We start from the raw sequence: 41,499 nt of genomic DNA on the forward strand, positions 1-41,499 counted from the left end.
AGTAGCCGGTTTTGCCGCTGTAAAAATCAATGTCGTACCATTTCATGCCCGCAGCTTCGGCATCCTTTACCAGCGGGCCGTCTGAAGAGGCCAGAACAACGGTGTGGCCGTGATCCAGCAGCAGTTTGCCCAAACGGTAAGCGGCATGTTCCGTGCCGCCCAGCCCGCTCATTGAGGTAGTAATAATAATCTTCATGGTAACGATGGTATGGTAATAGTCCCTTAATTCAGGGTTTGACTGTTACGGCGGTGTTAAAAATGCAGCGTGCAATGCAAATAAAATTAAAAACCGCCGGCCGTGCGCTTATGCCGGAGTTTGCCGTGAGCCGGTCGGTTTCACATGGCATAGGCCGCCATGGTGGTGCGGTATATTTCGTCGTCGGAGCACAAGCTGTTCACATGCTCGTTCAGAGCACGGCCGATTTGAACCCGAAGTTCTTTGTTTGAAACCAGTTTTTCTACCGAGTCGGCAAAACTTTCTTTATCGTCTAAAGGAATGCAGTAGCCGGTTTTGCCGTGAACGACCATTTCGGAAATCCCGCCCATGTCGTAAGTGATAACCGGCGTGTGGTACAGCCCGGCTTCCAATACGTTGTTGCCTACGCCCGCGCAGCTGTCGCCGGGGCAATAGGGCGTGTTCACGAGAATATCCACTTCTTTGAAATATTCGGTCAGATTGCGCACGCCGCCGAGAAAGGCCACTTTGTCGGCAATGCCCAGCTGTTGCGCTTGGGCTTTGAGTTTTTCCATGTTTTCGCCGATACCGGCAATATTCAGGCGCACGGGCAGGTTGCGGTCGGTAAGCATTTTGAAGATGTCTAGCATGCGGTCGACGGAGCGTACATCGTCCAGCCGCGACAGCGTGCCGAGCATCACATAATCTTTGGCCGTTTTTTCGGGCACTTCATCAACTTTATGCAGGGCGTTGTAGGTATAGGTGATGCGGTGTTCGGGAAAGCCGTGGCGGATGAGTTTGCCGCGTTCCTGCTTGCAGTTGGCAATGATATACACACCCAGTTTTTTGAAAATTTTGGCCACTTTGGGGTAGGTTTCGCCGGCCAGACCGCGGGCATGCCAAAACACTTTGGTGCGGGGCGATACCAGCTTGGCGGCCATGGCGCAGGCAGGCACGATACGCGCCATCTGGCAATGCACGATGTCGGGTTTTTCCTGCTTCAGCAAGCGCATAAAGGCCGCCATGCCCGACAAATATCCTTTCAAGCCTTGTTTGTAGAAATCAATATCGTGCCACTGCATGCCGGCTTGGCGGCAGTCTTCGACCAAAGGGCCGTCTGAAGAAGCCAAGATCACTTGGTTGTTTCGTTCGCACAGCAGCCTGCCCAAACGGTAGGTGGCGTTTTCGGTGCCGCCCAAGCCGCTCATAGATGTTGCCAGAATGATTTTCATGTTGCCCGCCTTTGATTTGGTTTTATGGTTGGTATGGATTTGCTTTTAGGGTAAGGGTTCAGACGTGAGGCCGTCTGAAAAATGTGTAACGGTTTGGCGCACACCGTATATATCGCAATCAGAAAACAGGGCAGCCAAACGAAAGGAAGCCGCAAAATCGATGAAGGGATAAAGCCGCCGATCAAAAATATCGCCATCGCCGTCAACGCAAAAACGCGCAGCCGGGTAGGGATGCCTTTGGCAAACGCGAACACGGCGGTATAACCTGCCACATAACCGAGAAACCCCAGCAGAGACACGATACCGAAGCCGAGATAAAGCTCGATGATAAAACTGTGCGGGTTTTCAAAGCCCAAGCTGGTGCTGATGTGGCCTCCGAAAAATTCGGCAAAGTTTTTCGGGCCGTAGCCGGTAAAGAGCAGGGGGGTGTGGTTCCAGAAATGGTTGTAGATTTCCTGACGCGACGACACCGAGTTGTCGCTGCCGAAATCGTATAAAAACAGATAAATCCGGCTGGAAAAACGCTCCAAAAATTCGTTGCTGTTCAACGAAAGCAGAAAATCCTGTATCGCATAAGGCGGAATCATGGCAAAGGCCAAATAAACCACCGCAACCGACAGCAGCGTTGCCAAGCCGTTTTTACGGTACATCAAAACCAGCAGCGTCAGCAGCACATAACAGGCGATGGCCGTTCGCGATACGCTGGCGAACACAATCACGCCCAGCAGCAGGTAAAGCGCCCAACCCGTTAACACCTGTTTGCGGTTTTGTGCCTCGAAATTGAAAAACACCAAAACTGCCGGAGCCAGACACACAGCGGTGGTGGCCAAGTTGTTGGGGTTGAAAAACAGCCCTTTAACCGCGCCGGCTTCAATGGCCAGCTCTTCCGCCGCCGTAACAAACTGAATGCCCGCGCCGATTTCGATGAAGGGCGGAATGCAGATAAAGGCCGCAAAAAACAGAATCAAACGCCGCACAAACCGCAAAGGCTGCTCCGAGCGCGAAATAATCAGATAAAGCAGATAAAAAAAGCAGGGAATCGAAATAAAAAACATCAAATCGATAAACTGCGAGCCGCTGATGGAAGAAATGCCCAAGTGCAGCGCGCTCCAAGCCGTCATCACGGTTAAGCAGAGCAGCAGCAGGGCAACGGGGGGCGGAAAGCGTTTGCTCTCGAGCGCACCGATCATCAGCGTGGAGGCGATAAACAGAATGGTCAGAAAGTTGTCGATACGCTGTATGCCGAATTTATAAGATAAGGAAGGGCCGACCATATAAGCCCCCAACATGCCGAAAACCAGCAGGATATACAGGTTGATATTTTTGATTTTCATGCCTGCTCCCCGTTTGCGTGCGCGTGGAGAACGCGGCGGTATTGTTCGGTTATCTGCCCGATGACGCTGTGTTCGCCGAATTCTTCCAAGCAGTTGCGGCGCAGTGCGGCGGCATCGTAGCGGTGGCGGTTTTCATAAAGCGAAATCAAGGCTTCGGTTAGGGCTTGCCGGTTTTCGGTCGGCACCAGCAGGCCGTTTTCGGGCGTGATAATCGAGTTGGGGCCGCCGCAGCGGGTGGCTACCACCGGCAGACCTTGCGAAAGCGCTTCGATAAAGACGATGCCGAAGGTTTCGTGGCGGCTGGCCAGCACAAAAGCATCGCTGCTGCGCATCAGTTCGAGCACGGCTTCGTTTTGCAGCCTGCCCAAAAACGTAACGGCGTGGCCTATGCCCAAGTCTTCGGTGAGTTTGTGCAGTTGTGCGTCGGCTAAACCGCTGCCGCCGATTTTCAGTTTGATACGGGGGTGTTTCTTCAATGCTTCGGCAAATGCGGGCAGCAGGATGTCGTAGCCTTTGTTGTAGTTCAGGTGGGCGACCGAGCAGAAAGTGAAGTCCGGATTTTCGGGTTTGTCGGCCGGATGGAAAGATTCGAAAAACTTGGCAGGCAGGATATTGGGAATGTATTGCCAATCCAAGCCGTGATATTCGTTTTCGAGCAGACGGCAGAAATCGCGGCTGACGGCAATGCGCGAGGCACAGTGCTGCGCCGCCTGCTGCATCGCGCTGCGTTGCCACGGGCGCACGAGTTTGCGGGCATAGGTGGAGCTGTGTTCGGTAATCACATAAGGAATCCCCGTGGCCGTCTGAATCTGACGGGCGAGAATGCCGCCGTAGTTCATGCTGTGGGCGTGCAGGATGTCGGGCAGGCCGTGTTCGCGCACATACCGGCGGAACAAACCCATGCCGGCCTTGAGCCAGCGGTGGCGGTCGATGGGTGTGCGCGGAAAGAAATACATGCTTTCATGCAGGTAGGTGGGAATCCCCCCGTCGAGATGGTAGCGTGGCCCGTAGCCGCCGGTAAAAATGGTTTTGGGTTCGCCGCGCATCGAACGGAACACGGGGGCAATAACGCCCACCTGCACGCCGGCCCGGTGCAAAGCCTGAGCCTGCTGGCGGAAAAAAATGCCGTTGATGTCGTCGGGCGAAGACGGATACCAAGATGGAATAATCAAAACATGCATACTGCGTTGCCTTATTATTTGAAACCTGTGCCGAGCGGCGGGTGTTGCAAGGTTTCTATTTATCTTATTTGACCGTAAGTAAGCGTGGCGGCCGGCAAAACGGTTCGGCTTAAGCGGCAGAGCGTTTCAGACGGCCTTTTATCTGCGCGGCGGCCTGATGCAGGGCGGTGCGGTGTTTGAAATACAGAAGCACCAATACCGCCAGCCACAGCAGGGCGAAAAAGTAGTAGTTGCGGCTGTTGCCCAAGTAGGTGTAGGCCAAGCATACGGCGAGGCACAGTGCCGTGCCGCCGTAAATTTTGGCGCGCGGCAGCGGCAGCCACAGGCGTATCGACGCTTCCGACTTCAACACCGAAAACACCCAAAACGATACGGCGGTCGCCATTGCCGCACCCCGCGCACCGAGCAGGGGAACGAGCCAGTAGAGTAGGCTCAGGTTGCACAGCAGGGCAACGAGCGAAAACACGGTAATCAGCCACGTTTTCTTGCTCACGTTGATGCCGATGCCCGTTACTTCGGTAAGCGTGTAGAGCAGCGGAAACAGCATGCTCGACAGCAGGATAAACTGCACCGGTGCGTATTTTTCCGGCAGTATCCAGGTGACCATCGGCGAGCAGATGCCTACGATGCAGATCAAAGCGGCAATCAGATCGGTCATGGATTCGGTGATGCCGCCGATTTTATCCAAATGGATATTTTCTTTGACCCATTTAAATACCATCGGTGCCCAAATAACCGAAAAAATATTCTGAAAGATTAAAGCAATTGCTCCAAAACTGACGGCCATCGAGTAAACCCCCAGCTCCGACAAGCCGCCTAACGACTTGAGCAGAAAGCGGTCTATCGAAGTAAAACCCCAATACGCCAACCCGCCCAAAGCCAGCGGCACGCCGTAATGCAGGCTTTCTTTCAGCAGCGGTGCGGAAAACGGCGCACGGGCGGCAGCGGCCAATTCGCCGCGTGTTTGGGCGGCCAGCACGCCTACGGTAAGCACTTGCGCCGCCACATAAGCCGCCACCAGCGTGAAAGTGTCTTTAGGCAAGCCCGCCGCCACATATACCAATACCAACAGCAAAATCAGCACTTTGGGTGTGAGCTGGCTGAACGAAAAGGCAAACGAGCGTTCTTTCATCCGCAAAATCAACGCGAAATAGCGCGACAGCAACGATGCGCCGAAAAAAAGCAGGCACAACAGCCCCAAGGTGCTGCTGTTGATGTCGAACACTTTTTCAGACGGCCACGATAACCGCCACAAGCCGATGGCGGCGGCAAACAATGCGGTGAGTGCAACCGGCAGCGCAATCACGGCTTTAAACAACGCCGCTTTGTTTTCGGCCGCATGGTATTCGCGGATATAAGATTGATCCAAGCCCAAGCCCATCAGCGTGAGCGTGAGTGCCGACACGGTTTGCAGCAGCACGATGCGGCCGATGTCTTCGGCGGGGAAATACCATGAAATCAGCGGCAGCGAAATGATGCCGATGGCGGCACTGCCCAGCGGGCCGAGTGCGTAACCTAAAAGTTTTTTTATGTTCATACGAATATGTTTTCAGACGGCCTCCCACACAGCGGAGAGGCCGTCTGAAAAGAAAAACAGTCAAAGGGTGGCTTTGAGTGCGTCTGCCACCTGCCGCACTTGCTTGTGCGTCATATACGGGTGCATCGGCAGGCTCATCACTTCCTGCGCCACCAAGTCGCCCACCGGCAGCACGGCATCGCTGGCGACGGCTGGCTGTTTGTTCAGCGGAATCGGGTAATGCACGGCGGTGGGAATGCCCGCTTCTTTCAAGGCCGTCTGAACGGCATCGCGGTTTTTCACGCGGATGGTGTATTGGGCATACGCGCTGCGGTTGTGCGCTTCGATAAACGGCACGGCAATGCCCGTATCTTGCAGGGCTTCGGCATACATGGCGGCAACTTGCTGGCGCAACTGCATTTCTTCTTCAAAAATCGCCAGCTTGGGCAGCAGGATGGCGGCTTGCAGCGTGTCTAAACGGCTGTTTACGCCCACGCGGATATGATGATAGCGGCGGTCTTGGCCGTGGCGGGCAATCTGTCGGATAACGGTGGCCAGCGTTTCATCGTTGGTGAAAACCGCTCCGCCGTCGCCGTAGCAGCCCAGAGGTTTGCTGGGGAAAAAGCTGGTGCAGGCGATGGTGGTTAAGTTGCCCGATTTTCTGCCTTTGTAGGTGGCACCGAAACTTTGGGCGGCATCTTCAATCACCGGCAGCTTGTGTTTGGCGGCGATGGCGTTAATGGCGTCGTAATCGGCGCATTGGCCGTAGAGCGATACGGGAATGACGGCTTTGGTTTTGTCGGTGATGGCCGCTTCGATTTGGGCGGGGTCGATATTGTAGGTTTTCTCGTCGATATCGACATATACGGGTTTGGCACCGAGCAGGGCCACGGTTTCGGCGGTGGCGATGTAGGTAAAGCCGGGGGTAATCACTTCGTCGCCTGCGCCCACGCCCAATGCCATCAGCGCGATTTGCAGCGCGTCAGTACCGTTGGCAACGCTGATACAGTATTGTGCACCGCAGTAGGCGGCGAGTTTTTCTTCCAATTCGGCGACTTCGGGGCCGAGGATGTATGCGCCGTGTGCCAGCACTTTTTGGATGTTGGCGTCGATTTGGTCTTTGATGCGGGCTTGTTGGGCGGCGAGGTCGATAAATTGCATGAGGGTTTCCTTAATATTATTCTGATTTGCTTAAGAGGCCGTCTGAAAGCGTGTACACCGCTCCGGTGTGCGAACAAACGGCGCGACCGTTGCCTTGCAGCGGCAGGTTAAGCTGTTCGCCGTATTCGCTCATCCAACCGATTTGGCGGGCGGGCACGCCGACCATCAGGGCGTAGTCGGGCACGTCTTTGTTCACCACCGCGCCTGCGCCGATAAAGGCGAAACGGCCGATGGTAATGCCGCACACGATGGTGCAGTTTGCGCCCAAAGTCGCGCCTTTTTTAACCAGCGTGTCGCGGTATTCGCTTTTGCGCTCGATCAGCGAACGCGGGTTGTACACATTGGTAAACACCATGCTGGGGCCGCAGAATACGCCTTCTTCGAGATGCACGTTGTCGTACACGGATACGTTGTTTTGGATTTTGCAGTTGTCGCCGATGGTTACGCGGTTGCCCACAAAAACATTTTGCCCGAACGAGCAGTTTTTGCCGATAACGGCTCCGCCGCAGATATGCACGAAATGCCAGATGCGGCTGCCCGCGCCGATTTGTGCGCCGTCGTCAACGATGGCGGATGGGTGTACGGTGTAGTCGGTCATTTCAATAATTCCTCCAAAGCGGCTTCGCCCTGTATTTGTGCGGTCGTCCATTTGCCGCCGTAGATGTGCAGCACATTGCCCACACGCTCGAACGCCCATTCGCGGGAGGCATCGCTGGGATTGGCGGCACTTTTCAACAAAGGGCGCACGCCGGAAAAGCTGCCGCTGATGTCTTCTGCCGTGAGCGTTTCGCTGTGATAGGCATTGTAGGCGGCCAGCAGATAATCGGTTTCTTCTTCAGACGGCCTCTCCGCTTCGGGGTGGTCTTGGCGGACTTCGGTGGTGCCGATTAAGGTTTTGCCCTGATAAGGCAGCACGAAGAAAATCCGTTTTCCCTGCGGAATCGGCAGCATCAAAGCCTGCGTGCATTCGCGGTCGGTAAAGATATGGCTGCCGCGCACCCAATCGATAGTATAGGCGGGAGAGCCGCCTTGTTGTGCGCGCAGTTCCATCGCCCACGGGCCGGTGGCGTTGACGATGCGGTCGAAACCGGCGAGGCTGTCGAAAGTTTCGATTTTGCGGTGTTCGACCACTTCCACGCCCAAGTCACGGCATTGGCCGACCACCCATTGCCCCAGTTCGAAATCGTCCATTTGGGCATCGTAAAAGGAAAACGCACCCTTGAGGCCGTCTGAAAGCAGGGCGGGGCAGCGGTTCAGCACTTCCGTTTTATTCAGCCACGAACTGCGGGGAAAGCCGCTGCCAGCAGCAAGAAAATCGTAGAGTTTGGTGCCGATGCCGATTTGCCATTTCGGGCGGAGCGTGCCTGCGTAAATCGGGAACAGCAGCTCCAACGGCCTGCACAGGTGCGGAGCCTGTTCCAGCCAAAAGCGGCGGGCGTGCAGGGCTTTTTTAACCAGCGCAAACTGGCCGGTTTCGAGATAGCGCAACCCGCCGTGCAGCAGCTTGGAAGACGATCGGCTGGTGTGGGCCATGGCGGTATGCTGTTCGAACAGTACCACGCTGTGTCCGCGCCGTGCCGCAGCCCAAGCGGTACACGCTCCGACTATGCCTGCGCCTGCTACTGCAATCTTCATTTCAGACGGCCTTTATCAGTAAACCAAAGGCAGCGATACGGTTTTGTTGTCGCGGGCGGAGAGATAGGCGGCAATCAGCAGCTCCAGCGATTTCAATCCTTCGCGGCCGTCGGTAATCGGTTCGGCTTCGCCGCGCATCACGTCGATCACATTGCGGTAATAGAGCGGATGGCCGAAACCGTAAACCGAGGTGGTTTCGTAGTTGGCGGTTTTCACTTGCTGGTCGTAATCGCGCGAATCGGCAAAGTTCCATTCCTGAATTTCGTTCACCGCCATGCCGCCGATGCGCACCGTGCCGGTTTCGCCCAAAATGGTAATCGAGCCTTCGAGGTTTTTCGGGTAAGTGCACATGGTTACGGCCATCGAGCCGAGTGCGCCGTTCCGCCAGCGGATGTTCATCACGCCGGTGTCTTCGGCTTCGATGTCGCGGTGGGTGGAAATCATCGCCTGCACGTCTTGCACCGGGCCGATGAGCCATTCCATCAAATCGACATAATGGCTGGCCTGATTCATAAACGCACCGCCGTCCAGCTCCCAAGTGCCGCGCCAACCGCCGCCTTGGTCGTAGTAAGACTGCGGGCGCGTCCAAAATACATTCAAATGCACCATGCAGATTTTGCCGAAGCGTTTTTCGGTTACGGCGCGTTTGAGCATCTGCAAAGTGGCGTTCAAGCGGTTTTGTTTCACTACAAACAGGCGTTTGCCGGCTTTGTCGGCCGCTTTGACCATGCGCTCGCCGTCGTGGAGACGGGTGGCCATCGGTTTTTCGGTAACCACATGAAAACCCGCTTCAAAAGCCTGCACGGCTTGGTCGGGATGCAGGCCGGAGGGCGTGGTGAGCACGATAATGTCGGCATCGGTGCCGGCAAGCATTTCGGTATAGGAAGCATAGCCTTGCGCTCCGGTGCGTTTTACCGCCGCTTCCAGTGCCGCCGGGTTGCTGTCGCACACCGCCACCACTTCGCAATCGTCGCTTAACGCTTCAAAAGAACCGAAGTGGTTGTTGGAAATACGGCCGCAACCTACTAACGCAAATTTGATTTTGCGCCCTTTGATGGTTTCAAACATTTTCAGACGGCCCCGCTTATGCTTTAACGATGTTGCTGAATTTGCCTTGGAATTTTCCGCGGGTGTCGATAATCAGCTTGGCGTGCTGCTTGAGCAGGTCGTAATCGAATTTGTCGTGGTCGGTGGTCAGCACCACGCAGTCGAAACGGGCGATGTTTTCGGCGGTAAACGGTTCGCTCTTCAAATCGAATTTATGTTCGCGCATTTTCGGGAATACCGGCACATGCGGGTCGGTGTAGGCCACTTCCGCGCCTAAGTCGCGCAACAGTTCCATCACTTCCACCGAGGGGCTTTCGCGCATATCGTCCACGTTTTTCTTGTAGGCGATGCCCAAAACCAGCACCTTGCTGCCTTTGATGGAGCGGTTGTGGTCGTTTAAGGCCAGCATGGTTTTGTTAACCACATATTCGGGCATAGAAGAATTGACTTCGCCGGCCAGTTCGATAAAGCGGGTGTTCACGCCGTATTCGCGGGCTTTCCAAGTGAGATAGAACGGATCGATGGGAATGCAGTGGCCGCCCAAGCCCGGGCCGGGGTAATAGGCAACGAAGCCGAACGGTTTGGTGGCGGCGGCATCAATCACTTCGTGGATGTCGATGTCCATTTTGTCCGCTACGATTTTCATTTCGTTAACCAAACCGATGTTCACGGCGCGGTGGATGTTTTCCAGCAGTTTCGTTAATTCGGCCGCTTTGGTGGAGCTGACCGGCACCACTTTGTCGATGGCGGGTTGGTAAAGTGCAATACCCACTTCCAAACAGGCGGGCGTGTGGCCGCCGATCACTTTCGGAATGGTGCGGGTTTCAAAATCGGGGTTGCCCGGGTCTTCGCGTTCCGGCGAATACACCAAGAATACGTTTTCGCCCACTTTCAGGCCGCCTTCTTCCATGCGCGGCAGCAGTTCTTCTTCGGTGGTGCCGGGATAAGTGGTAGATTCCAAAGACAATACCTGACCGGCACGCAAATAGGGTTTCACCGCATCGGTGGTGTCTATAACAAAGCTCATGTCCGGTTCGCGGTATTTGTTGAGCGGGGTCGGCACGCACAGAATCACGGCATCGGCCTCTCCGATACGCGAAAAATCAGTGGTAGCCTCAAACAGATTTTGGCTTGCCGCCGCAATTTTATCGGAGGGAATATGCTCGATATAGCTTTGCCCTTTATTGAGTTTTTCTACTTTTTCGGCATCAATATCGAAGCCCAGCACATGAAAGCCGATGTCGACATAACGCAACATCAGCGGCAGGCCGACATAGCCTAAACCCACGATACCGATTTTGGCAGTTTTATCGGCGAATTTCTGAATGGCGGTATTTTTCATGGAATATTCTCTGTTTAGTATAGATAGCAATGACAATTATGATTGATGTATAGCCCGTCAACCTAAGTTGTGCGGCAAGCTCCGCTCTACCGCAGCGTTAACAGAATCGGTTCTGTATAGGCTCCGGTGTTTGCCGGTATGCGTTGCCGGACGGTAAAGCCTGTTTTTGCATGTCAGGCGGAAAAATATTTAAAGCCATAAATATTGTTTATTGAGACTAAATTAAATTTAATCGGTTTCACGCCGCGTTTTAACGGTATCCCAAGTTTACATAACACCAACAAACGCACATACGCCGATTGGCAACAATTAAAAAGCAGATAAAAATAATCTCCCGCCTATATAAAGTCGGGCGGGAGAATAATGAAGAAATAAATACTTGAATAAAATAGTGATAAATATGCTTAAAAACGGGCAGCAATCAATATGCGCCTGTCTTTTTATCGTTTGGGATAATCGGCCGAAAAAACACGAACACATATTCGGTTTACAAAAATTTTCATGCAGATGGTAAGCTTGTGCCGTATGAATTTATATTTTAAATTATTTACAATAATATAGGTTACTTTTTCAAAGTAATTTTTATATCGCTGCCGATATTTTCGGTTTGAATGATTTTCCACGCGCTTTCTTCATTGAGCACTCGGGCATGCTCTTTCAATTCAAACAGGCCGCGTGCCGAATTGCCTAATATCTTAGGTGCTTGATACAGCACGATTTCATCTGCCAAATCTGCTTCTAAAAAAGCACCGGCCAGCGTTGCGCCTGCTTCCACCATCACCTCGCCGTAGCCTTGTTGCGCCAATAATGTCAATAGATGATTCAGGTCGATGCGGCCGTTTTGTTCAGACGGCCTCAGTATTTGCACATGTGGGTGGTTTGTGTATTTTTGTAATAAAGTTTCATCTTTGGATAAGGTAGCAATCAGAGTGGGGCTGCCGGCATCTTGTATCACTCGGCTGTCGAGAGGTGTTTGCAGGCGGCTGTCGAGTATGACGCGGGCAGGTTGGCGCAAAGTGGGAAAGTTACGCACATTGAGCAATGGGTTGTCGGCCAATACCGTGCCGATGCCGCTCATCACCGCACAGCTTTCGGCACGCAATATCTGAACGTCGGCACGGGCTTCTTTACCGGTAATCCATTGGCTGCAGCCGTCTGAAAGCGCCGTTTTGCCGTCTAGGCTGGCAGCGCACTTCAAGCGTACAAACGGGCGGCCGCGTTCGATGCGCGAAAGAAAGCCGCGGTTCAATTCGCGGGCTTCGTGTTCAAGCAGACCGCTTTGGGTGCGGATGCCTGCCGCTTCCAGCATCGCCAAGCCTTTGCCCGCCACCAGAGGGTTGGGATCGGTCATGGCAGCCACCACGCGCGATACGCCCGATTCGATCAATGCTTTGGCACAAGGCGGTGTGCGCCCGTAATGGCTGCACGGTTCCAGCGTAACATAAGCCGTTGCCCCCTGAGCCATGGCGCCGGCCTGCCTTAAGGCATGTACTTCGGCATGAGGTTCTCCGGCACGGACGTGAAAACCCTGCCCGACAATTTGGCTGCCGCGGGCAATGACACAGCCTACGCGGGGATTGGGCGATGTTGAAAAACGCCCTTGCCGTGCGAGGGCGAGGGCGTTTTGCATCATGTGTATATCGTTTGCGTCAAACATTTTCAGACGGCCTTAAGCGTGAATATCCACAAAATCTTTTATTTAACCAAGTTCACTTCTTTCAGCACCGCGGCCAACGCTTCGGCCGAAGCGGTGGGGCTGCTGGCGCAAACATTGTAGAGATTGTTTTCGTAAATAGAAATGCAGCTTTCACGCAGCAGATTGCCTTGGTTGTCGTTTTGGGCAAAACGGTAGTTCATGCGTGTGTCGGTGGCGGCACCGGCCTGAACTTCGGTTAAACCTTGTGTGGATTCCAAAGCCGTTTTCAAGTTGGCAAAATAGGTTTTGGCATCGGTTTTGGGTGCGCCCAAATTAACCACATATAAAGTAATGTCGCTGTTGCTGTCGCGCTGGAGCAGCGTCAGTTCTTCTGCGGTAATGCCTTCGGGTAAGGCGTTTTTGTCTTGTAAAACATTCTCAAAGCTGCTGCCCTGAATCACGATGCTCACTTTGCCGTCTGTGCCGGTCAGTGTTTGTATTTGTTTTTCTGCGGAAGTGGCGGAAGCAGCGGTTGAAGAGGCAGGAACCGAAGTTTCAACTTGTTGGCTGCATGCGGCCAAGCCGATGGAAGCCATGACAGCCAAAGTAAAAACAGATAGTTTCATTGATCAAATTCCGTATGTGTTAGCAAAAAAATGGCATTAAGTATATCAAATTTAAGCGGTTTGAGGGTAATCCGCACAGGTTGGTATCGAAAAATAAGCCCGACCGTCGAAATGGTGCCGGAGTATTCACAACAACTTATAGCAAATAAACTTATTTTTGATATAAGGCAGCAAGCCGCACACGGTATGGATAATGCGAAAACGGTTCTGTTGCCGCTTTAGCGGCTTACACAATCGTTCTCTTTAAGCTAAGGCGCAGTAACGCCGGAGCAGAAATAAAGTTTATTTGCTGTAAACGGTTGGTTATGTACCTTCTTTGGGCAGAGTGGCAATGGCTTGGGTAAATTCCGATACATCATTAAAACTTTTATATACCGAAGCGAAACGCACATAAGCCACTTGGTCGATTTTGGCCAGCTCTTCCATCGCCATTTCCCCGACCAGTTGGGAAGACACTTCTTTATGTCCGAGGCTGTACAAACGCTGTTCTATCAAAGCCACGGTATCGTCGATGGTTTCCGGATCAATCGGACGTTTGTGCAAAGCCCGTTCCAAGCTGGTACGCAGTTTGTGCGGGTTAAACGGCACGCGTGCGCCCGTGCTTTTGATAATCTGCGGCATCCGCATTTCTACGGTTTCAAATGTACTGAAACGCTGGCCGCAAGAAAGGCAGCGTCGGCGTCGGCGGATACTGTTGGTTTCCTCCAAAAGCCGAGAGTCGGTCACTTGGGTGTTGGGATGATGGCAGAAAGGGCATTTCATCTAGGCTAAAGGCATATTGTTTTTGGTGTAGGACGGTTCATTGTAACGTAAATAAAGGAATGCCGTATATAGACAAGTAAATTTGATGAAGTCGCGCTTTGCTTTGAAATCGGCGGGATTTCGGTATCACGAGATAAAATAAAACCCGTGTATGATTCATACACGGGTTTATGTGTTTGGGGTGGCTGATGGGGCTCGAACCCACGACAACCGGAATCACAATCCGGGGCTCTACCAACTGAGCTACAGCCACCGCAATGAAAAACTTTTGGCACGCCCGACAGGAATCGAACCTGTAACCGCCCGCTTAGAAGGCGGGTGCTCTATCCGGTTGAGCTACGGGCGCGTTGCGGTTTCGCGCCTAATATATCGGGCTGCTCGCAGGGAAACTGGTCGGGGCGGTGGGATTCGAACTCACGACCCCCTGTTCCCAAAACAGGTGCGCTAACCAGACTGCGCTACGCCCCGACGAGAAAGTCGAACTATACCGATTGTGTTTGTTGCCGTCAAGCCCTGATGTCGGGTAATTTGGGTGGAAATGTCTATCTGTTTCATTTGTTTTGGAAAAAGAAACGAGATGCGGCGGTATGGTGTGCGGCTGAACCGGTGCGTTTGGGGCGGTTAGTTGTCTGCTGCGTGCCAGGGTTTTTGTGCGCCGGCGTGGAATGAGGGTTTTTCACCGCCCCACAGGGTGTCGATGTCGTAGAAATCGCGTACGGCGGGCAGCATGACGTGTACGACTAAATCGCCGGCATCGACGAGTGCCCATTCGCCGCTGTCTTGGCCTTCGCTGCCGATGATTTCGAATCCGGCTTCTTTGAGATCGACGGCTACGTTGTTGGCGAGTGCTTTGACTTGGCGGTTGCTGTCGCCGCTGGCGATGATCATGCGGGCGAACAGTGAGGTTTTTTCTTGGGTTTCGAGGACGGCGATGTCTTTGCCTTTGATGTCTTCGAGGGCGTTAACGGCGATATCGACCATTTTTTGCAGGTCTTGCAGTTCTTGTTCGTTCATATGGTTTCCTGTTTGGGGTGTTTCAGACAGCCTGGAAGGGGTGGGCCGTCTGAAACAGGTGAAAGTTTAGGGTGGTAGGTTAACGGTAAAGGTGGTTTCGGGCAATGTAATTTTCGACTTGGGGGTCGATTAGCCCGGTTACGGATTGGCCTGCGCGGATTTTGTGCCGGATTTCGGTGGAGCTGAGGTTGTACATGGGGGTTTGCAGCAGATGGAGGCTGCCGTTTTGCAGGGCGCTGCCTATCCAGCCGTGCAGTTCGCGGGGGGCTTGGGCGATGTTGTCGCCTTGTCGGGCGGCAACGGCGATGTGGGTGTGGCTGACGAGGGTTTGCCATTTTTTCCAAGTGTGGAGCTGGAGCAGGCTGTCGCTGCCGAGCAGCCACCATAATTGTGCGGAGGGGAATTGTTGGCGGAAAATCTGTACGGTGTCGAAGGTGTAGGTGGCGCCTTTGCGGATGATGTCGCAGTCGCTGACGGCAAAGCGCGGGTCGTGGCCTACGGCCAGCTCGGTCATGGCGAGGCGGTGTCGGGCGTCGGTGCGGGTGTGTTCTGTTTTGTGGTAGGGGTTGCCTGCGGGAAGGAATACGACCATATCCAATGCGAGTTCGTCGGCAAAGGCGCGGGCGATATGCAGGTGGCCGTTGTGGATGGGGTCGAAGGTGCCGCCGAAAAGTCCTATTTTTTTCATGTGTAAGGCCGTCTGAAAGGTTAGGGTGCGATGGGGCATTCGTCTTTGCCGTTCACAATCACGGTGAGTTTGCCGGTGGTGGGGTGGATAACCATGCCGTGCACGGCTACGTTTTCGGGCATCAGGGGGTGGCGGCGGATGATGCCGACGGTGTGGCGCACGCTTTCTTCTACGTTGTCGAAGCCGGTGAGCCAGTTATCGAGGTCGATGCCGGCGTTGCGCAGGGTGGTGATGCGGTCGTCGGGAATGCCGTTGGCGCGTGCGCTTTTGAGAAAGCTGTCGGGATGCAGGCCGCGCATGCCGCAATCGTGGTGGGCGATGACCATGATTTCTTTTACTTTTAATTCGAACACGGCAACCAGCAGGCTGCGCATCACGGATCCCCACGGGTGGGTAACGAGTGCACCGGCGTTTTTAATGAGCTTGGCATCGCCGTTTTTCAGCCCCATGGCGCGGGGCAGCAGTTCGACCATACGGGCGTCCATGCACGATAGGATGGCGATTTGCCGTTCGGGGAATCTGTTGGTGAAAAATTGGGCGTATTCGCCGGATTCTACAAATTCTTGATTGAAGCTCAAGATGGTGTCTAATTCGCTCATGTCTGCTGTGGTTTTTGGGTTTGCGTGGCGGTTATTATAGCGGTTTCGTGCGGCGAAGTGGCAAACAGGCCGTCTGAAAGCAAACCGGGCGGGCTTGGTTTTCAGACGGCCTGTCGTGTTGGTTTAATCTTCCGAATCTTCAAATTTGCGTTCGGTTTTGTGAACGTGGTCGAAGTCGGTTAGTGCGTCGTTAACGGTTTGTTCGATCGGGTTGATGCCGGATTGTTCGCGTACGATGGCTTTTTGGCGTTCGCTTAAGGGCGGGTTGACGGCGAGGGCGTCTTCTTCGCGTTTGCGTTCGGCCTCTTCGAATGATTCGTAGGGTTGCGGTTTGATTTTGTCGTTTTGAGTCATTGTGTGCCTCCTGATGATGGTATGTGCCGAGCCATTTCCAGTGCTGTGCCGACTGCCACGAGCAGGCTGCCCGAATCGGCCTTGCCTGTGCCGGCAAGATCGAGGGCGGTGCCGTGATCGACCGAGGTGCGGATAAACGGCAGCCCTAATGTGATGTTGACGCCTTCTCCGAAGCCGGCATATTTCAGCACGGGCAATCCTTGATCGTGATACATGGCGAGCACGGCGTCGGCGTTTTTCAGCATAAAGGGTTGGAATAAGGTATCGGCGGGGAAAGGGCCGCGCACGTTTAAGCCTTGCTGTTGCAGTTTTTCGAGCGCGGGGATAATGGTGTCGATCTCTTCACGCCCCAAGTGTCCGCCTTCGCCTGCGTGGGGGTTTAAACCAGCTACGAGGATGCGGGGGGAGGGCAGGCCGAATTTGGTTTGGAGATCGCGGTGCAGAATATGCAGCACCGATTCGAGCAGCGGGCGGGTGATTTCGGCGGCAACGTCTTTCAGCGGCAGGTGGGTGGTGGCGAGGGCAACGCGCAGCCCGCCACCGGCGAGCATCATGACGACTTGCGGGGTGTGGCTCTTTTCGGCCAGATATTCGGTGTGGCCGCTGAACGGTACGCCGGCATCGTTGATCACGCCTTTGTGCAGCGGTGCGGTAACCATGCCGGCAAACGTGCCGTCGCAGATGCCGTTGTAGGCGGTGTCGAGCAGTTCCAGTACATAGGCGGCGTTGGCGGTGTTCAGACGGCCTGTTTCGCACGGGGAGCGCAGGGGAATGTGCCAAACATCGAGCGTGCCGCGTTCGGGCGGAACGCCTTTTTGGTAGTCGCGCAGGTTGATGTGTTTGCCGAGCTGCCGGGCGCGTTGCTGCAACAGGTGTTTGTCGCCCAGTATGACGCAATGGCAGGGCATATCGGCTGCGGCTAAGTCTAAGCAGATGTCGGGGCCGATGCCTGCGGGTTCGCCGCTGGTTACGGCCAATACGGGAAGGGTCATGTAATGCTCCGGGTCGTTGCGGCACAAGCTGCCGATGGATCGGGTGTGTTGTGACATACTATTAAACAGGGTTATGTTTTTTACTGCAACCGCGATTCGGCGCTTGCCGTAGGTTGAAACCTTTGAAAACCTTGTTTGCGGCTTTGTATTAAAAATTAAGTGGATTGAGACCTTTGCAAAACCCCCATCTGCGGCGCATTTCTGCGTTGTGCGCTGCTCGCTCGTTTGCCTATCTGTATGATATGTCTGCACTCGCTGTGCTGCTACGCCTTGAACTGCATCCACATCTGAGGGTTTTGCAAAGGTCTCGGATTGGCTATTTTGCTATAAACCGTGAGCTTTGCAAAAACATGAGGCCGTCTGAAACCTTGAATTCAGACGGCCTTGATAATCGGGCGTTGCCGTGCGCAGCGGGGTTACACCACAATCGCGCCGAGCGAGTCGGTGGGTTTGAATGCCGCCAAAATGCCTTCGATAATGCCGACGACGGTGGGGATGAATGTCCAACTGAACAGAAAATAAAGTATGCCCATCCACACGCGGCCGGCACAGAATTTGTGTACGCCGAACGTGCCGAACAACAAGGCCATGGCTACATACAGGGCTTTGTTGCAGGTGTGCGGATAAGAAGCGGCGTATGAAACAGGTACGTTCATTGAGTTTTCCTTTTTATTGTTGGCAGGTTACGGCGTTTAAATGGTGCGAACCGGCTTAAATTAAAGACGTGTTTGGTAAAAACAGGCAAACGTTGAGGCCGTCTGAAAGAGTGTGTTCAGACGGCCCGAGACCTTTGCAAAACCCCATCTGCGGCGCATTTCTGCGTTGTGCGCTGCTCGCTCGTTTGCCTATCTATATGATATGTCTGAACCCGCTGTGCTGCTACGCCTTGAACTGCATCCACATCTGAGGGTTTTGCAAAGGTCTCGGCCCCGACGTTTCGGCGGATCAGGCCGGGCGGCGGGTATCGGCCAGCCATTTCGATAAGCCGTGCCCCTCGTCGAGCAGGCCGTAGCGCGAAAACGCATCCAGCGTGGCAAGCATGGCATCGTTCATCATCAGGCCGTCGCACATGGCGGCAGTCAGCTCCGTAGGGTTCATGAGTGTGAACTCGGCCACTTCGCCGTCTTGGTTTTCGGGGCGGATTTCAGACGGCAGCACCACGTCGAAAATATGCAGCAGCTCGTTGTGCAGGCCGCGGGCTACGGGACGCACGCTCAGGCGTTGGTTTTGGCAAGCCAGATTGTGCAGCAGCGACATATCCAAACCGGCTTCTTCGCCGCCCTCGCGCATCATGGCTTCGCGCACGCTCTCGCCGCTGGCGATACCGCCGCCGACGAGGTTGTCGAGCTTGTTGGGGTCAACCGCTTTATACGGGCTGCGGCGGCCTATCCAAAACATCCATTCGCCGTTGTGCAGGGTTAAACCGTTGATGTGTACGGCGTGGCTCATCAGCCCCAGCGGGCGGAAAGCCGCGCGTTCCAAAGCAAACAGCGGCTTGCCTGCGGCATCTTCCACATCGAATTTTTCGTTGCGCCAGCCGCCTAAGAAACCCAGCCTGCTCCAGCCTTGCGCCATGTGTTGCAGGCTGTCGCCCATAGCCAGCCAGTTTTCGGTGTGCAGGTAGAGGCCGTCGGCGCGGTTTTCGCTGCGTTCCGGCCAGTCTTGCCGCACACGCTCTAACCAAGTTTCGTTCAGACGGCCCAGTTCCAAGCCGTTGAGCCACAAAGCGTGCCATGTGCCGCTTTGGGGGCTGAAATGGGTTTGCAGGCGGTCGAGCAGGCGGTTGTGTTCGGCTTCGCTCAAGCGGCGGGTAAATCGGGGTAGGGCGGTCATATTGTTTTCCGGTGCGGGAGACGGGTCGATTATATCAGCACAATGGTTTGCGGATATCGATAGAGCATGCTGCGGAGGCAATGTGCTTGGGGTGTTGCACAACGAATGGCCAAGCCATCAGGTCGAGACCTTTGCAAAACCCCCATCTGCGGCGCATTTCTGCGTTGTGCGCTGCCCGCTCGTTTGCCTATCTGTATGATATGTCTGCACTCGCTGTGCTGCCACGCCTTGAACTGCATCCGCACCTGAGGGTTTTGCAAAGGTCTCAGGCCGTCTGAAAAGGCGTGCGGGCGGATGAATCCAAATTGCTTTACAATACAGGCTTTTTCAATTCAGCATTTTCCGCTTGCAATGAACGAACACATCTCCCAACCCGCTGTCGGCGACGACTACCTGCTGCTCGGCCAATACGCCGAACGCGCCTATCTCGAATACGCCATGAGCGTGGTTAAAGGCCGCGCCCTGCCCGAAGTTTCAGACGGCCAAAAGCCCGTGCAGCGGCGGATTCTCTACGCCATGCGCGACATGGGGCTGACGCACGGTGCCAAGCCGGTGAAATCCGCCCGCGTGGTGGGGGAGATTCTCGGTAAATACCATCCGCACGGCGATGCTTCGGCCTACGATGCCATGGTGCGGATGGCGCAGGACTTTACCCTGCGCTATCCCTTAATCGACGGCATCGGCAACTTCGGCTCGCGCGACGGCGACGGCGCGGCGGCCATGCGTTACACCGAAGCGCGGCTCACACCGATTGCCGAGCTGCTGCTTTCCGAAATCAATATGGGCACGGTGGATTTCGTGCCGAACTACGACGGCGCGTTTGAAGAGCCAGTGCATCTGCCCGCCCGCCTGCCGATGGTGCTGCTCAACGGCGCATCGGGCATTGCCGTCGGTTTGGCTACCGAAATCCCGTCGCACAACCTGACCGAAGTTACCCAAGCGGCCATCGCCCTCTTGAAAAAACCGTCGCTGGAAACCGCCGACCTGATGCAGTACATTCCCGCGCCCGATTTTGCCGGCGGCGGGCAAATCATCACTTCCGCCGCCGATTTGCAGCAGATTTACGAAACCGGCAAAGGCAGCGTGCGCGTGCGGGCGCGTTACGAAATCGAAAAACTGGCGCGCGGGCAATGGCGCATCATCGTAACCGAGCTGCCGCCCAACACCAGCGCGCAGAAAATCCTCGCCGAAATCGAAGAGCAAACCAATCCCAAGCCCAAGTCCGGCAAGAAAAACCTCACGCAAGACCAGCAAAATACCAAAGCGCTGATGTTGTCGCTGTTGGAAAAAGTGCGCGACGAAAGCGACGGCGAATCGCCCGTGCGTTTGGTGTTCGAGCCGAAATCCAGCCGTATCGAACCGGAAAACTTCATCAACACGCTGATGGCGCAAACCGGTTTGGAAGGCAATGTGCCGATGAACTTGGTGATGATGGGCTTGGACAACCGCCCCGCCCAGAAAAACCTCAAAACCATTTTGCAGGAATGGCTGGATTTCCGCGTCATCACCGTAACACGCCGTCTGAAATTCCGTCTTGCCCAAGTGGAAAAACGCATCCACATTCTCGACGGGCGCATGATCGCCTTTTTGCATATCGACGAAGTGATTAAGGTTATCCGCGAATCCGACGAACCCAAGCCCGACCTGATGGCAGCGTTCGGACTCACCGAAATCCAAGCCGAAGACATTCTCGAAATCCGCCTGCGCCAACTTGCCCGCTTGGAAGGCTTCAAGCTCGAAAAAGAATTGAACGAACTGCGCGAAGAAGAAGGTCGTCTGAAAATATTGTTGGGCGACGAAAACGAAAAGCGCAAATTGATTGTCAAAGAAATGCAGGCCGACATGAAGCAGTTCGGCGACGAACGCCGCACTTTGGTCGAAGAAGCCAGCCGCGCCACCCTCACGCAAACCACTGCCGACGAGCCGGTTACATTGATATTGTCGAACAAAGGCTGGATACGCAGCCGCGCCGGCCACAACATCGATTTAAGCCAAACCACCTTCAAAGAAGGCGACGGGCTGAAACAAGTGATCGAAGGCCGTACCGTGTGGCCGGTGGTGGTGCTCGATTCGCACGGCCGCACCTACACGCTCGATGCGGCGGAAATCCCCGGAGGCCGCGGCGACGGCGTTCCCGTAGCTTCGCTGATCGAACTGCAAAACGGAGCTGAAGTCGTCGCCATGATGACCGGCCTGCCCGAACAGCATTATTTATTGAGCAACAGCGGCGGCTACGGTTTTATCGCCAAACTCGGCGATATGGTCAGCCGCATCAAGGCAGGCAAAGTGGTGATGACGCTCAAAGCCGGAGAGCGAACCCTGCCTCCGGTGAGCATCTATGCCGTGTCGCTTATCAACCCCGAGTGCAAAGTGCTGCTGGCCACCGACGAACCGCGCCTGCTGGCGTTTACCATCGGCGAATTGGAAGTAATGGCCAAAGGCCGCGGCCTGCAATTAATCAGCCTTTCAGACGGCATCAGGCTCGAACATGTCGCCGTTACCTCGTCGCCCGAATTTATCGTAGAAAGCACCGGCAAACGCGGCGCAACCCACAAAGAACGCCTGCGGATTCAAGATATAAACAACAAACGTGGCAGAAAAGGCAAAGTTTTAGAGATTTCAGGCCGTCTGAAAAGATTATCCGGCGCAGATTCGGTATAATCACATGAAGTTTGAATATACAGAAGGAACTATATTGAGCGGGAGTACCGTTGCGTTGGCGGGTTGTGCCGCCAAACGTTAGCATGCGGGGGTTATCGGTAAAACCAAACATACCGCCGCTATGCTTTTGGCGACACGCCCTACAATAACGGTAATCAATCGGTTGCCTTCTGCGGTCGGTCAACTCTCAGGTGACTGCGGCCTTGCCGCTTCGCATTCGAGTTGTTCGACCTTGCCCATACCAACCTGCCCAAAACAAAAACATCTAAGGCCCGACATTACATGAGTGTAAACAGATTATTCGTTAAACAGGATTGGGAAACACTCAACGAACGCATCCCCGGCTTGATCAACATCGCCCGGATTGCCATTGTGCTTTCCCTATTGGTCTTTCACCTGTTCAGCTTTTCCTCCGGCGGCGAAACGGCCAAAACCATGTTTCCCACCGTTGAGTTTTACAGTTGGATCACCGTTTACGGCCTGTTAATCCTGTTAACGATTTTCAAACCCGACTGGCAGCTCCAAACGCTCGAGCTGCCCAATGCCAGTGCCGTCGTTGATATTACGATGGTGATGGTGCTTACCTATATTACCGGCGGCATAGAATCCGGCTTCGGCATTCTCGTGCTGCCCTTCATCGCCACCTCCTGCCTGCTCAGCCACGGCCGTTATCCCATGCTTTATGCCGGTTATGCGCTGATGCTGATTTTGCTGAACATGTTTTTTGCAGGGCAAATTCAGTTTCACCCGCTGGAATGGGACGGCCGCATATTCGTATCCGGCGCGCTTTTGGCGGGTGCGTGTTTCCTTGTGGCCGCATTAACGGCCTTCTCGGCAACCTATCTGCAGGCCGCCACCGAATCGGCTACCAAACACCAATTGGCCTACCGCCGCGTGAGCGGTTTGAACAAAGTGGTGCTCAACCGTGTGCAGGAAGCCGTGATCGTGATTGATGCCGCGCAGCGCGTTTGGCTGTTTAACCGCCAAGCCAAAACCTATTTCCCCGGCTTGGAAGTGGACAAGCAGGAAACCGTGTTCGGCGAATTGGTGGCACGCTGGCAATACCAGCCCGATAAAAACTTTGAAACCGACATCCATATTTTCCAGCACTCCATGCATGTGCGTGCCGTGCCGGTGATTCAGGAAAAAACCGAGCTGCTGATGCTGTTTGTGCGCTCGCTGCGTGAAGTGGCGGCAGAAGCACTGGCAACCAAGCTGGCCTCTTTAGGCCAGCTTACCGCCAATCTCGCTCACGAAATCCGCAATCCCATGTCGGCCATCCGCCACGCCAGCGACCTGTTGCAGGACGAAGACGGCAACGACCCGACCAAAGCCAAACTGCACAATATTATCGACACCAACATCCAGCGCATCGACAAAATGCTGGAAGATGTTTCTTTGATCAACAAGCGCGACAGCCTCAGCCGCGAGCCGATTAATCTGATGAAGTTTTGGTTGGAGTTCAAACAGGAATTTACGCTCAATAACCCCGATTCGGTCGGCTGTATCCGCATGAATATGGACGGCAGCAATTTAAGCGTTTTGGTTGACCCCATGCACCTCCAGCAAATTATGTGGAACCTGTGCAACAATGCTTGGCGGCACAGTCGCAAAGACAACCACGCCATCACCGTGCTGATGAAACCGAGCGGCCGCATGCATATTTCCATCGTGGTTGCCGACAACGGCACCGGCGTTCCTCCCGATGTGCGCAACCATTTGTTCGAACCTTTCTATACCACCGAAAAACAGGGTACGGGTTTGGGTCTGTATGTGGCCCGCGAATTGGCGCATGCCAATATGGGTCAGCTGCACTACCACCCTGAAATGAACGGTTTCGAACTGATTTTACCGAGAGAAAGCAATGAGCAACCATAACCTGCAAGATCCCGTATTGGTGGTGGATGACGAAGCCGATATCCGCGACCTGATGGAAATGACCCTGATGAAAATGGGTTTGCGCGTTCAGACGGCCGTGGGCGTAGAAGATGCCAAAGACAAGCTCGACAACAACGATTATTCGCTCGTGTTAACCGATATGCGTATGCCCGACGGCTCGGGTTTGGAAGTGGTTCAATACATCAACGAGCTGGCATTGGATACCCCCGTGGCCGTGATTACGGCTTTCGGCAATGCCGATCAGGCAGTTGAAGCCTTGCGGGCAGGTGCGTTTGATTACCTGCAAAAGCCGATTACCCTCTCGCAGCTGCGCTCTTTGGTTAAATCGGCGGTTAAAGTCAGCGAGCCGACGGAAGGTTTACGCGCTGCCGTGCAGCCGGAGCCGCCCCGTTCCGAACCCGTTGCCCGCCCCGCTCCGACACCGCCCGCAGCGGCCAAACCTATGCCGATGCCCGCGCGAACCGCTCCGATGCCTTTTACCGCTTATACGCCGCCGCGCAAAAATACCGGTTCGGCCCTTACCCGTTCGGCGGGCGTGCCGGAAGGATTGCGTTCTTTGAAAGAGCGTTTTGCCAGCGGAGAATTAACTGCCCGCATTCTGCCCGATTCAGGCAAAGAGTTGGGCGGCGAATCCGATATGCCGCGCTTGCTCGGCATGTCGCCGCAAATGATTGAAGTGCGCCACCTTATCCGCCGCTTGGCCAAAAGCGGCGTGCCCGTTTATATCGCGGGCGAATCGGGTACGGGTAAAGAGCAGGCCGCCCGCACGATACACGAATTGTCCGACCGTGCCGACAAGCCTTTTATTGCCGTCAACTGCGGCGCGATTCCTGAAAACCTGATGGAAAGCGAATTTTTCGGTTATAAAAAAGGCAGCTTTACCGGTGCCGACAGCGACCGTTTGGGTTTTTTCCAACATGCCGACGGCGGGACGCTGTTTCTCGACGAAGTGGCCGATCTGCCACTGCCCATGCAAGTAAAACTGCTGCGCGCGATTCAGGAAAAAGCCGTGCGCCGCATCGGCGATGCGCGGGAAACTTATGTTGATGTACGCATCATCTGCGCAACGCATAAAAACCTCGAACATTTGGTCGAGGTTGGAGCTTTCCGCCAAGACTTATATTACCGGCTTAACGTGGTTTCGCTCAGCATGCCGCCGTTGCGCGAAATGCGTGAAGATTTGGGCGGGCTGATTATGCATTTGCTGCACAAACACCGCAGCGGCAGCGAAAACTACAAACTCAGCCCCAAAGCGCAAGACGCTTTGCTGCAATACAGCTATCCGGGCAACTTCCGCGAATTGGAAAACATTTTGGAGCGGGCGGTTGCCTTAACCGTGGGGCAGGTTATCCAGCTTGACGATCTGCAAATCCATACCGGCACCACACCGCAGTTTCAGGCCGGAAAGCTCGAACACCAGCATCTCCACAGCCCGGCGGAAGAGATTTCAGACGGCCTGCAACTGAGCGGCGGCTTGCCCGATTTTGTGCCCGGCAAAATGCAGATACAGGATTATCTCGACCAAATCGAGCGCGAAATCATCGAGCAGGCTTTGAAGCAGACGCGCTACAACCGCACGCAGGCCGCCAAGCTTTTGGGTATCAGCTTCCGTTCGATGCGCTACCGTATGGAACGCTTGGATATCCATTGATTTTTTCAGACGGCCTGAGCGTTTCCCGCCTGATTGTTAAAGTAATGATGTTCAACCGTTTAAGCCACAGGCCGTCTGAAACCATGACCTACGTTTATCTCAGCGACACCGCCACCGACACCGCCCGCGAACTAATCAGCCGTTTTCATCTGCCCGTATGCGGCCGACTTCCCGACCAAGGCGAATATCTGCTGGCCGATTCAGACGGCCTTTCTTTGTGCCGCGCCGGAGAAAAGGGCAGGGTGCGTGTTGATTTTGAAGGCGGAACCGCACAATACCGCCGAACCAAAGGCGGCGGAGAATTGATCGGCAAAGCGGTTAACCACACCGCAAAGCCTACCGTTTGGGACGGCACGGGCGGTTTGGGGCGCGATGCTTTCGTGCTGGCGTCGCTCGGTTTGCAAGTGAATGTGTTTGAACAAAATCACGCCGTTGCCTGCCTGCTTTCAGACGGCCTCCTGCGTGCTTTGCAGTCTGCCGACGAAGAAGTGGCCCGAATTGCCGCCCGCATTTCCCTGCATGTCGGCGATACTTGCGCCTTGCTGCCCCGTTTGGCCAACGAACAAGGCCGCCCCGATGTGGTTTATCTCGACCCGATGTATCCCGAAAGCCGCAAATCGGCCTCGGTGAAAAAAGAAATGGCTTATTTTCACGGCTTGGTGGGCGAAGCGCAAAACGAAGCCGAGCTGCTCGCCGCCGCCCGCCGCGTTGCCAAAAAGCGCGTAGTCGTCAAACGCCCGCGCTTGGGAGAATATTTAAACGGCGAAAAGCCTGCCTATCAATACACGGGCAAAAGCACCCGTTTCGATGTTTATCTGCCTTTCGGTTAGGTTGTCGGTGAAGGCTGACCTAACCTTGTGATTTGCGGTTTGCAAAACCGCATTTTCAGACGGCCTGCCGCATCACATGTGATTCAATAAACGCCTAAGCCGTTAGAAAATCAATTATTCAAAACACAAATATGAACAAACGCTTACCACCGAAATTACAAAAAATCCAACAACAGCTCGACCGTATTTCCGCCTCTTTCCTGCACTATATGGATGCCGGAGATTACCGCAACGCACTCACCGAAGCCCTGAAAGCGCACAAACTGATCCCCCAATCCGTCGCACCGCTGAGCGATGCGGCCACGGCGGCGGTAAAAGGGGGTTTTTGGCAAGAAGGCATTACCTATGCGAAAAAAGCCCTGCAACGCGACCCTAAGCATATCAATTCGTTAGACGCGCTGGCTCATGCCTACGGCAGCGTGAACGACTGGGAAAACTGCCGTACCTACGGCCTCAAGGCATTGGAGCTCCGGCACGGCAGCATTACCGCCCGCCCCGCCTTGCCGCAGATTGAACCGCCGCAAAACGGTAAAAAAATCATCTCATTCTCACTGTTCGGCAACAGCTCCGAATATCTCGAACCCGCCGTCATGAACACCGAATTGGCTGCGCAGATTTACCCGGGCTGGGTGTGCCGTTTCTATATAGACGGCAGCGTGCCGCAAGCAGCAGTGCAGCGTTTGCAGGCCAACGGTGCCGAAATCGTGCGGGTGGATGAAGCGGCCGAACAATGGCCGGGCACGATGTGGCGTTTTCTCGCACTCGACGATAAAGAAGCCGCCCGCGTTATTTTCCGTGATGCCGATTCGGTGATTTCGCAGCGGGAAGCGCGCGCCGTGGCCGAGTGGGAAGCGGGCGGCAAACGCTTTCATACCATGCGCGATGCCGGAACGCACACCGAATTGATTATGGCCGGTTTGTGGGGCGCGGTGGCAGGCAGCGTGCCCGATATGCGCCGAAAAATCGAAACATATGTGAGCAAGCCTTTGGTATCGCGCCATTTTGCCGACCAATTTTTCCTGCGCGAGCACATATGGCCTTATGCCTGCCAAAGCCTGTGCGCACACGACCGCATTTTCGGTTTTGCCGATGCCAGGCCGTTTCCCGACACAGAAGCGTTTGATTACGACCATTTTCATGTCGGCTGCAACGAAGGCAACAGCCATTTTCAGGCGGCCTTCGATTTGCCCGACGGCAGCCGCGTTTGCTGGCGTTTGTTCAGCCGCATTTCGCCCCTGCTCAATCAAGATTATTCGCACAACCTGCTGCCCCAAGAACGGCTGGTGTGCGCTTATGAAACCACCGTTCAAAACGGCACAATCAGCGGCATGGTGCCGCGGCGTTATTCAAAAGGCTTTTCAGACGGCCTGTCTAAGATTACGGTGGCGGCGTTGGACGCTTGATTGTGAAGTTTGCATGAAAGGCCGTCTGAATAATCGGTTTTTCCGGTTTAAGTTTATTGGCCATATTCAACTTAAGTAGATTGACGATGGTTTAGCCATATATAAAAAAGCACTTTCTCAATGGCGGTAACACAATGTATCCCGATTGAGAAAGTGCTGTTTCTTTTCAGACGGCCTCAAGCCTGACCTCTTCGCCAAACACCTGTTCCCACAGTTTTTTCACGCTGTCGTAATACGCCTGTACCTGTTTGTCGACTGCCAATTTGCCGGCATCGCGCAGCTTGGCGTTGTGCTGCTGTTGGCGGTAGAAACGGTAGGCGGTTTGCGATTGTTCGGCCAGCGTTTTATCTATCAAACCGGCATCGGCGGCGATGTTGAGCAAGGCGATGTTGCCGTAGTTGTCGAGCAGTTGGGGATGTTCGCCCGCATAAGCCAGTATCAGGTATTGCACGATGAATTCCACATCGACCACGCCGCCGCGGGCGTATTTGACGTCGCTGGCTTCGGGCGGGTGGGTGGCGAACATTTTTTCGCGCATGGCGATGATTTCGCGGGCGAGTTCGGCCCGGTTGCGCGGGCGGGTAAGGATTTCGGTGCGCAGTCGGTCGAAAGATGCGCCGATTTCGGGCAGGCCGCAGATGAAGCGGGCGCGGGTGAGCGATTGGTGTTCCCATGTCCATGCATTTTCGCGCTGGTATTTTTCAAACGCGGCGATGCTGTGGGTAAGGAAGCCGCTGTCGCCGTTCGGCCGCAAACGCAAATCGACTTCGTAGAGCGTGCCTGCGCCGGTGGCGGCGGAAAGCCAGTTGGTGAGGCGGCGGGCGAAGCGGGCGTATACGTCGGGTGCGTCGGGGTGCGGGTCGTCGTACACATACACTAAATCCAAATCGGAGGTGTAGCCCAACTCTTTGCCGCCGAGTTTGCCGTAGCCGATGATGCCGATGCGCGGGGTGTCGGTATGCGTTTTCGGGGTGTCGGCCCACACGGCGGGCAGGGCGGCGGCGAGGATGGTGTCGGCGAGTGCGGAAAGTTCGTCGGACAGGGATTCGACCGTCCATAATCCGGCCAAGTCCTGCACGGCGAGGCGGAACACTTGGGCGTGTTGGAAGCGGCGTAATACGTCCATTTGCGCTTCGGTGTCGCCCGCTGCATTGTTGAGGCCGTCTGAAAGCTCGGCGGCGAGTTTCGGCCAATCGTTGCCGGTGTCCATCAATTGTGCGCTGAGCAACTCGTCGAGCAGAATCGGGTGCTTCGTCAGGTAGCCGGACACCCACGAGCTTTGCCCCATGATGTCGGCCAGCCGTTGCAGGGCTTGCGGGTGTTCGTGCAAAAAGGCGAGATACGACGAGCGGCGGCTGATGTTTTCGAGAAAATCCAGCAGTCGCAGCAGGGTAACGGTGCGGTTGGGTTGTGCGGCGGCAGCCTGTATCAGCAGCGGAATCACGGCATCGAAACGGGGTTGGGCTTGAGAGGAAAGATGGCGGTATTTGCCGCTGTTGCGGAGCTGGTCGAGCCGGCGTGCAATCGGTGCTGCGTCGAAACCGCGTTCCGCCAAGCGGTTGAAACGGGCTTCTTCATCGGCGTTTTCCTGCCAGATGTCTTGCCAGCCGTCGGCGTACGCTTGGGGTTGCCCGTCCGGTTCGGCGAGGATTTGGTTAAACACGGCGTTCACTTGGCTGCGGTATCGGTTGAGGCCGTCTGAAAAGGCGGCGTAGTCGGCAAAGCCCATGCTTTCGGCCAGCCGCTGTTGCTGTTCGGCGTTGTCGGGCAGGGTTTGGGTTTGCTGGTCGTCCCAATATTGCAGACGGTGTTCGACATCGCGCAAAAAGCGGTAGGCTTCGAGCAGCATGTTAACGGTTTCGTGCGGGAGTATGCCCAGTTCGGCGAGTTTGAGCAGGGTTTCCTGCGTGCCTTTCAGTTGCAGCGCACGCACTTGGCCGCCGCGTATCAGCTGGAAAATCTGGGCGATGAATTCGATTTCGCGGATACCGCCCGCGCCGAGTTTCACGTTGTCGGCCATACCCTTGCGGCTGACTTCGCTACGGATTTGCCGGTGCAGCCCGCGCATACCTTCGTAGGCGTTGAAATCAAGGTATTTGCGGAACACAAACGGCCGCACCAATGCGCTGATTCCGTTGGCGTGCGGCGTAACCACGCGGCCTTTGCACCATGCGTAACGCTCCCATTCGCGTCCCTGCTGGATCAGGTATTGTTCCAACGCGGTTTCACTCAACACCAGCGCACCGCTGTCGCCGTCCGGCCGCAAACGCATGTCGATGCGGAACACCTGCCCGTCTGCGGTGATGTCGTTCAACAGCGTAATCAGCTTCTGGCCGACTTTGGTAAAAAATTCCTGATTGCTGCGCTCGCGCCTGCCGTCGGTGTCGCCCGATTCGGGATAAATAAAAATCAGATCGAGGTCGGACGACACGTTCAATTCATAACCGCCCGCCTTGCCCATCGCCACCACGCTTAAAAACTGCGGTTCGTTACTGTAACGGCCGATCGGCGTGCCGTACATATCCCGATAATAAGCATGGGCGAAATCCAGCGCGGTGTTGACGGCAAAATCGGCAAACAGCGTAATCGTGCGGGTAACTTCGGCCAAATCGCTGATGCGGTTGATGTCGCGCACAATAATCTGCGCCATCACATAGCGGCGCAAACGGCGCAGTTGGCGGGCGAGTTCGGCTTCGTTTTCCTCGGCTTGGATGTGCTGCCAATCGGCGAAGGCTGCGAAATCGGCGGTTTCCAACACTTTTTCCAGCATCGGGTTGAGGATGTCGGGTTGCAGATTGCCGTTGCCGAGATGGCGGGCGAGATATTGGGAATGGCGGCGGGCGTTTTCGATAGGGTTCATAACGGGCGCAAACAGGTTTCAGACGGCCTATCATAGCAATGTTTGAGTCCGTCTGAAAAAGTTTTTCAGACGGACTCCGTTTTTGCGGCAACCTTATTGAATCAGCTTGGAAACAGTCTTAAACGCCGGATGTTTGGCGTCGCCCAAAAGTTGGAACAGAACACTTTCCACATTAGAAACCACCGCGCCGGAAGCCTGCATTTGCTGCAAGGCGTTTGCTTTGTTGGCGGGGTCGCGCGATTCGGTGCATTCAAACGGCACATATACGTCGAAACCTTCGCGGCGTAAGTCGAGCACGGTTTGCAGCATGCACACATGGGTTTCAGCGCCGATCAGAATCACGTTTTCGGCACGCAGGTTTTGCAGAATGTCGGCCACTTCGGGCAGGAAAGCAGAAAAACGGGTTTTTTCAAATATCGGTGCATTGTCGAGCAGCAGGCGGATGGCGGGCACGGTGCTGCCCAATCCTTTCGGATATTGCTCGGTAGCCAGCATAGGCACGCCGACGGCTTGTAATCCTTGCAGCAGAATGCGGCTGCGTTCGGTCATGTAGTCGGCATCGGCCAGCGCGGGGTTGAGCCGTTCTTGGATATCTACCACGATACAAACGGTGTTGTCGGTGCGAAGGGCGTTCATGAAAATCTCCTGTGAGTGTCGGGGGTGGTTTCAGACGGCCTGAAACCTTTGTAAAACCGCCGTTTGCGGCGTATTGCTGCGTTGTCTGCTGCCTGCTCGTTTGCCTATCTGTATAGGATACGCCTTCAACTGCATCTGCGCATCGGGAAATTTTGCAAAGGCCGCCTATTGTCGGTTGAATTGGGCAGTCGGGGCAAGTTGGAAATATAGGAGTTTGGGCTGTACACACAAAATAATGGTTCGCCGCCTGATTTTGGGCAAAGGTGTCGGTTCGGAATTCTTACTTTGTTTTACAACAATGTAGCGAATTTATATGAAGCAAAAGATGAATGATGTTATGAAAGATAATTATTTCATTTATTTTCATATCATGATGATTGTTTCATGATGAGCCAATAAACCCGTTAGGGCTTTTAAATGACCGTTAAAGGGTAACGCGAGCAACCGTTATTTAAATTGATATAAGCTTTGTGCAAATATTCTAAAGCCTGATTATCTTTCGCGCGTAAGAAGGCGTTATATAACAGGCTTCTACATTACAAAAGAAACGTTCTGTTTTTATATCTGCAAACGAGAAAGCCGGCATCGGCAAAAAAACCGCGCATGGTTGAACGTGCGGTCACTTTCCTAAACCCTCCCTGATATTCATGATGAAAACAATCCACAAACTGCCTTTGGGTGTGGTTGCCCTTTTTGCGGCTGCACCGTTTGCTTTTTCACAAGATATCCAAGCCGAGCGGGAACGCTGGGCGGTACATGCCCGCAGCGGCGCCGCTCAGTTGGCCGAATCGGTGGCGCAACTGCAAAAGCTCTACGGGCAAAGCGGCGATGCCAAAGTGCGCGCCGATTTGATTGCCTTGCTGCTGCGTCAGGGTAAAGCCGAAGATATTTTAAGCATTTGCCCCGATTGCCGCATCGAAGACTATGCCGCCGACGAATTGGAAAACATCGCCAAAGCCGCGCGCGATAGCCGCCGCTATCGTTTGTCGGCCGATTTTTACCGCCGGCTTCAGGTAACGGCACCGAATCATAAAGTCGGCTATTTGGGCGCAGCTTTGGCATCGACGGATGCCGGAGATTATGCCGCGGCCAAACATCATATCGACGCTTACCGCAAGCGTTTCGGCAGCGATAAAGACATTCAGGAAGCCGAACACCATCTCAAACGCCAAACCTTAACGGAAACCGAATTATTGGGCGAACAGCAGCGTCGTTGGGAGGCCGATCCGACCAATCAGGATAAGGCTTTACAGCTTTACCGCACCGCCGCCCGGTTGCAGCTTTTCCCCTTGCAGGAAAGCATTATTTCCCGCTTTCCGCAGGCATTTACCGAGCAGGACCAATTATGGCTGGAAGCGGCAAAGGCGGCCACTTTGCTGCGCACCGCAAGGTTTACTTCCGATTCCTCCCAGCTTCGTTCCGTATATAACCGCCTGAGTACGTTAGTGGGCAAAGTGCCGGAAGGCAGCGAACTGCATACGCAGGTTTTGCGCGACCGTATGGCCGCCGCTGTGGCCGTGGGCAACGAAAAACAGGCATTGCGCGATTACCGCGTATTGGCCCGCCAAGGCAGCCAGCCCGATTATGTGCAGGAACAATACGGACGCGCCCTGCTCATGGCGGGCAGCCCGCGCAAAGCCGGAAAAGTGTTGGAGCGCAATCTGGCCAACCAAAACGCCGCCCAGGGCAAGCCTGATCCCGAATTGGTGGAGCTGTTGATCAGGAAAGACGCTGATCTGATGCGTTTCGATCAAGGCCAAGCCAAGCTCAAATATTGGAATGCCAAAAAATACACGCCCGATTTCACCCATTCGGTTGAAATCAAAAACCCTTATTACGCCAACTATCATTATTGGAACGCACGCCTCCAAGCATGGAAAGGCGATGTCAAAGGTGCCAAAGTGATGATGCAAAGCTGGCTCGACGAACATCCGGCCGACCCGTGGGGGCTGGTGTTGAAGGGCGAACTGCTTCAGCTTGAAGGCCACACCGAACAAGCCGTGCGCCACTTCGAGCAGGCGCGTGAGTATTTGTCGGAAGCAGATCAAAAATGGGTGGATGCCAAATCTGCCGCCGCCTATATCGAGGCGGGCAACTGGCCGGCCGTGCGCGATTTGTCGGCAGGGTTGGGGAAGGATGATGTCAACTATGAAGAATTCCGCCGTAACCACAAAGCCGAAAAAGCCGCACAGCTGAATATTTCCGGCACGGCCATGAAAGCCACTTCGCCCGAAGACGGCAGCGAATGGAGGGAAACGGTGCGGATCGACAGCCCGCGCAGCAGCGAAGGGCACCGCGCCTATATCGTGCAGCAACACGCACATGTACCCAATAACGGCAATGCCCTTGATGCAGGCCGCGTAGGCGTGGGTGCAGAAGTCAACCTCTATCCGGTGATCGTGCGTGCCGAGGCCGGACGGGGCACGCAACTGAACGATAAATCTTACGGATCGCTCAGTGCCGATTACCGCATCAGCGATCATGTGGGTGTGAATGCCAAAGCCGCGTTCAACAGCGACAACACGCCCGTTAAGGCGTGGGGGCAGGGCGTGTATGCCGACGAATATACCGTAAACGCCCAATACAACCATTCCGGCAAAACCCATGCCGGTATCGGCGCAGGCGTGATGAAATTTGACGACGGCAACACCCGCCGCGCCGCCAACGCGTGGCTGGCACACGATATTTTCCAATACAACCGCTGGAAGCTGGCCAGTTCGGTGGCAGCCGATTACAGCCGCAATAAAAACATACCCGGCGCGTTTTACTTTAATCCCGAAAGCAGCAAAACCCTCGGCGGCGAGCTGGCGGTTTCTTACACCTTGCCTCTGGATCACGACGTGAGGCTGGTTCAAACCGCTACCGGCGGCGTAGGCCGTTATTGGCAGTCGGGCGCGGCGGCCAAAAACACTTGGCTGCTGAAATACGGCCACGGTTGGAGTTTCGGCCGCCGTGCCATGCTGGGATACGAGTTCGGCCGCCGTCAGGCAATGTATGACGGTGTGCCCGAATATCAAAATTTCGGCAATCTCAACCTTAAGGTCAAGCTTTATTGATTGGCTTGCAATATTTCAGACGGCCTCATCAGCCTGCGGGCGGCAATCGACCGCAGGCCGTCTGAAAACATTTTCCGAACCCCATAACCCGAGATACGCAAAGACCATGAAATACAAAAGCCTGCTTGCCGGCCTGCTGTTGGCCTTCGGTTTACAAACCGCTTATGCTTCCGATGTGCGCTACGGCGTAATGTGCTATCACGATGTGATCGACAACAACCAGCCGCCGCCCGTGTTTGTGGAAGAGAAAAAAGACGAAATGCAGGGCGAAATCCGCCGCAGCTATTTTCCGCAAACCATCACAGTAGAAAGATTGACCGCACATTTCAACTGGTTGCGCGACAACGGCTACACGCCCGTCAGCTTCAAGCAGATCGAAGATGCCCGGGCAGGGCGCGGCCAACTGCCGCCCAAACCCGTTCTGCTTACTTTCGACGACGGCTACATCAGCTTCTACACCAAAATCTATCCGCTTCTCAAAGCCTTCAACTATCCGGCCGTCTATGCCTTGGTAACTTCATGGCTGGAAGTTCCGCCCGGCGGCACGATTGCCTACGGTAAGAAAAAGCTGCCGCGCTCGGCTTTCATCACATGGGAGCAGGTGCGTGAAATGCAGAAAAGCGGCTTGATAGAAATCGCCTCGCACACCCACGATCTGCACCACAGCGTTTCGGGCAATCCCTACGGTTCGCAGTTTGCCGCTATTTTTCCGGCCTACCGTAACGGCCGCTACGAAACCCAAGCGGAATACGAACAACGCATCCGCCACGATTTACAGCAGTCGGTTGATTTGATTGCCAAACACACCGGTACGCGCCCGAACGTGTTGGTATGGCCTTACGGGCAATTTAACCAAACTGCCCAAAAAATCGCTGCCGGTGTCGGCTTAACCAACGATTTCACCCTGTTCGACGCCAAGCTCAACACCATCGGCCAACCCAGCGTCGGAAGGGCTTTGATCGACACCGAATCGGGCTATCCACTGATTAAATCCTATTTGGCAGGCGAAATCTACGAAGCCCCGCACCAACGAGCCGTGCACGTTGATTTGGGCGATATGTACGACCCCGATCCGGCCGTTTTGGAAAAACGCTTCGACAAACTCATCGAGCGCGTTTACAAACTGGGCATCACCACCGTTTATCTGCAAGCCTTTGCCGACGACAACCACGACGGTGTGGCCGAAGCAGTGTATTTCCCCAACCGCCATCTGAAAGTGAAAGCCGATTTGTTCAGCCGTGTGGCATGGCAGCTGATAACCCGCTCTAACGTGAAGGTATATGCACAGATGCCGATAACCGCGTTCGACTTGGGCAGAAATTACGACTATATCGACGCCGATAAAGCCGCCGCACCGCATTCGCGCTCGTTGAATCTGTCGCCCGACAGCAAAAAAAACCGCCGCGCCATTACCGAGATTTATGAAGATTTGGCATACAGCAGCCGTTTTAACGGTTTGGTCTTTCACGAAGGCTTAACAGTCGGCAAAGAAGACAGCCGCACAGATGCCGACCTTACCGGCTTTACCGACGTGCTCAAACAAACGGTTCTCAAATACAGCTACAACAGCACCAACGAAATGAAAACCGTGCGCAGCCTGGCCGTAAACGGTTCGGATACGCCCGAAGCGCACAGCCGTTTTGCCGAAAAGCTCGCCCGCTATGCCAGCCATTACGACTTCACGGCGATTTCGGCCATGCCCTACACCCTGAACGGCCAACAGCCCGGCCGCAAAGAAGCGGCACGTTGGTTGGCAAGTTTGGCCGGAGCGGTAAAACGCAGCAATGTTCCCTTAGATAAAACCATTTTTGAATTGCAGTCGGTCAACCCGCTGACCGGCCGCCCCGTCGATCCCGCCGAAATGACCTCTTGGATGAAACTTTTGAAAAAGGAAGGCGTGAAAAATCTGGCCTACCACCACGATGACTTTCTCAACAACCAACCGCCGTTAAAAGCCATTAAGCCCGACTTCTCAGTCCAACATTAATGAATGCCGATTTTTTCAGACGGCCTCAGGCAACCGTTTGGCACGCCAAGCAAGGAGGCCGTCTGAAAAAATACATGGCGGTTCGGCCGCCCGATTGTAAGAAAACCATAATGGTAAAGGTATAGCCGCTATGACCTGGTATGAATATTTAGCTGTTTTCGTGATGCTCTATCCGGGCATCATGGCCGTTTACTGGACGGTTTCCGGGCTGTTTTATTTCCTTTTTTGGGAAAACCGCATGGATGAGCCGGAATACATGTTTCAGGAAGAAGCGCCGATGGTGAGCGTGCTGATCCCCTGTTACAACGAGGCCGCCAACCTCGATATGTCGATTCCCCATCTGCTCAACCTTACTTATCCCAACTACGAGCTGATATTCATCAACGACGGCAGCACCGACGATACCTTGAGCATCATCCGCCGCTGGGCAATGCAGGCCGAAAAAATCGTCGTGGTCGACCAACCCAACGGCGGCAAAGCCTCGGCCATGAACAACGGCGTGCGACATGCTTTGGGCAAATACATCGTCGGCATAGACGGAGACGCCATTCTTGATTACAGCGCCATCGAATACATGATTCAAAACATGGAAAACAACCCCGAATTGGGCGCAGTAACCGGCAACCCGCGCGTACGCAACCGCAGTACCGTGCTGGGCAAGCTGCAAGTGGCCGAATTCAGCTCCATAATCGGCCTGATCAAACGCTCGCAAAGCATGGTCGGCACATTGTTCACCGTGTCCGGCGTCATCATGTGCATCCGCAAAGACGTGCTGGTGAAAATCGGCGGCTGGAGCGACAACATGATTACCGACGATATCGACATCAGCTGGAAAACCCAAATCGCCGGCTACAACATAGCCTACGAACCCCGCGCCCTGTGTTGGGTGCTGATGCCCGAAACCGTGCGCGGGCTTTACCGCCAACGCTTGCGTTGGGCGCAGGGCGGGGCGGAAGTGATTCTGAAATACTTCAACGGCATTTGGAAGCTGCACCATATCCGCTTGTGGCCGCTGTATGCCGAATATTTCGTTACCTTGTTTTGGGCGTATTCACTCTTAGCCGTTACCGTAATCGGTATAGCCGGCCTGTTTACCGGCGATATGCAGGAATTGACTTTGTTCAAAGTAGCCAGTTTGGTCACATTCATGATGTTTATCCTGCAGTTTTCCGTGAGTATGTTTATCGACAGCCGCTACGAGCGCAACCTGATGCGTTATTTCATGAGTTGCATTTGGTACCCCTACGCATTCTGGATGCTCAACAGCATCACACTCATTCACGGTTTCCCCAAAGCACTGTTGCGCGACAAAAAGCGCAAAGCCACCTGGATCAGCCCCGACAGGGGCGTGCAGTAACTTTTAGGCCCGATAAAAAAGGAGAAGTTAAATGTCTGAACAAATACAAGACTTACGCGAACTATTGGTTATACACAAAGCACGCAATCCCAACCCCGTTATCAGCACCAAAAGCATACTCATCTTTGCCTTTACCTGGACTTTATGGTTTTTAACAGCCTATTTGATTTTTCGCGACCATCAGGTACTGATTTACCGGCCGATAGTCGGTACTTGGGCTTTGGCCGACTTGGCTAAAATAGCCGCCGTTATCGTTTTGCTGCAATTAAACATCCTTTTGCTGTGGTCGATTTTCGCAGTCCGCAAACCCAAAAAAGAACTTCCGAACCAAGCTGAAAAATAATCCTTCCAACCCCGTCGGCAGGCCGTCTGAATCATCGCTTTCAGACGGCCTGTACACATCAAAAACACATTAAAAGAAAGTTCCTATTTACACAAATTTAGTTTATGATTAACAAACTACTGCATATTACAGATGCAGCTATTCAGAAGAAAAAACCACTAAAAGGAACCATTGAGATGTTAGAAGCCTATCGCAAAGCCGCCGCAGAGCGCGAAGCTCTGGGCATTCCCGCCCTCCCGCTCACAGCACAGCAAACCGCCGATTTGGTCGAATTGCTGAAAAACCCGCCCGCAGGCGAAGGTGAGTTTCTGGTAGACCTGCTTGCCAACCGCGTGCCGCCGGGTGTGGACGATGCCTCCAAAGTGAAAGCATCTTTCCTTGCCGCCGTTGCCGAAGGCAGCGTAACCAGCCCGCTGGTGTCTCCCGAATATGCAACCGAACTTTTGGGCACCATGCTCGGCGGCTACAACATCCATCCGCTGATTGAGCTTCTCGATAACGACAAACTGGCTCCCATTGCCGCCGAAGGCTTGAAACACACCCTGCTGATGTTCGATTCTTTCCACGACGTCGAAGAAAAAGCCCAAAAAGGCAACGAACACGCCAAAGCCGTATTGGAATCTTGGGCCAATGCCGAATGGTTCACTTCGCGCGAAAAAGTGCCTGAAAAAATCACCGTTACCGTATTTAAAGTAGACGGCGAAACCAATACCGACGACCTTTCCCCCGCGCCCGACGCATGGAGCCGCCCCGACATCCCGCTGCACGCTTTGGCGATGCTGAAAAACCCGCGCGACGGCATCAATCCCGACAAACCCGGTGAAGTCGGCCCCATCAAACTGCTGGAAGAGCTGAAAGCCAAAGGCCATCCTGTTGCTTATGTGGGCGACGTAGTGGGTACCGGTTCTTCCCGTAAATCCGCTACCAACTCCGTTATTTGGCATACCGGTTTGGACATTCCTTTCGTGCCGAACAAACGCTACGGCGGCGTATGCTTGGGCGGCAAAATCGCACCTATTTTCTTCAACACCCAAGAAGACTCCGGCGCATTGCCGATTGAAGTTGACGTATCGCAACTGAAAATGGGCGATGTAGTCGATATCCTGCCTTACGAAGGCAAGATTGTGAAAAACGGTGAAACCGTTGCCGAATTCCAATTGAAATCACAAGTATTGCTCGACGAAGTACAAGCCGGTGGCCGTATCAACCTGATTATCGGTCGCGGCCTGACCGCCAAAGCCCGCGAAGCTTTAGGCTTGCCCGCATCTACCGAATTCCGCTTGCCGCAAGCACCTGCCGAAAGCAAAGCAGGTTTCACTTTGGCTCAAAAAATGGTCGGCCGTGCCTGCGGCTTGCCCGAAGGCCAAGGCGTGCGTCCGGGTACTTATTGCGAACCGCGCATGACCACCGTCGGCTCTCAAGATACCACCGGCCCGATGACCCGCGACGAGCTGAAAGACTTGGCTTGCTTGGGCTTCTCTGCCGATTTGGTAATGCAGTCTTTCTGTCATACCGCCGCTTATCCGAAACCGGTTGACGTAAAAACCCATAAAGAGCTGCCTGAGTTTATCTCTACCCGCGGCGGCGTGTCTTTACGTCCGGGCGATGGCGTCATCCACTCATGGCTGAACCGCCTGCTGCTGCCCGATACTGTCGGCACCGGCGGCGACTCGCACACCCGCTTCCCGTTGGGTATTTCTTTCCCCGCAGGTTCCGGCTTGGTAGCGTTTGCTGCGGCAACCGGCGTAATGCCTTTGGATATGCCGGAGTCTGTGTTGGTACGCTTCAGCGGCAAACTGCAACCGGGCGTAACTCTGCGCGATTTGGTTAATGCGATTCCGCTGTACGCCATCAAACAAGGTTTGCTGACCGTAGCCAAAGCCGGCAAGAAAAACATCTTCTCCGGCCGCATCTTGGAAATCGAAGGCTTGCCGGACCTGAAGGTTGAACAAGCGTTTGAATTGTCTGACGCCTCTGCCGAGCGTTCAGCTGCCGGCTGTACCGTGAAGCTCAATAAAGAGCCGATCATCGAATACATGAATTCAAACGTTGTATTGATGAAGAACATGATTGCCGACGGCTATAAAGATCCGCGCACCTTGGAGCGCCGTATCAAAGCCATGGAAGCATGGTTGGCTAATCCGCAATTGCTGGAAGCGGACAAAGATGCGGAATACGCTGCCGTTATCGAAATCAATATGGACGATATCAAAGAACCGATTATCGCCTGCCCGAACGATCCGGACGACGTATGCTTCATGTCTGAGCGTTCAGGCACGGTAATCGACGAAGTGTTTATCGGTTCTTGTATGACCAACATCGGTCACTTCCGTGCGGCTTCCAAACTGCTGGAAGGCAAGAGCGATATTCCCGTGCGTTTGTGGGTAGCTCCGCCGACTAAGATGGATGCCCAAGAGCTGACCAACGAAGGCCACTACGGTGTGTTGGGCCGTGCCGGTGCGCGTATGGAGATGCCCGGTTGCTCGTTGTGTATGGGTAACCAAGCACAAGTACGCGAAGGTGCAACCGTAATGTCGACTTCAACCCGTAACTTCCCGAACCGATTGGGTAAAAACACCAACGTGTATTTGGGTTCGGCTGAATTGGCAGCAATCTGTTCTAAACTGGGTAAAATCCCGACTGTTGAGGAATACCAAGCCAACATCGGTATCATCAACGAGCAGGGCGACCAAATCTACCGTTACATGAACTTCAATGAAATCGACAGCTACAACGAAGTAGCCGAAAAAGTAAACGTGTAAAGCATTGTCGGAATAAATGCTCAAACGGCCTTGAATAAATCAAGGCCGTTTTTATTATGAGACTGCTTTGAAAAGGGAGATTTACAGCAAATAAACTTATTTTTGATACAAGACCGCACGCCGTAGTAGAAATACAGTTTATTTGCTATAACGGAACGATTCCGCTAACCGGTTTAACCACAGCCCCTAAAAATAAGTTGATTGTCTATACAACGCATAGGCCGAGACCTTTGCAAAACCCCACGCCAACAAACAGCCGGAACATGCTTCATCATGTTCCGGCTGTTTTTGCGTAAAAAGTAGACAAGCTACCCCTAAAGTCCCCTTAAAGTGCCTCATTATGAGGCACTGCCTGCCTGTTCAGGCAGCAACAGGCACACCTATCCTGTTGGCCGCCTTCAACAGGTTCACACACATCGCCTTCAGGTGGCTTTGCGCCCTCACTTTGCCCAACCCAAAATAGGCTGCCCGGCCATAGCGGAATTTGCGGTGCAACGTACCAAAGCTTTGTTCCACCATATAGCGCACTTTCGCCAGCCGGCCGTTGCGGATTTTCTGCTCTTGGCTTAATGGGCAGCCACGGTGTGCTTTTTGCATGATGCCGTCTTTCAAGCCGCACGCTGCCAAATGTTGTCGGTTCTCCCGGCTGTCGTAGCCTTTATCCGCATAGACGATGCTGCCTTCTGCGATGTCCGCCAGTAATGGCAGCAGGTGTTTGCACTCATGAGCATTGGCCGGAGTGATGTGCAGTTTCTCGATATAGCCGTCCGCATCGGTGCGGGTATGTTGTTTGTAACCGAGATGGAAGCGGCCGTCTTTTTTGATCCACCCGGCATCCGGGTCTTTGCCGGGGGTGGTTTCGCCACAGACAACGCCTTCGTCATCCACTTCGATGGCCTGACGCTGTTTGCCGCCGGCCGTCTGAAT

At 54.3% G+C, this 41,499-nt stretch carries 35 protein-coding genes, 3 tRNA genes and 1 pseudogene (1 of these 39 cut by a window edge); 13 read left to right on the forward strand and 26 right to left on the reverse strand.

All coding sequences use genetic code 11. The features are described from left to right. From AKG43_RS03110 to pdxA, 21 genes are all read right to left on the reverse strand, one after another. Nucleotides 1–196, reverse strand: partial view of a glycosyltransferase family 4 protein gene (locus AKG43_RS03110; RefSeq protein ID WP_054599120.1) — the start only. Its footprint begins 872 nt before the window's first position; only the first 196 of its 1,068 coding nucleotides appear in the window; the start codon lies at nucleotides 194–196; the stop codon falls past the left edge of the window. A 140-nt stretch (nucleotides 197–336) separates the two neighbouring features. Next, nucleotides 337–1,407, reverse strand: coding sequence for a glycosyltransferase family 4 protein (locus AKG43_RS03115; RefSeq protein ID WP_054599121.1), 1,071 nt, complete (start codon nucleotides 1,405–1,407; stop codon nucleotides 337–339). After that, a complete protein-coding gene (locus tag AKG43_RS03120; RefSeq protein ID WP_082402955.1) occupies nucleotides 1,404–2,741 on the reverse strand; it encodes an O-antigen ligase in 1,338 nt (445 codons plus the stop codon). The genes AKG43_RS03115 and AKG43_RS03120 overlap by 4 nt, the downstream gene beginning before the upstream one ends. Continuing rightward, on the reverse strand, nucleotides 2,738–3,922 hold the full coding sequence (locus AKG43_RS03125; RefSeq protein WP_054599122.1) for a glycosyltransferase: 1,185 nt from the start codon (nucleotides 3,920–3,922) through the stop codon (nucleotides 2,738–2,740). Before AKG43_RS03125 ends, AKG43_RS03120 begins: the two co-directional genes overlap by 4 nt. A 109-nt stretch (nucleotides 3,923–4,031) precedes the next feature. Then, entirely contained in the window at nucleotides 4,032–5,459 is a 1,428-nt protein-coding gene (locus tag AKG43_RS03130) for a lipopolysaccharide biosynthesis protein (protein WP_054599123.1), read from the reverse strand. A gap of 60 nt (nucleotides 5,460–5,519) precedes the next feature. Further along, a complete protein-coding gene (locus AKG43_RS03135) occupies nucleotides 5,520–6,599 on the reverse strand; it encodes a DegT/DnrJ/EryC1/StrS aminotransferase family protein (protein WP_054599124.1) in 1,080 nt (359 codons plus the stop codon). Nucleotides 6,600–6,615: 16 nt separating this feature from the next. Continuing rightward, entirely contained in the window at nucleotides 6,616–7,197 is a 582-nt protein-coding gene (locus AKG43_RS03140) for an acyltransferase (RefSeq protein WP_054599125.1), read from the reverse strand. Then, a complete protein-coding gene (locus tag AKG43_RS03145; protein ID WP_054599126.1) occupies nucleotides 7,194–8,234 on the reverse strand; it encodes a glycerol-3-phosphate dehydrogenase/oxidase in 1,041 nt (346 codons plus the stop codon). The genes AKG43_RS03140 and AKG43_RS03145 overlap by 4 nt, the downstream gene beginning before the upstream one ends. Nucleotides 8,235–8,249: 15 nt before the next feature. After that, nucleotides 8,250–9,302: a Gfo/Idh/MocA family protein gene (locus AKG43_RS03150; RefSeq protein WP_054599127.1), complete on the reverse strand. Its 1,053-nt coding sequence runs from the start codon at nucleotides 9,300–9,302 to the stop codon at nucleotides 8,250–8,252. 16 nt (nucleotides 9,303–9,318) lie between these two features. Then, nucleotides 9,319–10,623: a nucleotide sugar dehydrogenase gene (locus AKG43_RS03155; protein ID WP_054599128.1), complete on the reverse strand. Its 1,305-nt coding sequence runs from the start codon at nucleotides 10,621–10,623 to the stop codon at nucleotides 9,319–9,321. Between the two features lie 562 nt (nucleotides 10,624–11,185). After that, on the reverse strand, nucleotides 11,186–12,280 hold the full coding sequence (gene ribD, locus AKG43_RS03160; RefSeq protein ID WP_054599129.1) for a bifunctional diaminohydroxyphosphoribosylaminopyrimidine deaminase/5-amino-6-(5-phosphoribosylamino)uracil reductase RibD: 1,095 nt from the start codon (nucleotides 12,278–12,280) through the stop codon (nucleotides 11,186–11,188). A 38-nt stretch (nucleotides 12,281–12,318) separates the two neighbouring features. Continuing rightward, entirely contained in the window at nucleotides 12,319–12,885 is a 567-nt protein-coding gene (locus AKG43_RS03165) for a hypothetical protein (protein ID WP_054599130.1), read from the reverse strand. Nucleotides 12,886–13,188: 303 nt separating this feature from the next. Next, a complete protein-coding gene (nrdR, locus tag AKG43_RS03170) occupies nucleotides 13,189–13,647 on the reverse strand; it encodes a transcriptional regulator NrdR (RefSeq protein WP_054599131.1) in 459 nt (152 codons plus the stop codon). 177 nt (nucleotides 13,648–13,824) lie between these two features. After that, nucleotides 13,825–13,900: transfer RNA gene (locus tag AKG43_RS03175), tRNA-His, on the reverse strand. 16 nt (nucleotides 13,901–13,916) lie between these two features. After that, a tRNA-Arg gene (locus AKG43_RS03180) sits at nucleotides 13,917–13,993 on the reverse strand. 44 nt (nucleotides 13,994–14,037) lie between these two features. Then, a tRNA-Pro gene (locus AKG43_RS03185) sits at nucleotides 14,038–14,115 on the reverse strand. A gap of 153 nt (nucleotides 14,116–14,268) precedes the next feature. Continuing rightward, nucleotides 14,269–14,661 (reverse strand): ribosome silencing factor, encoded by a 393-nt coding sequence (rsfS, locus tag AKG43_RS03190; protein WP_054599132.1) that lies wholly within the window; start codon nucleotides 14,659–14,661, stop codon nucleotides 14,269–14,271. 79 nt (nucleotides 14,662–14,740) lie between these two features. Beyond that, the gene (gene nadD, locus AKG43_RS03195) at nucleotides 14,741–15,349 is read right to left on the reverse strand and encodes a nicotinate-nucleotide adenylyltransferase (protein ID WP_054599133.1); all 609 of its coding nucleotides are present in this window, start codon (nucleotides 15,347–15,349) and stop codon (nucleotides 14,741–14,743) included. A gap of 20 nt (nucleotides 15,350–15,369) precedes the next feature. Beyond that, nucleotides 15,370–15,948 (reverse strand): carbonic anhydrase, encoded by a 579-nt coding sequence (locus AKG43_RS03200; protein WP_054599134.1) that lies wholly within the window; start codon nucleotides 15,946–15,948, stop codon nucleotides 15,370–15,372. 123 nt (nucleotides 15,949–16,071) lie between these two features. After that, nucleotides 16,072–16,302 carry a hypothetical protein gene (locus tag AKG43_RS03205; RefSeq protein ID WP_054599135.1) on the reverse strand — a complete coding sequence of 77 codons (231 nt, stop codon included), beginning with the start codon at nucleotides 16,300–16,302 and terminating at the stop codon, nucleotides 16,072–16,074. Next, a complete protein-coding gene (gene pdxA / locus AKG43_RS03210; protein WP_054599153.1) occupies nucleotides 16,299–17,294 on the reverse strand; it encodes a 4-hydroxythreonine-4-phosphate dehydrogenase PdxA in 996 nt (331 codons plus the stop codon). The genes AKG43_RS03205 and pdxA overlap by 4 nt, the downstream gene beginning before the upstream one ends. 173 nt (nucleotides 17,295–17,467) lie before the next feature. On the opposite strand from pdxA, the pseudogene AKG43_RS13635 reads away from it, so the two are divergent. Then, nucleotides 17,468–17,605 (forward strand): annotated as a pseudogene (locus AKG43_RS13635) (lipoprotein signal peptidase); the annotation flags it as partial. A 105-nt stretch (nucleotides 17,606–17,710) separates the two neighbouring features. Here AKG43_RS13635 and AKG43_RS03215 read toward each other — a convergent pair. After that, nucleotides 17,711–17,950 (reverse strand): TM2 domain-containing protein, encoded by a 240-nt coding sequence (locus AKG43_RS03215; protein WP_054599136.1) that lies wholly within the window; start codon nucleotides 17,948–17,950, stop codon nucleotides 17,711–17,713. 112 nt (nucleotides 17,951–18,062) lie between these two features. Between AKG43_RS03215 and AKG43_RS13135 the strand changes: the two genes are divergently transcribed. Further along, nucleotides 18,063–18,278 carry a hypothetical protein gene (locus tag AKG43_RS13135; RefSeq protein WP_082402956.1) on the forward strand — a complete coding sequence of 72 codons (216 nt, stop codon included), beginning with the start codon at nucleotides 18,063–18,065 and terminating at the stop codon, nucleotides 18,276–18,278. Here AKG43_RS13135 and AKG43_RS03220 read toward each other — a convergent pair. Beyond that, nucleotides 18,240–19,127, reverse strand: coding sequence for an NUDIX hydrolase family protein (locus AKG43_RS03220; protein ID WP_054599137.1), 888 nt, complete (start codon nucleotides 19,125–19,127; stop codon nucleotides 18,240–18,242). The two genes, AKG43_RS13135 and AKG43_RS03220, sit on opposite strands and share 39 nt — an antisense overlap. 131 nt (nucleotides 19,128–19,258) lie before the next feature. Between AKG43_RS03220 and AKG43_RS13140 the strand changes: the two genes are divergently transcribed. The 6 genes from AKG43_RS13140 to AKG43_RS03245 all read left to right on the forward strand — a co-directional run bounded on the left by AKG43_RS13140 (nucleotide 19,259) and on the right by AKG43_RS03245 (nucleotide 27,571). Beyond that, entirely contained in the window at nucleotides 19,259–19,405 is a 147-nt protein-coding gene (locus tag AKG43_RS13140; RefSeq protein WP_082402957.1) for a lipoprotein signal peptidase, read from the forward strand. Nucleotides 19,406–19,478: 73 nt separating this feature from the next. After that, nucleotides 19,479–21,788 (forward strand): DNA topoisomerase IV subunit A, encoded by a 2,310-nt coding sequence (gene parC, locus AKG43_RS03225; protein ID WP_054599138.1) that lies wholly within the window; start codon nucleotides 19,479–19,481, stop codon nucleotides 21,786–21,788. A 282-nt stretch (nucleotides 21,789–22,070) separates the two neighbouring features. Further along, the gene (locus AKG43_RS03230; RefSeq protein WP_054599139.1) at nucleotides 22,071–23,666 is read left to right on the forward strand and encodes a nitrogen regulation protein NR(II); all 1,596 of its coding nucleotides are present in this window, start codon (nucleotides 22,071–22,073) and stop codon (nucleotides 23,664–23,666) included. Beyond that, complete coding sequence (locus tag AKG43_RS03235; protein ID WP_054599140.1) at nucleotides 23,653–25,338, forward strand: sigma-54 dependent transcriptional regulator; 1,686 nt, start codon at nucleotides 23,653–23,655, stop codon at nucleotides 25,336–25,338. Before AKG43_RS03230 ends, AKG43_RS03235 begins: the two co-directional genes overlap by 14 nt. 83 nt (nucleotides 25,339–25,421) lie before the next feature. Beyond that, complete coding sequence (locus AKG43_RS03240) at nucleotides 25,422–26,168, forward strand: class I SAM-dependent methyltransferase (protein WP_054599154.1); 747 nt, start codon at nucleotides 25,422–25,424, stop codon at nucleotides 26,166–26,168. Between the two features lie 131 nt (nucleotides 26,169–26,299). Further along, nucleotides 26,300–27,571: a hypothetical protein gene (locus AKG43_RS03245; RefSeq protein WP_054599141.1), complete on the forward strand. Its 1,272-nt coding sequence runs from the start codon at nucleotides 26,300–26,302 to the stop codon at nucleotides 27,569–27,571. Nucleotides 27,572–27,737: 166 nt separating this feature from the next. Here the strand turns inward: AKG43_RS03245 and glnE are convergent, their stop codons facing one another. Both glnE and AKG43_RS03255 read right to left on the reverse strand, forming a co-directional pair. Next, the gene (gene glnE, locus AKG43_RS03250; protein WP_054599142.1) at nucleotides 27,738–30,431 is read right to left on the reverse strand and encodes a bifunctional [glutamate--ammonia ligase]-adenylyl-L-tyrosine phosphorylase/[glutamate--ammonia-ligase] adenylyltransferase; all 2,694 of its coding nucleotides are present in this window, start codon (nucleotides 30,429–30,431) and stop codon (nucleotides 27,738–27,740) included. A gap of 93 nt (nucleotides 30,432–30,524) precedes the next feature. Further along, nucleotides 30,525–31,067, reverse strand: a complete 543-nt coding sequence (locus AKG43_RS03255; protein ID WP_054599143.1) for an isochorismatase family protein — start codon at nucleotides 31,065–31,067, stop codon at nucleotides 30,525–30,527. Nucleotides 31,068–31,714: 647 nt separating this feature from the next. Here AKG43_RS03255 and pgaA point away from each other — a divergent pair. From pgaA to acnB, 5 genes are all read left to right on the forward strand, one after another. After that, nucleotides 31,715–34,123, forward strand: coding sequence for a poly-beta-1,6 N-acetyl-D-glucosamine export porin PgaA (gene pgaA, locus AKG43_RS03260; RefSeq protein ID WP_156300608.1), 2,409 nt, complete (start codon nucleotides 31,715–31,717; stop codon nucleotides 34,121–34,123). 106 nt (nucleotides 34,124–34,229) lie between these two features. Beyond that, nucleotides 34,230–36,110: a poly-beta-1,6-N-acetyl-D-glucosamine N-deacetylase PgaB gene (pgaB, locus tag AKG43_RS03265; RefSeq protein ID WP_054599144.1), complete on the forward strand. Its 1,881-nt coding sequence runs from the start codon at nucleotides 34,230–34,232 to the stop codon at nucleotides 36,108–36,110. Nucleotides 36,111–36,240: 130 nt separating this feature from the next. Beyond that, entirely contained in the window at nucleotides 36,241–37,467 is a 1,227-nt protein-coding gene (gene pgaC / locus AKG43_RS03270) for a poly-beta-1,6-N-acetyl-D-glucosamine synthase (protein ID WP_054599145.1), read from the forward strand. Nucleotides 37,468–37,498: 31 nt separating this feature from the next. Further along, nucleotides 37,499–37,810: a hypothetical protein gene (locus tag AKG43_RS03275; protein WP_054599146.1), complete on the forward strand. Its 312-nt coding sequence runs from the start codon at nucleotides 37,499–37,501 to the stop codon at nucleotides 37,808–37,810. Nucleotides 37,811–37,986: 176 nt separating this feature from the next. Continuing rightward, nucleotides 37,987–40,572 (forward strand): bifunctional aconitate hydratase 2/2-methylisocitrate dehydratase, encoded by a 2,586-nt coding sequence (gene acnB, locus AKG43_RS03280; protein ID WP_054599147.1) that lies wholly within the window; start codon nucleotides 37,987–37,989, stop codon nucleotides 40,570–40,572. A 360-nt stretch (nucleotides 40,573–40,932) separates the two neighbouring features. On the opposite strand, the gene AKG43_RS03285 is transcribed toward acnB, so the two are convergent. Next, nucleotides 40,933–41,499, reverse strand: a 567-nt coding sequence (locus AKG43_RS03285; RefSeq protein WP_156300609.1) for a transposase, incomplete at its 5' end; no start/stop codon positions are given.

The sequence above is a fragment of the Neisseria sp. 74A18 genome (assembly GCF_001308005.1).
Classification (GTDB): Bacteria; Pseudomonadota; Gammaproteobacteria; order Burkholderiales; family Neisseriaceae; genus Neisseria; species Neisseria dumasiana.

Coding starts and splice junctions, on each gene's coding strand:
- AKG43_RS03125 (WP_054599122.1), bottom strand. CDS start 3,922: ATGCATGTTTTGATTATTCCATCTTGGTATCCGTCTTCGCCCGACGAC.
- AKG43_RS03150 (WP_054599127.1), bottom strand. CDS start 9,302: ATGTTTGAAACCATCAAAGGGCGCAAAATCAAATTTGCGTTAGTAGGT.
- parC (WP_054599138.1), top strand. CDS start 19,479: ATGAACGAACACATCTCCCAACCCGCTGTCGGCGACGACTACCTGCTG.
- AKG43_RS03275 (WP_054599146.1), top strand. CDS start 37,499: ATGTCTGAACAAATACAAGACTTACGCGAACTATTGGTTATACACAAA.
- AKG43_RS03245 (WP_054599141.1), top strand. CDS start 26,300: ATGAACAAACGCTTACCACCGAAATTACAAAAAATCCAACAACAGCTC.
- AKG43_RS03135 (WP_054599124.1), bottom strand. CDS start 6,599: ATGCAATTTATCGACCTCGCCGCCCAACAAGCCCGCATCAAAGACCAA.
- glnE (WP_054599142.1), bottom strand. CDS start 30,431: ATGAACCCTATCGAAAACGCCCGCCGCCATTCCCAATATCTCGCCCGC.
- AKG43_RS03140 (WP_054599125.1), bottom strand. CDS start 7,197: ATGACCGACTACACCGTACACCCATCCGCCATCGTTGACGACGGCGCA.
- rsfS (WP_054599132.1), bottom strand. CDS start 14,661: ATGAACGAACAAGAACTGCAAGACCTGCAAAAAATGGTCGATATCGCC.
- AKG43_RS03230 (WP_054599139.1), top strand. CDS start 22,071: ATGAGTGTAAACAGATTATTCGTTAAACAGGATTGGGAAACACTCAAC.
- pdxA (WP_054599153.1), bottom strand. CDS start 17,294: ATGACCCTTCCCGTATTGGCCGTAACCAGCGGCGAACCCGCAGGCATC.
- AKG43_RS03120 (WP_082402955.1), bottom strand. CDS start 2,741: ATGAAAATCAAAAATATCAACCTGTATATCCTGCTGGTTTTCGGCATG.
- AKG43_RS03200 (WP_054599134.1), bottom strand. CDS start 15,948: ATGAGCGAATTAGACACCATCTTGAGCTTCAATCAAGAATTTGTAGAA.
- pgaA (WP_156300608.1), top strand. CDS start 31,715: ATGATGAAAACAATCCACAAACTGCCTTTGGGTGTGGTTGCCCTTTTT.
- AKG43_RS03215 (WP_054599136.1), bottom strand. CDS start 17,950: ATGAACGTACCTGTTTCATACGCCGCTTCTTATCCGCACACCTGCAAC.
- AKG43_RS03165 (WP_054599130.1), bottom strand. CDS start 12,885: ATGAAACTATCTGTTTTTACTTTGGCTGTCATGGCTTCCATCGGCTTG.
- AKG43_RS03145 (WP_054599126.1), bottom strand. CDS start 8,234: ATGAAGATTGCAGTAGCAGGCGCAGGCATAGTCGGAGCGTGTACCGCT.
- AKG43_RS03220 (WP_054599137.1), bottom strand. CDS start 19,127: ATGACCGCCCTACCCCGATTTACCCGCCGCTTGAGCGAAGCCGAACAC.
- nrdR (WP_054599131.1), bottom strand. CDS start 13,647: ATGAAATGCCCTTTCTGCCATCATCCCAACACCCAAGTGACCGACTCT.
- ribD (WP_054599129.1), bottom strand. CDS start 12,280: ATGTTTGACGCAAACGATATACACATGATGCAAAACGCCCTCGCCCTC.
- AKG43_RS03205 (WP_054599135.1), bottom strand. CDS start 16,302: ATGACTCAAAACGACAAAATCAAACCGCAACCCTACGAATCATTCGAA.
- AKG43_RS03240 (WP_054599154.1), top strand. CDS start 25,422: ATGACCTACGTTTATCTCAGCGACACCGCCACCGACACCGCCCGCGAA.
- AKG43_RS03130 (WP_054599123.1), bottom strand. CDS start 5,459: ATGAACATAAAAAAACTTTTAGGTTACGCACTCGGCCCGCTGGGCAGT.
- AKG43_RS03255 (WP_054599143.1), bottom strand. CDS start 31,067: ATGAACGCCCTTCGCACCGACAACACCGTTTGTATCGTGGTAGATATC.
- pgaC (WP_054599145.1), top strand. CDS start 36,241: ATGACCTGGTATGAATATTTAGCTGTTTTCGTGATGCTCTATCCGGGC.
- pgaB (WP_054599144.1), top strand. CDS start 34,230: ATGAAATACAAAAGCCTGCTTGCCGGCCTGCTGTTGGCCTTCGGTTTA.
- AKG43_RS03155 (WP_054599128.1), bottom strand. CDS start 10,623: ATGAAAAATACCGCCATTCAGAAATTCGCCGATAAAACTGCCAAAATC.
- AKG43_RS03235 (WP_054599140.1), top strand. CDS start 23,653: ATGAGCAACCATAACCTGCAAGATCCCGTATTGGTGGTGGATGACGAA.
- AKG43_RS03115 (WP_054599121.1), bottom strand. CDS start 1,407: ATGAAAATCATTCTGGCAACATCTATGAGCGGCTTGGGCGGCACCGAA.
- acnB (WP_054599147.1), top strand. CDS start 37,987: ATGTTAGAAGCCTATCGCAAAGCCGCCGCAGAGCGCGAAGCTCTGGGC.
- nadD (WP_054599133.1), bottom strand. CDS start 15,349: ATGAAAAAAATAGGACTTTTCGGCGGCACCTTCGACCCCATCCACAAC.